Origin of the sequence: Enterobacter vonholyi (genome assembly GCF_040834095.1) — a bacterium.
GTDB lineage: Bacteria > Pseudomonadota > Gammaproteobacteria > Enterobacterales > Enterobacteriaceae > Enterobacter > Enterobacter vonholyi.
Genome location: NZ_CP162152.1, coordinates 4,168,943 through 4,226,613 on the forward strand (window position 1 = coordinate 4,168,943; position 57,671 = coordinate 4,226,613).

The 57,671-nt window shown below is 55.9% G+C and carries 43 protein-coding genes, 1 tRNA gene and 3 rRNA genes (2 of these 47 running past the window's edge); 18 read left to right on the plus strand and 29 right to left on the minus strand.

Features of this window, described 5'->3' with window-relative positions; all coding sequences use genetic code 11:
• Window positions 1-411, minus strand: the 5' portion of a protein-coding gene (locus tag AB3N39_RS19645; protein ID WP_367896965.1) for a TerC/Alx family metal homeostasis membrane protein. It extends 615 nt beyond the left edge of the window; the window shows 411 of its 1,026 coding nt (coding positions 1-411); the start codon lies at window positions 409-411; its stop codon lies beyond the left edge, outside the window.
• 169 nt (window positions 412-580) lie between these two features.
• Entirely contained in the window at window positions 581-979 is a 399-nt protein-coding gene (locus AB3N39_RS19650; protein ID WP_133295284.1) for a potassium channel family protein, read from the minus strand.
• Between the two features lie 317 nt (window positions 980-1,296).
• Here AB3N39_RS19650 and AB3N39_RS19655 point away from each other — a divergent pair, with 317 nt between their 5' ends.
• Complete coding sequence (locus AB3N39_RS19655) at window positions 1,297-2,631, plus strand: MFS transporter (RefSeq protein WP_133295285.1); 1,335 nt, start codon at window positions 1,297-1,299, stop codon at window positions 2,629-2,631.
• Window positions 2,632-2,668: 37 nt separating this feature from the next.
• Here AB3N39_RS19655 and AB3N39_RS19660 read toward each other — a convergent pair whose 3' ends face one another.
• A complete protein-coding gene (locus AB3N39_RS19660; RefSeq protein WP_111963718.1) occupies window positions 2,669-3,406 on the minus strand; it encodes an IclR family transcriptional regulator in 738 nt (245 codons plus the stop codon).
• Window positions 3,407-3,575: 169 nt separating this feature from the next.
• Here AB3N39_RS19660 and AB3N39_RS19665 point away from each other — a divergent pair, with 169 nt between their 5' ends.
• Together AB3N39_RS19665 and AB3N39_RS19670 are read left to right on the plus strand one after the other, a co-directional pair.
• Complete coding sequence (locus tag AB3N39_RS19665; RefSeq protein WP_252093631.1) at window positions 3,576-4,268, plus strand: RraA family protein; 693 nt, start codon at window positions 3,576-3,578, stop codon at window positions 4,266-4,268.
• Window positions 4,268-5,206, plus strand: a complete 939-nt coding sequence (locus tag AB3N39_RS19670; protein WP_136195966.1) for an NAD(P)-dependent oxidoreductase — start codon at window positions 4,268-4,270, stop codon at window positions 5,204-5,206. The genes AB3N39_RS19665 and AB3N39_RS19670 overlap by 1 nt, the downstream gene beginning before the upstream one ends.
• Before the next feature lie 32 nt (window positions 5,207-5,238).
• Here AB3N39_RS19670 and AB3N39_RS19675 read toward each other — a convergent pair whose 3' ends face one another.
• Window positions 5,239-6,435 carry an NAD(P)/FAD-dependent oxidoreductase gene (locus tag AB3N39_RS19675; RefSeq protein ID WP_252093632.1) on the minus strand — a complete coding sequence of 399 codons (1,197 nt, stop codon included), beginning with the start codon at window positions 6,433-6,435 and terminating at the stop codon, window positions 5,239-5,241.
• Window positions 6,436-6,663: 228 nt separating this feature from the next.
• Here AB3N39_RS19675 and pitA point away from each other — a divergent pair, with 228 nt between their 5' ends.
• The 3 genes from pitA (at window position 6,664) to AB3N39_RS19690 (ending at window position 9,111) form a co-directional block, all read left to right on the plus strand.
• Window positions 6,664-8,163 carry an inorganic phosphate transporter PitA gene (gene pitA, locus AB3N39_RS19680; protein ID WP_127732547.1) on the plus strand — a complete coding sequence of 500 codons (1,500 nt, stop codon included), beginning with the start codon at window positions 6,664-6,666 and terminating at the stop codon, window positions 8,161-8,163.
• A gap of 173 nt (window positions 8,164-8,336) precedes the next feature.
• Window positions 8,337-8,726, plus strand: coding sequence for a polymorphic toxin type 44 domain-containing protein (locus AB3N39_RS19685; RefSeq protein ID WP_201268158.1), 390 nt, complete (start codon window positions 8,337-8,339; stop codon window positions 8,724-8,726).
• Window positions 8,704-9,111 (plus strand): hypothetical protein, encoded by a 408-nt coding sequence (locus AB3N39_RS19690; protein ID WP_127732549.1) that lies wholly within the window; start codon window positions 8,704-8,706, stop codon window positions 9,109-9,111. The genes AB3N39_RS19685 and AB3N39_RS19690 overlap by 23 nt, the downstream gene beginning before the upstream one ends.
• 43 nt (window positions 9,112-9,154) lie before the next feature.
• On the opposite strand, the gene uspB is transcribed toward AB3N39_RS19690, so the two are convergent.
• Window positions 9,155-9,490 carry a universal stress protein UspB gene (uspB, locus tag AB3N39_RS19695; protein ID WP_003861224.1) on the minus strand — a complete coding sequence of 112 codons (336 nt, stop codon included), beginning with the start codon at window positions 9,488-9,490 and terminating at the stop codon, window positions 9,155-9,157.
• A gap of 283 nt (window positions 9,491-9,773) precedes the next feature.
• On the opposite strand from uspB, the gene uspA reads away from it, so the two are divergent.
• Complete coding sequence (uspA, locus tag AB3N39_RS19700) at window positions 9,774-10,211, plus strand: universal stress protein UspA (RefSeq protein WP_003861223.1); 438 nt, start codon at window positions 9,774-9,776, stop codon at window positions 10,209-10,211.
• Window positions 10,212-10,303: 92 nt separating this feature from the next.
• Here the strand turns inward: uspA and rsmJ are convergent, their stop codons facing one another.
• Both rsmJ and prlC read right to left on the minus strand, forming a co-directional pair.
• Complete coding sequence (gene rsmJ, locus AB3N39_RS19705; RefSeq protein WP_017384177.1) at window positions 10,304-11,056, minus strand: 16S rRNA (guanine(1516)-N(2))-methyltransferase RsmJ; 753 nt, start codon at window positions 11,054-11,056, stop codon at window positions 10,304-10,306.
• A 7-nt stretch (window positions 11,057-11,063) separates the two neighbouring features.
• Window positions 11,064-13,106, minus strand: a complete 2,043-nt coding sequence (prlC, locus tag AB3N39_RS19710) for an oligopeptidase A (protein WP_325814333.1) — start codon at window positions 13,104-13,106, stop codon at window positions 11,064-11,066.
• Window positions 13,107-13,313: 207 nt separating this feature from the next.
• Between prlC and AB3N39_RS19715 the strand changes: the two genes are divergently transcribed.
• The 3 genes from AB3N39_RS19715 (at window position 13,314) to AB3N39_RS19725 (ending at window position 17,412) form a co-directional block, all read left to right on the plus strand.
• Window positions 13,314-14,156: a 23S rRNA (adenine(2030)-N(6))-methyltransferase RlmJ gene (locus AB3N39_RS19715; RefSeq protein WP_047652937.1), complete on the plus strand. Its 843-nt coding sequence runs from the start codon at window positions 13,314-13,316 to the stop codon at window positions 14,154-14,156.
• A gap of 71 nt (window positions 14,157-14,227) precedes the next feature.
• Window positions 14,228-15,580 (plus strand): glutathione-disulfide reductase, encoded by a 1,353-nt coding sequence (gorA, locus tag AB3N39_RS19720; RefSeq protein WP_133295294.1) that lies wholly within the window; start codon window positions 14,228-14,230, stop codon window positions 15,578-15,580.
• A gap of 182 nt (window positions 15,581-15,762) precedes the next feature.
• Entirely contained in the window at window positions 15,763-17,412 is a 1,650-nt protein-coding gene (locus AB3N39_RS19725) for an alpha,alpha-trehalase (RefSeq protein ID WP_111963711.1), read from the plus strand.
• Between the two features lie 61 nt (window positions 17,413-17,473).
• On the opposite strand, the gene AB3N39_RS19730 is transcribed toward AB3N39_RS19725, so the two are convergent.
• Window positions 17,474-19,060: an STY4199 family HEPN domain-containing protein gene (locus tag AB3N39_RS19730; RefSeq protein ID WP_367896966.1), complete on the minus strand. Its 1,587-nt coding sequence runs from the start codon at window positions 19,058-19,060 to the stop codon at window positions 17,474-17,476.
• Window positions 19,061-19,208: 148 nt separating this feature from the next.
• Between AB3N39_RS19730 and AB3N39_RS19735 the strand changes: the two genes are divergently transcribed.
• Window positions 19,209-19,748, plus strand: coding sequence for a GNAT family N-acetyltransferase (locus AB3N39_RS19735; protein WP_136195970.1), 540 nt, complete (start codon window positions 19,209-19,211; stop codon window positions 19,746-19,748).
• A gap of 264 nt (window positions 19,749-20,012) precedes the next feature.
• Here AB3N39_RS19735 and AB3N39_RS19740 read toward each other — a convergent pair whose 3' ends face one another.
• Window positions 20,013-20,771, minus strand: a complete 759-nt coding sequence (locus AB3N39_RS19740) for an SDR family NAD(P)-dependent oxidoreductase (RefSeq protein WP_274243340.1) — start codon at window positions 20,769-20,771, stop codon at window positions 20,013-20,015.
• A gap of 119 nt (window positions 20,772-20,890) precedes the next feature.
• On the opposite strand from AB3N39_RS19740, the gene AB3N39_RS19745 reads away from it, so the two are divergent.
• From AB3N39_RS19745 to AB3N39_RS19755, 3 genes are all read left to right on the plus strand, one after another.
• Window positions 20,891-21,790, plus strand: a complete 900-nt coding sequence (locus AB3N39_RS19745; RefSeq protein ID WP_367896967.1) for a LysR family transcriptional regulator — start codon at window positions 20,891-20,893, stop codon at window positions 21,788-21,790.
• 50 nt (window positions 21,791-21,840) lie between these two features.
• Complete coding sequence (gene yhjD, locus AB3N39_RS19750) at window positions 21,841-22,866, plus strand: inner membrane protein YhjD (protein WP_115876806.1); 1,026 nt, start codon at window positions 21,841-21,843, stop codon at window positions 22,864-22,866.
• A gap of 260 nt (window positions 22,867-23,126) precedes the next feature.
• Entirely contained in the window at window positions 23,127-24,449 is a 1,323-nt protein-coding gene (locus tag AB3N39_RS19755; RefSeq protein ID WP_111963705.1) for an MFS transporter, read from the plus strand.
• A 60-nt stretch (window positions 24,450-24,509) separates the two neighbouring features.
• Here AB3N39_RS19755 and AB3N39_RS19760 read toward each other — a convergent pair whose 3' ends face one another.
• Both AB3N39_RS19760 and pdeH read right to left on the minus strand, forming a co-directional pair.
• Window positions 24,510-26,552, minus strand: coding sequence for an AsmA family protein (locus tag AB3N39_RS19760; protein WP_325814337.1), 2,043 nt, complete (start codon window positions 26,550-26,552; stop codon window positions 24,510-24,512).
• A gap of 65 nt (window positions 26,553-26,617) precedes the next feature.
• Entirely contained in the window at window positions 26,618-27,391 is a 774-nt protein-coding gene (pdeH, locus tag AB3N39_RS19765; protein ID WP_115876804.1) for a cyclic-guanylate-specific phosphodiesterase, read from the minus strand.
• 229 nt (window positions 27,392-27,620) lie between these two features.
• On the opposite strand from pdeH, the gene AB3N39_RS19770 reads away from it, so the two are divergent.
• Entirely contained in the window at window positions 27,621-28,550 is a 930-nt protein-coding gene (locus tag AB3N39_RS19770; RefSeq protein WP_136195971.1) for a sugar kinase, read from the plus strand.
• A gap of 63 nt (window positions 28,551-28,613) precedes the next feature.
• On the opposite strand, the gene AB3N39_RS19775 is transcribed toward AB3N39_RS19770, so the two are convergent.
• From AB3N39_RS19775 to bcsR, 9 genes are all read right to left on the minus strand, one after another.
• On the minus strand, window positions 28,614-30,107 hold the full coding sequence (locus tag AB3N39_RS19775; protein WP_136195972.1) for a pitrilysin family protein: 1,494 nt from the start codon (window positions 30,105-30,107) through the stop codon (window positions 28,614-28,616).
• A gap of 226 nt (window positions 30,108-30,333) precedes the next feature.
• Window positions 30,334-31,620 carry a dicarboxylate/amino acid:cation symporter gene (locus AB3N39_RS19780; protein WP_023309587.1) on the minus strand — a complete coding sequence of 429 codons (1,287 nt, stop codon included), beginning with the start codon at window positions 31,618-31,620 and terminating at the stop codon, window positions 30,334-30,336.
• 159 nt (window positions 31,621-31,779) lie between these two features.
• A complete protein-coding gene (gene hmsP, locus AB3N39_RS19785; protein ID WP_115876802.1) occupies window positions 31,780-33,786 on the minus strand; it encodes a biofilm formation regulator HmsP in 2,007 nt (668 codons plus the stop codon).
• 119 nt (window positions 33,787-33,905) lie between these two features.
• Window positions 33,906-37,388 carry a cellulose synthase complex outer membrane protein BcsC gene (gene bcsC, locus AB3N39_RS19790; protein WP_367896968.1) on the minus strand — a complete coding sequence of 1,161 codons (3,483 nt, stop codon included), beginning with the start codon at window positions 37,386-37,388 and terminating at the stop codon, window positions 33,906-33,908.
• The gene (bcsZ, locus tag AB3N39_RS19795) at window positions 37,370-38,476 is read right to left on the minus strand and encodes a cellulose synthase complex periplasmic endoglucanase BcsZ (protein WP_115876800.1); all 1,107 of its coding nucleotides are present in this window, start codon (window positions 38,474-38,476) and stop codon (window positions 37,370-37,372) included. The genes bcsC and bcsZ overlap by 19 nt, the downstream gene beginning before the upstream one ends.
• Window positions 38,477-38,482: 6 nt before the next feature.
• Window positions 38,483-40,903, minus strand: coding sequence for a cellulose biosynthesis cyclic di-GMP-binding regulatory protein BcsB (gene bcsB / locus AB3N39_RS19800; RefSeq protein WP_115876799.1), 2,421 nt, complete (start codon window positions 40,901-40,903; stop codon window positions 38,483-38,485).
• 10 nt (window positions 40,904-40,913) lie between these two features.
• The gene (gene bcsA, locus AB3N39_RS19805) at window positions 40,914-43,529 is read right to left on the minus strand and encodes a UDP-forming cellulose synthase catalytic subunit (protein WP_133295303.1); all 2,616 of its coding nucleotides are present in this window, start codon (window positions 43,527-43,529) and stop codon (window positions 40,914-40,916) included.
• The gene (bcsQ, locus tag AB3N39_RS19810) at window positions 43,526-44,278 is read right to left on the minus strand and encodes a cellulose biosynthesis protein BcsQ (RefSeq protein WP_133295304.1); all 753 of its coding nucleotides are present in this window, start codon (window positions 44,276-44,278) and stop codon (window positions 43,526-43,528) included. Before bcsQ ends, bcsA begins: the two co-directional genes overlap by 4 nt.
• Before the next feature lie 11 nt (window positions 44,279-44,289).
• Window positions 44,290-44,478, minus strand: coding sequence for a cellulose biosynthesis protein BcsR (gene bcsR, locus AB3N39_RS19815; protein WP_008503237.1), 189 nt, complete (start codon window positions 44,476-44,478; stop codon window positions 44,290-44,292).
• 175 nt (window positions 44,479-44,653) lie between these two features.
• Here bcsR and bcsE point away from each other — a divergent pair, with 175 nt between their 5' ends.
• From bcsE to bcsG, 3 genes are read left to right on the plus strand one after another with little or no spacing between them, the layout of a single operon-like run.
• Window positions 44,654-46,216: a cellulose biosynthesis c-di-GMP-binding protein BcsE gene (gene bcsE, locus AB3N39_RS19820; RefSeq protein ID WP_133295305.1), complete on the plus strand. Its 1,563-nt coding sequence runs from the start codon at window positions 44,654-44,656 to the stop codon at window positions 46,214-46,216.
• The gene (gene bcsF, locus AB3N39_RS19825; RefSeq protein ID WP_024908822.1) at window positions 46,210-46,407 is read left to right on the plus strand and encodes a cellulose biosynthesis protein BcsF; all 198 of its coding nucleotides are present in this window, start codon (window positions 46,210-46,212) and stop codon (window positions 46,405-46,407) included. Before bcsE ends, bcsF begins: the two co-directional genes overlap by 7 nt.
• Window positions 46,400-48,079 (plus strand): cellulose biosynthesis protein BcsG, encoded by a 1,680-nt coding sequence (gene bcsG / locus AB3N39_RS19830; protein ID WP_367896969.1) that lies wholly within the window; start codon window positions 46,400-46,402, stop codon window positions 48,077-48,079. Before bcsF ends, bcsG begins: the two co-directional genes overlap by 8 nt.
• 54 nt (window positions 48,080-48,133) lie before the next feature.
• Here bcsG and AB3N39_RS19835 read toward each other — a convergent pair whose 3' ends face one another.
• The 9 genes from AB3N39_RS19835 to trkH all read right to left on the minus strand — a co-directional run.
• On the minus strand, window positions 48,134-49,126 hold the full coding sequence (locus tag AB3N39_RS19835; protein ID WP_136195978.1) for a glycosyl hydrolase family 8: 993 nt from the start codon (window positions 49,124-49,126) through the stop codon (window positions 48,134-48,136).
• Between the two features lie 16 nt (window positions 49,127-49,142).
• Window positions 49,143-50,105, minus strand: a complete 963-nt coding sequence (gene birA / locus AB3N39_RS19840; protein WP_325814348.1) for a bifunctional biotin--[acetyl-CoA-carboxylase] ligase/biotin operon repressor BirA — start codon at window positions 50,103-50,105, stop codon at window positions 49,143-49,145.
• A complete protein-coding gene (murB, locus tag AB3N39_RS19845; RefSeq protein WP_136195980.1) occupies window positions 50,102-51,130 on the minus strand; it encodes a UDP-N-acetylmuramate dehydrogenase in 1,029 nt (342 codons plus the stop codon). The genes birA and murB overlap by 4 nt, the downstream gene beginning before the upstream one ends.
• A gap of 125 nt (window positions 51,131-51,255) precedes the next feature.
• Window positions 51,256-51,371: ribosomal RNA gene (rrf, locus tag AB3N39_RS19850) — 5S ribosomal RNA — on the minus strand.
• 72 nt (window positions 51,372-51,443) lie between these two features.
• A 23S ribosomal RNA gene (locus AB3N39_RS19855) occupies window positions 51,444-54,348 on the minus strand.
• Window positions 54,349-54,531: 183 nt separating this feature from the next.
• Window positions 54,532-54,607 (minus strand) — tRNA-Glu (locus AB3N39_RS19860).
• 85 nt (window positions 54,608-54,692) lie between these two features.
• Window positions 54,693-56,234, minus strand: a 16S ribosomal RNA gene (locus AB3N39_RS19865).
• Together the 16S, 23S and 5S rRNA genes with 1 tRNA gene alongside form the textbook arrangement of a ribosomal RNA operon.
• A 354-nt stretch (window positions 56,235-56,588) precedes the next feature.
• On the minus strand, window positions 56,589-57,134 hold the full coding sequence (gene hemG, locus AB3N39_RS19870) for a menaquinone-dependent protoporphyrinogen IX dehydrogenase (protein WP_115877030.1): 546 nt from the start codon (window positions 57,132-57,134) through the stop codon (window positions 56,589-56,591).
• Window positions 57,135-57,144: 10 nt separating this feature from the next.
• Window positions 57,145-57,671: the 3' portion of a Trk system potassium transporter TrkH gene (gene trkH / locus AB3N39_RS19875; RefSeq protein WP_023309600.1), read on the minus strand. It continues 925 nt past the right edge of the window; only the last 527 of its 1,452 coding nucleotides appear in the window; its start codon lies beyond the right edge, outside the window — the gene reads right to left on this strand; its stop codon occupies window positions 57,145-57,147.

Consider the following 57,671-nt stretch of genomic DNA (forward strand, 5'->3'; position numbering starts at 1 on the left):
TTCGACGTAGGGCCCCAGGCTTAACAGGCTGGTGCCGATAGCCACGAAAATACCGCGGAAGACTATCGCCCCCAGCACGCCCCAGTAGAGCACGCGGTGACGGTACTTATCCGGCACGCCGAACCAGGCGAAGATCGCCATCATCACGAACAGGTTATCGACGGAAAGCACCTCTTCCAGCGCGTAGCCGGTGAGGAACAGGCTCGCCATCTCGGCGCCGTGGTGAACGTACAGGAACCCGGCGAAGGCCATCGCCATCATGACCCAGAAAACGGACCACATCGCCGCGCTTTTCAGCGAGATCGGTTTATCGTGACGGTGCATAAAGAGGTCGATAAACATCGTTCCAACGGCCATCACCACAAAGACAACAACGGTTTCAGTCGGGAAACCGAGATGAGCAGCAGACATACAAAACCCTTTTGGCAGACAAAACACAACACCATGCAAACTGGCGTAAACCAGGAACAGAAAAGGGTGGGCTGTTAATCAGCCTTTTCACCCTCAAAGCCGCAGCCCTGTCGGCTACGTAAAGAGGGGTGTACTTTACCTTACCAGGCGGGGATCGCGCATCTGCCGTTTAGGCGCTCATTCCGCGCAAGCGCTGCAGCACCGCCACCAGAACCGCTACAGACCAGCCCACCATCAACGCGCCCACCAGCCCCTCCACCCCGCCGATGAGCCGCCAGTGCTGGGGTAACGTGACGTCGCCGTACCCTACCGTCGCATAGCTCACCAGTGAAAAGTAGAAGCTGGTGTTCCAGTCATTAAACGCGTCGATGACAAAATAAAACGCGGCAAACAGTCCGGCCTCAAGGAGATGGGCGAAGATCATGGAGATCACGATACCGACATTGCGTAAAACAATGCGTACCGCAGAATCGACGTCTAATTTAATGAATTTTAAAACGCCAAACATCCACAGCGAATGAATCACCACGGTTAGGGTAAGCAAAACAATAATACTGAGTAGCTGCATGATGCGTGCTCTGACCAAAGAGAGTATGGCCCCGCGAGCGCGGCGGGGCATCTTGTCGAAGCTTAGTTGAACGGAGAGGAAAAGTTGGTGCAATAATTGCGTTGCGTGATTATTTCTCTGCCGGCACGACCAGCTTGCGGCTGGTTAGCAGCTGAAAACAATATATCCGCAGCGCACTATCTGTGAGTCACCTCTTATTTACATCATTTAAACCTTCCATTAACTGGATAAAAATAACGCGCCGTCGCTATAGTGGTTTTGTTTAATAAAACTAAGTTGTACCTAATAAAACCAAGAACACACCCTGCGAGGATACAATGACAGAACATTTACGTAACGGCGCGACCGCCACCGAGGACATAGAAAGAGAGACGATGCGGAAGGTGATCTGGCGTATTCTCCCGTTTCTGATTGTCAGTTACCTGGTCTCCATTATCGATCGCGGGAATATCGGCATGGCTTCGCTGCAGATGAATGAGGACCTTGGCCTCAGCAAAGCGGCGTTTGGCTTCGCCAGCAGCCTTTACTTCGTGGCCTATTTTTTGTTTGAGGTACCCAGTAATCTGGCCATGCAGAAAGTCGGCGCCCGGCTGTGGATCCCGCGCATTATGATCAGCTGGGGCATCGTCTCCATGGGCATGGCGCTGGTTCAAAACACCACGTCGCTCTATATCGTCCGTTTTCTTCTCGGAGCAGCGGAAGCAGGCTTCTTCCCGGGCGTCGTGCTGTATCTGACCTGGTGGATCCCTGCCCGCTACCGCGCGCGCATTATTGCGTCCTTTATGGTCGCCATCCCGCTCGCTAACTTCATCGGTTCCCCGCTTTCAGGGTTGATACTGTCGCTGGATGGCTGGCTGGGTCTTCGCGGCTGGCATCTGCTGTTCATCATTGAAGGCTTACCTGCGGTGCTGCTGGGTATTGCGGCCTGGTTTATTCTCCGGGATCGCCCTCATCAGGCGAAATGGCTGAGCAATGAACAGAAAAAGTGGCTGGAAACCACGCTGGAAACCGAGCGGAGCCAGCAAAAGAACATTGGGCATCAGACGACGTGGCAGTTGCTGAAGCATCGCCAAATCTGGCTGATGGCGCTGATTTACGCGGGCGCATCGTCCGCGGGCACCACCATCAGCGTCTGGTCTCCTCAGCTGCTGAAATCCTTCCATCTCGATAATCTTGAGACAGGTCTGTTTAACGCTATCCCTTACGGCCTGGCATCGGTTCTGATGATTGTCTGGGGACGACACTCCGATCGCACCAACGAACGCCGCTGGCATACCGCGCTGACGCTGTTCATGATTGCTGCGGGCGTGTTCGCTGCCTTTGTAAACGTCTCGCTCTTTGCCACTATCGTGATCCTGAGCATTATCCTGACGGGTGCGTATTCTATGAAAGGACCTTTCTGGGCGCTGGCATCCGGATGGATGAGCAGCTCCTCGGCAGCGGCGGGGCTGGCCGCGATTGGCGCCATCGCGAACCTGATTGGCGGGGCGGTAATGGTAAATGCCTACGGCATGATCAGCGAGAGAACGGGCAGCTACACGCTGGCTATGCTTCCGCTAGCCGCGCTTTGCCTGGCCGGGGGTATCGCGGTGCTCATTATGGGACGGCAGGCCCGCAACGCTCAGCTACACGAAAAACAGGTCACACATTAGTGATGACAGAAGCGGGACAAATGTCCCGCTTCTGCGTTTAAAGATTTTCTTCCGCCGCGTCGCTCGTTTCACCAAAGAACTGCTGACAGAAGGGCTTACTGGCTCCCATTTTCTGCGACAGACGGCTGGCCGCCGCCTTCATCAATGGCCCTATCTCCTTCTCACGACGATCTTCCGTCAGCCGTGAGATGGGGCCGGTCAGGGCTAACGCCGCAACCAGCTTGTCGTGAACGCCGAAGACGGGCATCGCAAACGCCGCAGTGTGGGGATCGCGTGCGCCTGACGTATAGAAAGGGAGTTCTGCTTCTCCCTCCGGCAGGCTTTCATTGAGCCCCCAATGGCGCAAGACCTTACTAATGGCCGAATTATCGAGCGGGAACTGGCTGCCGGGAAGATTGCTGTGTCGCAGGCCGTGCGACGCTTCCGCGCGAAACAGGCAAAGGCGCTGCCCACCCTCCAGCACATACCAGCTGGCACTCTCCTGAGACGCCAGAGATAAGGCCTGAAGCTCTGGCTGAACCACCCGGGAAAGATGGAAAGATTGTTCATACAGCTTGCCGAGGTAAAGCAGACGTGGGCCAAGCGCATAATTGCCGTCTTCATGCCTGACGACGTAATTCATCCGTTCAAGAGAATTCATCAGGCGGTAAACCGTGGTTTTGTGATAACCCGACAGCTGTGCCAGCGCGGTCAGCGTCAGGCTCTCATCCCCAGGACGGAAGCAATCCAGTAAAGCCAGCGCTTTTTCAACCGCTACAACGCCTTCATTCCCCATCATTATCTCCTTGTTAGCCCGGCAGTGAGTGTACCTCAAATTTTGTGAGTCACTTCGTGTTTACATCACAAACGCCACCTCGGGTCTGGCTAAAAGGAAAGCAACACCGCTATAGTTGTTTTGTTCTGTACACCTGCATTTTACTCAGTAAAACAACATGGAGGCATTTATGTCCGTTACTGAAAAAAAACCGATTAATCGCCAGTTCGAGCGCGTTTCTGCCGAGGACGTTCGTCGGGCTGCCGAGTATCAGGCAGCTATTCTGGCCGACGTGGCCGGTCGCCGCGGTACGCTTCATGGCCGCATCAAACCGCTGGCCCCACACATGTCCGTTGCGGGTCCAGCCATCACCGTGGAAGTCCGTCCGGGGGATAATCTGGCGATTCATGCCGCGATGGCGGTTGCGCAGCCCGGCGACGTCCTGGTCGTCGATGGCAAAGGCGACCTGAGCTGCGCGCTGCTTGGCGAAATCATGGCCACTCAGGCTCAGGCGAGCGGCATTGCGGGCATCATTATTGACGGCGCTGTGCGTGACGCCGATTCCCTGAGCAAAGGCCACTACCCTGTCTTTTCTGCCGGTCTGAACCCCTGCGGCCCGACAAAGTTAATTTCTGGCCGGGTTAATCATCCCATTTCAGTCGCCGGGGCGACGGTTCAGGCCGGGGATCTGGTTGTGGCGGATATCGACGGCGTGGTCGTCATCCCGCGCGATGAGGTTCAGCAGGTTATCGCGCTGGCAAAAGAAAAGCTGGAGATGGAGACCCGGCGTCTTGCCGCCATCCGTGAAGGCGATTTGCGTCCACACTGGCTTGATGACGCGCTTCGTAAGGCCGGTATGTTGACCGACGGGGAGACGCTGTGATGGGGGGCAAAGACGTAGTTCTGGTTACCGGAAGCGACCTGGCGGAGCAGGCCATGGTGATGCTGCAGGGCTTTGAAGTGGTGTTTGCGGGCCGCCAGCCGACAGAAGATGACCTGATCGCGCTGTGTGAACGACACAATCCCGTGGCGATCCTGGTACGTTACGGCAGGATCACCGCGAAGGTTATGGATGCCGCCCCGGCTCTGCAGGTTATTTCCAAGCACGGAAGCGGGATCGATGTGATAGACCAGACGGCAGCGGCCGAACGCAATATCGCCGTCCGCGCTGCGCCAGGCGCAAACGCAGCGGCAGTGGCTGAACATACCTGGGCGCTGATCCTCGCCTGCGCAAAGTCAGTGGTGCCTCTGGACAAGCGGCTGCGGGACGGGCACTGGGATAAGGCGACGCATAAATCCATTGAGCTGGAGGGCTTAACGCTGGGGCTAATCGGGTTGGGCGCTATCGGCTCGCGCGTGGCGACTATTGGTCACGCCTTCGGCATGAAGGTGCTGGCTTACGATCCCTATGCTAAGTCCATGCCTGCCCTGTGCGAACGCGCAGAGACGCTGACCGGACTTCTTTCCCGTTCCGATGTCGTCTCTTTGCACTGTCCGCTGACCGATGAGAATCGGGGGATGATCAATAGCGAGACGCTCGCACACTGCAAGCGGAACGCCATTCTGGTCAATACGGCACGCGGCGGACTGATCCACAGTGAATCGTTACTGGCGGCGCTCCAGGATGGCACGCTGCACAGCGCCGCGCTGGACAGCTTTCCCCACGAGCCGCTGACCGCGCCGCACCTCTGGCAGTCCGTAGAAAACGTGGTTATTTCACCGCATATTGGCGGCGTTACCGCAGCGTCATATATCAGGATGGGGACCGTGGCCGCGAGCAATATTCTGGCCGTGATGGACGTCACCACCGTCAGCTTGTAAAGCCAACCGCGACGAGTGGCAGCGCGCTTATGTCACTTGTCTTCTGCCAGCGCCTGAGCACACGCCCAGGCACTTGCCCATGCCCACTGGAAGTTGTAGCCGCCGAGCCAGCCGGTCACGTCCATCACTTCGCCAATAAAATAGAGCCCCGGCACGTTGCGCGCTTCCATGGTGCGGGAAGAGAGCTCATTCGTGTCGACCCCGCCCAGCGTAACTTCCGCGGTGCGGTAGCCCTCAGTCCCGTTTGGCTGCACGCGCCAGTTTGTCAGGGTCTCCACCAGAACATCCTGCTCGCGGCTGTTAAGCTGCTTGAGCGACGCGTCGGGGATCTGCCCCAGCGCCTGCAAACATTCCACCAGACGTTTTGGTAGCTGCATTGCCAGGGTATTTTTCAGGCTTTGATTCGGGTGCGCGGTACGCTGCTCGTTAAGGAACGCGTCGAGATCGCAATCGGGAAGCAGATTCACCGTGACAAACTCCCCCGGCTGCCAGTAGCTGGAGATTTGCAGTACCGCCGGGCCGGAGAGGCCGCGATGGGTAAAGAGCAGGTTTTCACGGAACACGGTCCCGTCTTCGGCGGTAATGACGGAGGGAACGGACACGCCGGACAGCGTCTGAAGCTGCTCGAGAAGCGGTTTATGCAGCGTGAACGGCACCAGCCCGGCGCGCGTAGGCAGGACTTTCAGGCCAAACTGCTCGGCGATTTTATAGCCGAACGGGGAAGCGCCCAGCCCCGGCATGGACAGGCCGCCGCTGGCAATCACCAGGCTATCCGCACTGACGGTTTCACCGTTCAGCTGCAGCCTGTAGCCCTGGTCGTCGCGGGAAACCTCCAGCACCTCGGTGCGCAGGCGCATGACCACGCCGCCCTTCTCGCACTCGGCCACCAGCATATCGACAATCTGCTGCGCGGAGTCGTCGCAGAACAGCTGTCCCAGCGTTTTTTCATGCCATGCGATACCGTGCTTACCGACCAGGTCGATAAAGTCCCACTGGGTATAACGCGCCAGCGCAGATTTACAAAAATGACGGTTTTGGCTCAAATAGGCCGCGGGTTCAACATATAGATTAGTAAAGTTGCAGCGCCCGCCGCCGGACATCAGGATCTTACGGCCTGGCTTTTTACCGTTATCCAGCAGCAGCACGCGACGACCCGCCTGTCCGGCCATTGCCGCACAAAACATTCCCGCCGCACCGGCGCCAATTACCACGGCATCAAACCTTTCCACGTCAAAACCCTCTTTGTTAACTGCCGCGGATTGTAAAGTTTCCTCTGTGGTCACACCAGCGTAAAAAGATATTACAAAGGCATTCCATTGAAATTTAAAGAATATCCTTTATGAGGCATTTCTCAAATCAGGTGGTATGTCAAAAAAAGTCTATATTTCACTTTGCCCGCCGCGCATTTGTCCTGGATAATGCGCCGCGTTCATGTCCTCAAAATGGCGTAACGTCCTATGCTACATTTGTTTGCCGGCCTGGATTTACATACCGGGCTTTTATTATTGCTTGCTCTGGTTTTTGTACTGTTTTACGAAGCGATCAACGGCTTCCACGACACTGCAAACGCAGTAGCGACGGTTATCTACACTCGCGCAATGCGATCGCAGCTTGCGGTTGTTATGGCGGCGGTATTTAACTTTTTTGGTGTCCTCCTGGGCGGGCTGAGCGTTGCGTATGCGATTGTGCATATGCTGCCAACGGATCTGCTGCTTAACGTTAGTTCTGGCCATGGCCTCGCTATGGTGTTCTCAATGCTGCTTGCTGCAATTATCTGGAACCTCGGTACCTGGTACTTCGGCCTGCCTGCATCCAGTTCTCACACCCTCATCGGCGCGATTATCGGTATCGGGTTAACCAACGCCCTCATGACCGGTACCTCGGTTGTTGATGCGTTAAATATCCCGAAAGTACTGGGGATCTTTGCCTCACTCATCGTCTCCCCTATCGTGGGTCTGGTGGTGGCGGGCGGGCTGATCTTTATCCTGCGTCGTTACTGGAGCAATACCAAAAAACGCTCCCGTATTCACCTGACGCCAGCAGAGCGTGAAAAGAAAGACGGCAAGAAAAAGCCGCCATTCTGGACGCGTATTGCCCTGATCATTTCCGCTATCGGCGTGGCCTTCTCACACGGCGCGAACGATGGTCAGAAAGGCATTGGTCTGGTGATGCTGGTACTGATTGGCGTTGCACCGGCAGGATTCGTGGTCAACATGAATGCCTCCGGCTACGAAATCACCCGAACCCGTGATGCGGTAAACAACGTTGAAACCTATTTCCAGCAGCACCCTGAGCTGCTGAAAAAAGCGACCGGCGTTGACCAGCTGATCCCTTCTCCGGAAGCCGGTGCCACGACTGCACCCGGCGAGTTCCACTGCCATCCGGCAAACGCGATTAACGCGCTGGAACGTGCCAAAGGGATGCTGGGCAATATCGAAAGTTATGACAAACTGACCGTTGAGCAGCGTGGTCAGCTGCGTCGCATTATGCTGTGCATCTCTGATGTGACGGATAAAGTGGCGAAGCTGCCTGACGTGAATGTTGACGACCAGCGTCTGCTGAAGAAACTGAAAGGCGATATGCTCAACACCATTGAGTACGCGCCAATCTGGATCATCATGGCCGTCGCGCTGGCGCTCGGTATCGGTACGATGATTGGCTGGCGTCGTGTGGCGACCACCATCGGCGAGAAGATCGGTAAGAAAGGCATGACCTATGCGCAGGGCATGTCCGCGCAGATGACGGCGGCAGTGTCTATCGGTCTGGCGAGTTACACCGGTATGCCGGTATCCACAACCCACGTACTCTCCTCGTCCGTAGCAGGTACCATGATTGTTGACGGTGGCGGCCTGCAGCGCAAAACCGTGACCAACATTCTGATGGCCTGGGTGTTCACCCTTCCGGCCTCAATCCTGCTGTCTGGCGGGCTGTACTGGATTTCGCTGAAGCTGATTTAATCGGTTGAAGGCGACAAAAAAGCGGGTCAGGAAACTGACCCGCTTTTTTATGGCTGTTATTTGCAATCGAACATTTTATAACATTAGGATTTCCTGAACATTTTTTGCTCAAAAGAATTGCGAAGATAACACTATGATGACGGTCAGAAGAAAAACCAGACAAAGGAGAATGTATGGCTTCTGTCCCTATCTCAGGACCGGGTTCAATCGTTATAGCGAACAATATGCGTGAGGCACGCCTTAACGGAATGTCACGCAATATGGCCACTCCCTCAACGTATTACTGGTTCTACCAAAAAGTCCGAAATGGTGGTCCCTGGGATTACAAAAAGTTCGACCCTTATTTTGCTGCATTTGGTAATTTCAACTTCGGAGCCGCCGGAACTGCAGCAGGCATTCCTGCAAACATCCTTCTTATGGGAGCAGGTTGGGCTCAAAGCCGTGCTGGCACATCAAAACCTGAATGGGGAAAATGGTACGAAAAGCCGCCTTACGGGGACGATCCAACGGACCAACGCAATATCAGAGAAGGAATAGAGTATGCCATTCAAAACGGCTACTAAATGGATTCATCGCCTTGTTACGGTTTCGCTTCTGGCTCTGGTCATTGGATTTGTGTGGCTAAACCACCAGCCCAATCAGCGAAATAACGATGCACTTCAACACGCTTATAAATTATCTGACAGCGTCTGGCTCTATATGACCGTGAACAATCAGGGTGGCGCCACCGTACCCACAATCTACCGTTACTATCTCTCGGAAAAGATAACAGGGAAAGACACCGACATTATCCATCAGTTGGCTAAGAAGCATCCTGTCATTGAAGGTACGGGTACAATTACTGCGGCCAGCATTGATACAAACGGAGACGTTAACATCGCCTATAGCGGGAAGGTTACTTCGATTGAGACCAATATCTCCGATCTTCGGTTCTCAGTTAAGCCCTGAACCAGAGGAAAGAAGGCGGGGCTGACCCCGCCTGCTGTGGTGATCAGTGCCAAATCATCAATGCAATCATGCTGACGACGACCAGCCCGCACAGGGCACTGGTCAAAATGAACTGACGACGCAGGCGCTCGCAGCGACGGATAAATTCTTCATCGTGATGATCGCGGTAGCGCTGGTAGTAGATGTATCCCACCAGACGCATCTGTTTGCTGGGCTGTCCATGCGAGGTGAAGAACCCTCCACCGTCCACATACTGATAAAGCAACGGATCGCAACCACGAAGTACCACTAACAGCGCACGTAACGATGAGAAGTAGCGCGCCATATTCACTATGCAAACTACGCATAACGCCCAAAACAATGCGACGGTGCTAATCATACATCCTCCCCGGCGTCCGCCCACGAAGCAAGGCTTCTGAGCTACCGCACCCCAATGCCCTGACAGACAGTTCAGTGAAAGAATGACCAAAAGTCGATCCGGTTCGCGTTTTAATATCCGAACGGCTCATTTAATAGTGTAGGAGATCCGTTAATTTTTTTGCCACAAGGTTAATCGTTATCAACACCAAAGCTTGAAAAATATGTTTAACTGGGCCGTAATGAAAGCATCAGACGACGGCTTTCCTATTTAGTCATCGATAACTTAAGGAAGGAGTAACACTATGGCTTACAAACACATTCTCATCGCGGTAGACCTCTCCCCGGAGAGCAAAGTGCTGGTTGATAAAGCGGTATCCATGGCACGTCCCTACAACGCGAAAGTTTCGCTGATTCACGTTGACGTGAATTACTCCGACCTCTACACCGGTCTGATCGACGTCAATCTGGGCGATATGCAGAAGCGTATCTCCGAAGAGACGCACCACGCCCTGAGCGAACTCTCCACCAACGCGGGTTATCCGATTACCGAAACCCTGAGCGGCAGCGGTGACCTGGGCCAGGTATTGGTTGATGCGATCAAGAAATATGACATGGACCTGGTGGTGTGCGGTCACCATCAGGACTTCTGGAGCAAGCTGATGTCTTCCGCGCGCCAGCTGATCAATACCGTCCACGTGGATATGCTGATTGTTCCACTGCGTGACGAAGAAGACGAGTAAGTGCAAAAAAACCCGGTGGCGCTAACGCTTACCGGGCCTACAGGCGGCACTAAATGTAGGCCGGGTAAGGCGAAGCCGCCACCCGGCTTTTTTTATTCCGGTGTCCCCGAATAAATATCAAACCGGTGCCCTTTGGTGGTCACCGCGTTAGTGGTCGCCACGTCCGCCAGCGGCGGTGCATAGTCAGGACGCTTCACCACTACCCGCTTCGTCGCCAGCTGACGAGCCGGCTCCAGCAGGCCATCCGCATCCAGATCAGGCCCCACCAGAGACTGAAACACCCGCATCTCTTTCTTCACCAGCGCGCTTTTCTGCTTGTGCGGGAACATCGGGTCGAGATAGACGACCTGCGGGCGCGGGGTGATATCCGTCAGCGCCGTCAGGCTGGAGGCGTGAATCAGCTGCAATCGTTCCTGCAACCACGGGCCGATTTCCGGGTCCGCATAGCCTCGCGTCAGCCCGTCGTCGAGCAGCGCAGCGACCACCGGATTACGCTCCAGCATCCGCACGCGACAGCCGACAGACGCCAGCACAAACGCATCGCGCCCCAGCCCCGCCGTGGCATCGACCACGTCCGGGAGGTAGCTCCCTTTGATGCCAACCGCTTTGGCAACCGCTTCACCACGACCGCCACCGAACTTGCGCCGGTGCGCCATCGCGCCGCCGACAAAATCGACGAAAATCCCGCCGAGCTTCGGTTCATCGCGTTTACGTAATTCGAGGTGTTCTGGTGTCATCACCAGCGCCATCAGGTTATCTTCATCATGTTCCAGCCCCCAGCGGGCGGCCAGAACAGATAAGGCGCCGTCTCCGGCGCCCGTTTCATCTACTAAGCAGATCTTCACGTAACAATCAGCCTTTGATCCCGTAATGCTCAAGCATCGCATCCAGCTGCGGCTCGCGGCCGCGGAAGCGTTTGAACAGCACCATTGGCTCTTCGGAACCGCCGCGGGTCAGGATATTGTCGAGGAACGACTGGCCGGTTTCGCGGTTGAAAATCCCCTCTTCTTCGAAACGAGAGAAGGCATCCGCCGCCAGCACGTCGGCCCACAGGTAGCTGTAGTAACCCGCCGCGTAGCCGCCAGCGAAGATGTGGCTGAACGCGTGCGGGAAGCGGCCCCAGGTTGGCCCAGGGATCACGGCGACCTGCTTTTTAATCTCGGCCAGGGTCTCAAGAATCTTCGCACCCTGCTCCGGGCTGAACTCGGCGTGCAGGCGGAAGTCGAACAGTCCGAACTCCAGCTGGCGCAGGATAAACATCGCCGCCTGGTAGTTTTTCGCCGCCAGCATTTTGTCCAGCAGCTCTTTAGGCAGCGGTTCGCCGGTCTCGTAGTGGCCGGAGATAAACGCCAGCGCGTCCGGCTCCCAGCACCAGTTTTCCATAAACTGGCTTGGCAGCTCGACCGCATCCCACGGCACACCGCTGATGCCTGCCACGCCTGCGGTTTCGATGCGGGTCAACATATGGTGCAGGCCGTGACCGAACTCGTGGAACAGGGTGATCACTTCATCGTGGGTAAAGAGCGCAGGTTTGCCGTTCACCGGACGGTTGAAGTTACAGGTCAGGTAGGCGACCGGCTTCTGCAGAGAACCGTCTGCTTTACGCATCTGGCCCACGCAGTCGTCCATCCACGCCCCGCCGCGCTTGTTCTCACGCGCGTAAAGATCGAGGTAGAAGCTGCCGCGCAGTTCGTTTTTCTCGTCATACAGTTCAAAGAAGCGCACGTCCGGATGCCAGACGTCGATATCGGTACGCTCTTTGGCGGTGATGCCATAGATGCGCTTCACCACTTCAAACAGGCCGTTAACGGCTTTGTTTTCCGGGAAATACGGGCGCAGCTGCTCGTCGCTGATGCTGTAGAGGTGCTGCTTCTGTTTTTCGCTGTAGTAAGCGATGTCCCACGGCTGCAGTTCGTCCACGCCGAACTCCGCTTTCGCGAAGGCGCGCAGCTGGGCCAGCTCTTTTTCACCCTGTGGACGGGCGCGTTTCGCCAGATCGGTCAGGAAGTCGAGCACCTGCTGCGGATTTTCCGCCATTTTGGTGGCGAGGGATTTATCGGCGTAGTTTTCGAAGCCCAGCAGTTGGGCCAGCTCGTGGCGCAGGGCGAGGATTTCCGCCATGACCGGGCTGTTGTCCCACTTACCGGCATTCGGCCCCTGATCGGAGGCGCGGGTGCTGTAGGCGCGGTACATCTCTTCGCGAAGCGCCTGGTTGTCGCAGTAGGTCATCACCGGCAGATAGCTCGGGATATCCAGAGTTAGCAGGAAGCCGTCCCGCTCTTTCGCCTCGGCCTGCGCTTTTGCCGCCGCCAGGGCGCTTTCCGGCATGCCGGAAAGCTCCGCTTCGTCGGTGATCAGCTTCGTCCAGCCCATGGTGGCGTCGAGCACGTTGTTGCTGTACTGGTTGCCCAGCTCGGACAGGCGCGCGGCGATTTCACCGTAGCGGGTCTGCTTCTCTTTTGGCAGGCCAATCCCGGACAGCTCAAAATCACGCAGGGCGTTATCGACCGATTTTTTCTGCGCCGTGTTCAGTTCGGCATAATGGTCGCCGTCGCGCAGGTCGCGGTAGGCTTTGTAGAGCCCTTCGTGCTGGCCGACCCAGGTGCTGTACTCAGAGAGCAGCGGCAGGGTTTGCTCGTAGGCTTCACGTAGCTCCGGGCTGTTTTTTACCGAGTTCAGGTGGCTTACCGGGGAGAAGATACGCCCCAGCACGTCGTCCACTTCGGCCAGCGGCTGACACAGATTTTCCCAGGTGTACGGCCCGCCCTGCGCGACCACGCTTTCTACCGCCGCGCGGCAGTTGTCCAGCGATTGCGTAACCGCTGGAACCACATGCTCGGGGAGGATTTTAGAAAACGGTGGCAACGAAAAAGGCGTCAGTAATGGATTGGTCATAAACGCTGTCCTGTTGAAATAGGTGAATGAAGCGCGCATCCGGCGCTGTGCATATGGGATCTAGAATGGGGTTAAGTGTAGAGGATTTCAATGCCGGACGTTGTCGAAAAGAGCCCGGTGGTGCTGCGCTTACCGGGCCTACGGGTAATCTTTGCCGTTCTGCTGTAAACTGTGGCAAATCGTCAATTCAGCGGAATATCATTACCCATGCTCAGTTATCGCCACAGCTTCCACGCAGGCAACCACGCCGACGTCCTTAAACACACCGTTCAGAGCCTGATCATCGAATCGCTCAAAGAGAAAGAGAAGCCGTTTCTCTATCTGGACACCCACGCGGGCGCGGGCCGTTATCAGCTGAGCGGCGAGCATGCCGAGCGTACCGGTGAATATCTGGAAGGGATCGCCCGCATCTGGCAGCAGGACGACCTGCCTGCCGAGCTGGAGCCGTACATCGGCGTGGTGAATCACTTCAACCGCAACGGCCAGCTGCGTTATTACCCGGGCTCGCCGCTGATTGCCCGCCAGCTGCTGCGCGAGCAGGACAGCATCCAGTTGACCGAGCTGCACCCGAGCGACTTCCCGCTGCTGCGTTCAGAATTCCAGAAAGACAGCCGCGCCCGCGTCGAAAAAGCCGACGGCTACCAGCAGCTGAAGGCCAAACTGCCGCCGGTTTCCCGTCGCGGCCTGGTGCTCATCGACCCGCCGTACGAAATCAAAACCGACTATCAGGCGGTGGTGACGGGTATCCACGAAGGCTACAAACGCTTTGCTACCGGCACCTATGCCCTGTGGTACCCGGTGGTGCTGCGCGCGCAGATCAAACGCATGATCAAAGACCTGGAAGCGACCGGCATCCGCAAGATCCTGCAGATCGAGCTGGCGGTACGTCCGGACAGCGATCAGCGCGGTATGACCGCCTCCGGCATGATTGTAATCAACCCGCCGTGGAAGCTCGAAGCGCAGATGAACAACGTGCTGCCGTGGCTGCATAAAACGCTGGTGCCGGCGGGTACAGGCCACGCTACCGTCAGTTGGATAGTGCCGGAGTAATCGCAGCCATCGGTGGAAACTATTGATTTCAGGTATACAATCGCGGCAATTCACGATTAAGGACAAAAGCTATGACTAAGCATTATGACTACATCGCAATCGGCGGCGGCAGCGGCGGCATCGCCTCCATCAACCGCGCGGCCATGTACGGCCAGAAGTGCGCGCTGATTGAAGCCAAAGCGCTGGGCGGCACCTGCGTGAACGTGGGTTGTGTACCGAAGAAGGTGATGTGGCATGCGGCGCAGATCCGTGAAGCTATCCATATGTATGGCCCGGACTACGGCTTTGACACCACCATCAACCGCTTCGACTGGGACAAGCTGATCGCCAGCCGTACCGCGTACATCGATCGCATTCACACCTCGTACGACAACGTGCTGGGGAAAAATAACGTCGACGTTATCCACGGTTTCGCTCGCTTCGTTGACGCGAAAACGATCGAAGTGAACGGCGAGACGATCACCGCCGATCACATCCTGATCGCCACCGGCGGTCGTCCGAGCCACCCGAACATCCCGGGCGTGGAATACGGCATCGACTCCGACGGTTTCTTCGAGCTGCCAGCCCTGCCTGAGCGCGTTGCCGTGGTAGGCGCGGGATACATCGCGGTTGAACTGGCTGGCGTGATTAACGGCCTGGGCGCAGAAGCGCACCTGTTCGTACGTAAACACGCGCCGCTGCGCAGTTTTGACCCGCTGATTGTCGATACGCTGGTTGAAGTGATGAACACCGAAGGCCCAACCCTGCACACCAACGCCGTACCAAAAGCGGTGGTGAAAAACGCGGACGGAAGCCTGACCCTGGAGCTGGAAGATGGTCGCAGCCAGACCGTTGATTGCCTGATCTGGGCGATTGGCCGTGAACCGGCGAACGATAACTTCAACCTGGGCGTGACTGGCGTGAAAACCGACGAAAAAGGCTATATCGTCGTCGATAAATTCCAGAACACCAGCGTACCGGGCATTTACGCGGTCGGCGACAATACCGGTGCGGTTGAGCTGACGCCGGTCGCCGTTGCGGCGGGTCGTCGTCTCTCCGAGCGCCTGTTTAACAACAAGCCGGACGAGCATCTGGACTACAGCAACATCCCGACCGTGGTCTTCAGCCATCCGCCAATCGGCACCGTCGGCTTAACCGAGCCGCAGGCGCGCGAGCAGTACGGCGACGACCAGGTGAAAGTGTATAAATCGGCGTTCACCGCAATGTATACCGCCGTCACCTCGCACCGTCAGCCATGCCGAATGAAGCTGGTCTGCGTCGGCCCGGAAGAGAAGATTGTCGGTATCCACGGCATTGGCTTCGGCATGGATGAGATCCTGCAGGGCTTCGCCGTGGCGCTGAAGATGGGCGCAACCAAGAAAGACTTCGATAATACTGTGGCAATCCACCCGACGGCCGCGGAAGAGTTTGTGACCATGCGTTAATCCTGATGCCCCTCCCCGGAGGGGCATTTTTTTTAACATTCATAAATCGTTGCAAAACGAATGCTCCGAAAATAGTGATCTACCGCACATTTCCCTCCCCATCTACCGAAGCGAATGTCTACGCTTATAAGACGCCCGGATAAACCTGTCTTTTGAACACACAACCGGAGGTCCCTATCACCATGTTCAACCAGAAACTACAGGCTACCGAGAACATCGAGTTCGAGATTGCAGAAGAGCTGCGCTACGAGACCGATCCCTGCGAGTTGAAACTGGATGAAATGATTGAGGCGGAGCCGGAACCCGAAATGATCGAGGGGCTACCCGCCTCCGATGCGTTGACGCCCGCAGACCGCTACCTTGAACTGTTCGAACACGTGCAGTCGACGCGGCTGTTTGCGGACAGTAAAACCTTCCCCGACTGCGCGCCGAAGATGGATCCGCTGGATATCCTGATCCGCTACCGCAAGGTCAGACGCCACCGGGATTTCGACCTGCGCCAGTTTGTGGAGAACCACTTCTGGATGCCGGAAACGTACGGCACAGAATATGTCTCCGACCCGGGACTCTCCCTGAAAGAGCACATTGATAACCTGTGGCCGGTGCTGACGCGCGAGCCGCAGGATCATATTCCCTGGTCTTCCCTGCTGGCGCTGCCGCAGGCCTATATCGTCCCCGGCGGGCGCTTCAGCGAGACCTACTACTGGGATTCTTATTTCTCCATGCTGGGGCTGGCGGAGAGCGGCCGTAACGATCTGCTCAAATGTATGGCGGACAACTTCGCCTGGCTGATTGAACGCTACGGGCATATCCCCAACGGCAACCGCACCTATTATCTCAGCCGCTCACAGCCGCCGGTCTTTGCGCTGATGGTGGAGCTGTTTGAGGAGGACGGCGTGCGCGGTGCGAAACGCTATCTTGATCACCTCAAAATGGAGTACGCCTTCTGGATGGACGGTGCGGAGTCGCTGCTGCTTAATCAGGCATACCGCAGCGCCGTGCGCATGCCGGACGGTTCACTGCTCAACCGCTACTGGGATGACCGCGATACTCCGCGCGACGAATCGTGGATTGAGGACGTGGAAACCGCGCGCCACTCGGGCCGTCCTCCAAACGAGGTGTATCGCGACCTGCGCGCGGGTGCGGCTTCCGGCTGGGATTACTCGTCCCGCTGGCTGCGCGATCCGTCGCGGCTCGCCAGCATCCGCACGACGCAGTTCATCCCCATCGATCTGAACGCCTTCCTGTTCAAACTGGAAAGCGCTATCGCCAACATCTCGGCGTCGAAAGGAGATAAAGAGACGGCAGAGGAATTCCGCCAGAAAGCCAACGATCGCCGCGCGGCGGTGAACCGCTATCTGTGGGACGAGGAGAGCGGCTGTTACCGCGATTACGACTGGCGGCGCGAAGAGCTGGCGCTGTTTTCTGCCGCCAGCATCGTGCCGCTGTACGTTGGCATGGCAACTCACGAGCAGGCGGAGCGCTTGTCGGATGCAGTCAAGGCGCGTCTGCTGACCCCGGGCGGAATTCTGGCGACCGAGTACGAAACCAGCGAGCAGTGGGATAAACCCAACGGCTGGGCGCCGCTGCAGTGGATGGCGATTCAGGGATTCAAGCAGTACGGAAACGACTCGCTGGGGGATGAGATCGCCTGGAGCTGGCTGCATACGGTGAACCATTTCTACAAGACGCACCACAAGCTGATTGAGAAATACCACATCGCCAGCAGCACGCCGCGCGAAGGTGGCGGGGGTGAGTATCCGCTGCAGGACGGTTTCGGCTGGACGAACGGCGTGGTGCGGCGGCTGATTGGTTTGTATGGGGAGCCTTAAGCAGGGTGTGATCTTTTCCCCCTCGCCCCTCAGGGGAGAGGGCTGGGGTGAGGGGAAAATGTTAGCGAATCACCTCATAAATGGCGCTCTGAATAGACTGCCATTTTTTGGTGGTGGCATCCGGCTGTGACTGCGCGCGGCGTGTGGCCATGTCGAGATCGTGCTGCTGGCGTTTCACTACGGCAGGCACGGTGCAGAACGCTTTAAGATACTCTTTACGTACCGAGGTCAGAGACTCGCCGTTCGACATCGCGTGGCTGAGCGTGTTGATGAAGCGGCGACACGGCTTCTCTTCCACCATGTTTTGCCGGTAGCGTAACATCAGCTCCAGCACGTCGTCATGGCCTGCCGACATCGCCTCTTCGGTCCAGGACAGCTTCCAGTCCATACCGCCCTGCAAAAAGAGCTGGGTCACGCGGGTATCGTTGCGGTTAATGGCCGAGCGGAAATTATTCTCGTCCCAGGTGACTCCCATGCGCGTGAGCGTTTCGCGCGAGGAAGGCGTCTCACGCATTTCCTGCGGTGGAGCCGCTTCAGCCGCACTGACGGCCGCTGGCTGCGGCTTGCTGCTGGTCACCAGCCAGAAGCCCCCTGCCACAATGGCAATCACCATAACGCCAACTGCCCCCCATAGCGCACCGGAAATGAGCTGCTCGCGTTGTTCGGGGGTGCGCGGCGCGCGCTGGGTCGGCTTTTCAATAGTGTCACGGACTTCAAACAGATCCCCACCGGTAACCCGATCCATTTTCTGCGCCTTTTCCCAGAAGGTATGCAATTCACTGGCATCTACCGCCATGAATCCTGCCGGATTAACGCGCGTTCTCCCCTCTTCAAACGCGCGTTGAACGGGCCGCGCGATCTGCGCGTAGTAGTTGTCCAGCAGCTGAATTTGCGCCGAGCTTAACGTCTTCTGAACGGTGATGCTGTTGCGGATTTGCCGAATATCGTCGAGAAAGGTTTGCAGCGTTTTGCGCGGTTCAACCAGCAGCGTCAGCATGGACGGGTCGCTGAAAAGCGAAGCGTAATAGCGGCTGAACTCTTTTTTATCCACCAGCATCTGCGCCAGCTCGCTGAACATCATGCCGCTCAGGACATCGTTGATCTCGCCAAGCTTCAGCCAGCGCCTTACGCGGTCAGCGTTAAACAGGGTCTTAAGATGGTTGTTCAGCTTTACCTGATCGGGCCAGGCCTGCTGGATAAGCCCTTTAAGCATCAGCTCAATCGCGCGTACCTGCTTGTGCGCCTGCTGCTGGAGTTCGCTGCCCGGTGCCAGCTCCGTGCTATAGGTCAACAGCGGCTGCTGAAGACGAAGATGTTCCAGCGCGGTCACAAACCGCATCGCCGCAATAAGCTGGTTTTCACTCACATCCTGTCCGCTTTCATACTGCGGTACGCGCTGCTGCAGCAGGCGCAGCTGGAGCGTAAATTCCGACATCTCGGCATCATTCAGGTTTAGTTTTTTCGCAACGGCTCCCCAGCCGCCCAAAGCTAATCGCGCGCTGTCGAGTTGTTCCAGAAACCAGCGTGGATCTTTGCCCTCAGAAGCATGTACATTCAGAAGGAGTAAAATTTCCACCGACGCATGGCGAATGACCGCCAGACAGTGTTCAAACTGTTCGCGAATATGGTGTGATGTGCTGAGAGTCATTGTTTTCCTTAAGCGACAACGAAGACATCAGGAATGGGCGCGAGACGCCCTTTATTCTTTTTATTTATACGCGGTTAACCATACCTGACTTTCTGTTGAAATAAAGTGACAACCCTAAAATCATTTAAAAAGTGTCAGGAGAATCTGAATGCCCGTTTTAATTACCCCTCGCCTGAACTGCTCACCTTTGCAGGAAGAAGACTGGCCCTTTTTTCTGGCGCTCCAGCAGCACCCGGACGTTATGCGCTTTGTGGCGGAAGACCGCCCCGTCGCGGCGATACGAGAGGCGTTTGATTCGCGCCTGACGCCATGGGCTCCGGGCAGCGCGCACTGGCTTTGTCTCGTCGTACGTGACACCGCCTCCCAGGCCCCGCTGGGCGTTACCGGGTATATTCATCGGGAGGAGGACTGCGCCGAAGTGGGCTTCCTTTTCGCCCCCGAGGCGCAGGGGAAAGGTTACGGCTTTGAATCCCTGAAAGCGCTTTGCGATTACGCTTTTCTTCAGGGCGGTATACGGCGACTCACCGCCACCGTAACAGCGGGAAACGCTGCTTCAAGACGCCTGCTGGAAAAAGCCCGCTTTCGCCTGGAAGGTGAATTACGTGAGAGCTATTATCTTGCGGGTCGCTGGCAAAATGACTGGCTATTTGGTTTATTACAGCAGGAATACCTGAATAATAATTCCTGACCAACAGCAATTTAGCCGATATTTCCGGACGTCGTTTCCTCTTCAGGGTCGCTATTAAGAGGAAACGAATATCAAACGTCATGCGCTGAAAATATTTTCTGCGGCCATTGCGTTAATAAAAAACATCAGGGTTTTTCTCTGGAGAAATATCGTGATGAAAATGGGTTATCGGCTATGGCTAACTGCGTTCTTTATCGCTGTCAGTGTGCAGACACATCCATATTAAGGGTTCCTTAAGAGGTTCCTTCCCCTTAAGTCCGGGCATCACAGGAACATACCGCCTGACACTTCAATACGTTGCGCATTCATCCAGCCCAGCTTATCGCTGAGCAGTGCCGCAATGGCATCACCGATATCGTCCGGTAGACCCACCCGTCCCAGCGCCGTCTGCGAGGCCAGCAACTGATTCAGCTCCGCGTTGTCGCGCACGCGTCCGCCGCCAAAGTCTGTTTCTATCGCGCCAGGCGCAATGATATTGACGGAAATGCCGCGCGCGCCCAGCTCTTTCGCCTGATAGCGCGTCAGCACTTCCATCGCCCCCTTCATGGCCGCGTAGGTCCCTGAGCCCGGCTGGGTAAAACGGGCCAGCCCGCTGGAGACGTTGAGGATACGTCCCCCGTCGTTAAGCAGCGGCAGCAGGCGCTGGGTCAGGAAGAAAGGCCCTTTGAAATGAATGTTCAACGCTTCATCAAACTGGGCTTCCGTCGTGTCGGCATAGGGTGCATATAAACCCGTCCCGGCATTGTTCAATAAATAGTCAAAGGTTTCACGCTGCCAGACGGTCCTAAGGGTTTCCTGAAGCTGTTGGGCAAAATGTTCAAATCCCGTGATATCCCCGACATTAAGCTGTAATGCCGCTGCGTTGACGCCTTTTTGCTGAATTTCATGCACAACATCCAGCGCTTCCTGCTGGCTACGGTTGTATGTCAGGATGATTCCCGTGCCGTCTGCCGCCAGCTTTAACGCAGCGTTTTTGCCCAGACCACGGCTACCACCCGTCACTAATGCGATACGTTCACTCATCATAAACCTCGTTTTGGCTGTTAAGGAGATTGAGAAAGAGCTTATTAGGTGATAGAAAATCAATAAAGATGGGTTAAAACGCTTCACTGTTTCAGCAGAAACAACAATGAGCTTCGTCTATGGATAAAATTCACGCAATGCAGTTGTTCGTCCGCGTCGCGGAACTGGAGAGTTTTTCCCGCGCGGCCGAAACATTAACCCTGCCAAAAGGCAGCGTCTCACGGCAGATTCAGGCCCTGGAAAACCGGCTTGGCACTCAGCTATTGCACCGCACCACGCGCCGCGTCAGCCTGACGCAGGACGGCATGGTCTATTACGAGCGGGCAAAAGATCTGCTGGCAAACCTTGATGAACTCGACGGCATGTTTCAGCACGATCCCTCCAGCATCAGCGGCCGGCTCCGCGTGGATATGCCCGTCGGCGTTGCTCGAAATTTAGTCATCCCCAAACTGCCTGCTTTTCTGCAGCACTATCCGGGCATCGAACTGGAGCTCAGCAGCAGCGATCGTCTGGTGGATGTGATCCGCGAAGGGTTTGATTGCGTGGTACGCGTCGGCACGCTGAAGGATTCAGGGCTGATTGCCCGCCCACTGGGCAAGCTGTCGGTGATTAACTGCGCCAGCCCGTACTATCTGGCGCGTTTTGGCTACCCGGAAACCCTGGACGATTTAGGCTCGCACGCCGTTATTCACTACACCGCTACGCTGGGAACACGCCCACAGGGCTTTGAGTTTTATAACGGCAGTACAACACAGTGGATAAAAACGGGCGGGGTCTTAACCGTCAACAGCACGGAAACTTACCAGGCTGCCTGTCTCGCCGGACTGGGCATTATTCAGGTGCCGCGGGTTGGGGTGCGCGATTTACTGCGCGCGAAGAAGCTGATTGAGATCCTCCCGCAATACCGGGCCGAACCGATGCCTGTTTCCCTGATTTATCCCCACCGGCGCAACCTCTCCCGCCGGGTCCATCTGTTCATGGAGTGGCTAACCGAACTCACAAAAGCTTACGTGGACTAGTCGCAAGCTATAATTCAATAACATCCAGCCAAACGAAAAGGAAAAGACGCGTGACGCCGGAAAACAACCCGCAACGACCCACCCAACATTTAGAGTATGAGCCCGTCAAAAAGATGGAAACCGGACCCGAAGAGGCCAAAACGCCAGGTACCGCCAGCAAAGCGCTGGGAACCGTAACCGGCATCGCCGCGAGAATTCAGCAGTTTCCCATGATTGCGCATCTGATACGCGCGACCGAACGCTTTAATGACCGCATGGGAAACCAGTTTGGTGCCGCCATCACCTATTTTTCCTTCCTGTCTATGATACCGATCCTGATGGTGTCGTTCGCGGCAGCCGGTTTTGTCCTCGCGTCGCACCCGACGCTGCTGCAGGATATCTTCAATAAGATCCTGAATAACGTCAGTGACCCGACCCTTGCCAGTACGCTCAAAAGCACTATCAATACCGCCGTTCAGCAGCGTACCACCGTCGGCATCGTCGGCTTGCTGATTGCCCTTTACTCCGGCGTTAACTGGATGGGCAACCTGCGCGAGGCCATTCGCGCCCAGTCGCGCGACGTCTGGGAGCGTAAGCCGCAGGACCAGGAGAAAATCTGGGTCAAGTATCTCCGCGACTTTGTTTCGCTGATTGGCCTGCTGGTCGCGCTCATCGTGACGCTTTCCATTACCTCCGTGGCGGGCTCGGCGCAGCAGATGATCATCTCCGCGCTCTATCTGGATTACATCGAATGGCTGAAGCCCGCCTGGCGCGGCATTGGGCTGGCTATTTCCATCTTCGCCAACTACCTGCTGTTCTTCTGGATCTTCTGGCGCTTGCCCCGGCATCGGCCGCGCAAGAAGGCGCTGCTCCGCGGCACATTGATTGCGGCGATCGGCTTTGAGGTGATCAAAATCGTGATGACTTACACCCTGCCGTCACTGGTTAAATCCCCTTCCGGCGCGGCGTTTGGCTCGGTGCTGGGACTGATGGCCTTCTTCTACTTCTTCGCCCGCCTGACACTGTTCTGCGCGGCATGGATTGCCACCGCCGAGTACAAAGGCGACACGCGAATGCCCGGCAAAACGCACCGCTAGCCCCGCCATCGGGCTGAAATTTCAGCCCGATTCATCATTTCAGCATATAAATCCAGCCCGTAACTTTTATTTAACCGAAAACCAGTTTAATTGACTGATATTTAAAATCTGTGAAGCATTTCATAGACGTGTTTTTGCTGGTCTGAAAATTATCCGCTTTTTGCTGTTTTTATCACCGGGTCGCGGCTTTGTTACAGATTGAAATGTCGCTTTTGCTGTGCGTAATATGGCCTTTCGTTCGACAAAAATAAGAAAATATTATGCAAGCAACCGCCACCACACTCGACTCAGAAACGGAAAACGTTCCAGTAAATTCGCGCAATAAAGTCGTTGTCGCATCGCTGATTGGCACCGCCATCGAGTTCTTCGACTTCTATATTTATGCCACCGCCGCGGTCATCGTATTCCCGCACATTTTCTTCCCGCAGGGCGATCCGACGGCGGCCACGCTGCAGTCTCTGGCGACCTTTGCGATTGCGTTTGTTGCGCGTCCGATTGGCTCTGCGCTGTTTGGACACTTTGGCGATCGCATCGGCCGCAAAGTCACGCTGGTGGCCTCGCTGCTGACGATGGGGATCTCCACCGTAGCCATCGGCCTGCTGCCGACCTACGAAACCATCGGTATTCTGGCGCCGGTCCTGCTGGCGCTGGCGCGTTTTGGTCAAGGTCTGGGGCTGGGTGGTGAATGGGGCGGCGCGGCGCTGCTGGCCACCGAGAACGCCCCGGCGCGCAAGCGCGCGCTGTACGGTTCATTCCCACAGCTTGGCGCTCCGATTGGCTTCTTCTTTGCCAACGGGACGTTCCTGCTGCTCTCCTGGCTGCTGACGGATGAACAGTTCATGAGCTGGGGCTGGCGTATTCCGTTTATCTTCTCAGCCGTGCTGGTGCTGATTGGCCTGTATGTGCGTGTTTCTCTGCATGAAACGCCTGTCTTCGCGAAAGTGGCCGCGGCGAACAAGCAGGTGAAAGTGCCGCTGGGTACGCTTCTGACCAAACACGTTCGCGTGACCGTGCTGGGCACGTTTATCATGCTCGCCACCTATACGCTGTTCTACATCATGACCGTCTATTCCATGACGTTCAGTACCGCCGCCGCGCCGGTTGGGCTGGGGCTGCCGCGTAACGAAGTGCTGTGGATGCTGATGATGGCGGTGATCGGGTTTGGCGTGATGGTTCCGATTGCCGGCCTGCTGGCGGATAAATTCGGTCGTCGTGCGAGCATGATTACGATCACCACGCTGATCGTTTTGTTTGCCCTGTTCGTCTTCCCGCCGCTGCTGGGTTCAGGTAGCCCGGCGCTGGTGATGGCCTATCTGCTGATTGGCCTGAGCCTGATGGGGCTGACCTTCGGCCCGATGGGCGCGCTGCTGCCCGAGCTGTTCCCGACTGAAGTACGTTATACCGGCGCGTCGTTCTCCTATAACGTCTCGTCTATTCTGGGTGCGTCCGTTGCGCCATATATCGCCACCTGGCTGCAGGCAAACTATGGTCTGTTCTATGTGGGCGTCTATCTTGCGGCCATGGCGGCGCTGACGCTGATTGCGCTGCTGCTGACGCACGAGACGAAGCACCAGGCTCTGTAATTCACTGCGGCCTGATGCCCTCACCCCGGCCCTCTCCCACAGGGAGAGGGAGAAAGGGAGCTATTTCTTCATCTGCGACAAAATGGTCCGGCACTGATTCGCCTCGCCCTCTGACGGCGAAATCAGTGCCAGCAGCGCTGCGGCTGGGGTAACCAGCGTCGCAAGGGCCGCAGCCACGGCACCGCGCGCAATCAGCGGCCCTGGCTTCACGCCCGCCTGCGGATTTTTGAAGGTCCCGCGCACGTACAGCGGCGAGCGCAGCGTGATAATACGGATCCCCTTACTCTCCGGGTCAATCGTCAGATCAAGCTGCTCCGAAGCCATGCTGGCGGTACCGGTCACGTTAATCACCGCGTTTTCCGTGTCGAAGGCAAAAATCTGCGGGCGCGCCACGCCGTTCACCAGATCCAGATTGGCCGCCGCGCAGTTCACCCGCACCTCGTCATCGCCGAAGATTTGCCCGACGACGTAGTTACCGACGTTCAGCCCCAGGATCTCCATCAGGTTTCGGCTCACCAGTCCGTCGTTCATCAGCAGCTTCAGGTTTCCGTTGCCGCTGCCCAACAGCGCCGCCACCGAGTTCCCCACGCCGCGAATGTCGGCATCACCGTTCATTTCACCGAGGGTTTTCTGCATCAGCTCTACGTTCGGCATCAGCTCTTTCAGCTTCAATCGACGCGCCTGGATCTCCGCCCGTCCCTGCATCGGCTTCTTATCGCCTTCCAGGTGAATGTTCGAGGAAATCGTCCCACCCGCCATGCCGAACTTCAGTGGCTGAAGGCGCAGGTCGGCGTTTTTGAGGAGGATATGGGTCGAAAGATTGCTGATCGGCAGCGTACTGCCATGTTCAATTTTCCCGCCTTTGAAACGTACATCCGCATCCATTACGTTCCATTTGTCGGTTTCGAAACGATCGTAAGGCAATACTTTTCCCGCAGGCTGAACGTCCTTTTTGACCTCTTTGGACTTTGTGCCTTTGCCCGAATCCACGCCAATCAACGGACCAAGATCGGCCAGACGCAGCTGACGGGATTCAACATCCCCTTCCAGTTTCGGGCGCGGTTTTCCGGTGGTGTAGGTCAGCGTGCCGTGGATGTCGCTGTCGCCAATGCGGCCATTAAAATCCCGGTAGTCAAAAACGGACGATTTTTCGGTATCGATTTTGGCGACCAGATGCCCGTCCGTTTCGAATGGCGGGGTATCCGGCAGCAGTACGTCGGTCAGTTCATACAGCTCGCCCAGCGAATCACCGGCAAATTTAAGCTGAAGGTCAACGCCGCCCATGTTCATCGGGTCGTTAACCATTCCTACGAACGCCACGCGGGTGTTACCGGAACGGAAGTCCGCCTGCACCGGGAACGGCGTGCCTTCGCTCCGGAGCGCCAGCATGCCGCCTATTTTCCCTTTACCGCTAAGCGGCTGGTCGTTGTAGCGTCCTTTTGCCGTCAGGCCGAAGACATAGTCACCTACGCTTGCCGCGTCGCCTTTTGCTTTCGTGCCCGTGACCTCGCTAAACGGCAGCGGTTTGCCCAACGGATCGACCAGGATCTCCACATCCGCCTTGCTGACCTTATCGTCGATGGCGATCCGTCCGCGATCGAAAAGAATATTGTCGAGACGGAATGACCAGGAAGAAGGCTGGGTATTCGGATCTTTTTCGCCATCGCTGGCAAGGTTAAACGTCCAGTTGTTGGTTTTTTCTGAGAGTCGGATCAGACGCGCATCAGGCTGCTGAAGTTTGATCCACGGCAGATAAACGGTTTTGGTCAGAAGCGCTAACGGCGCTAGCGTGGCCTCCACGCGCGGCAGGTGGACCATGGTGACGTCCGGGATGTCCGGCGGGTTGCCGAGAATGATGTCGTCGGCATGGACGTGTGGCCAGGGGATCCAGCTTCGCCAGCCGGGCTCCTCTTTCTGACGCTCCCATACCACACCTAAATCACCGCGTATGGCGAAGGGGCGGTTCAGTTCGGTTGAGACTTTCTGGTTGATGGTCGGCTTGAGACGGTTCCAGTCAAACGTCGCAATAATGATGGCGACGACCACGATCAACAACAAGAAAATCCCTGCTGTCCAGGAGATTACCCTGGTTGTTCTTGTCATTTTTATCCCCTTTCCTGATGACCTGTCCTGTAAAACTATAGTCCAGACAAAGGGAAGCGGGCTTATCAGAGGGTAGTTATCACGCTATCGAGGCGATCCATGGGTACCGGTCGGGAGAGGAAATAGCCTTGCGCCGCCGCGGCAGGCGAGCTTTGCACATCACGCCACTCTTCCAGCGTTTCCACACCTTCAACAATCACGCCCTGGCAATAGCGGTTCATCAGCTGTAATAACAGCGTAAACAGATTCCGACCTTCCGGGGTCTGACGCAGCATAATGAACAGATCGCGGGCCACTTTAATGTAGTCGTAGCGCACCTCACTCAGGGCGGAGAAATTCGCCATGCCGGTGCCAAAGTCATCCAGCCACAGCGGGCCGTATTCGCATATCGAAGCAAACGAGGAATCCTGCGGCAGACGGACATGCTCCACCAGCTCAAAGCGCATCCACGGCAGGGTGGCGATCAGCTCCTGCAATTTTGCGTTCTGCCGCAGCGCCAGCAGGGTTGGGCCGTCGACGTTCACCGAGGCGAGGATATCGTGCTGTTCGAAAAAGGACTGCTTCGTCGCCAGCATGCGAAGCTGTTCTTCCAGCACATCCAGACGCTGGCGAACGGCAACTTCGGCAAAATAGCGATCCGGCGCGATGCGCTGAGTGGGGTTTGAGGGGTGCGTAACGACGGTCAAAATTTCAATTGCCATCAGTCGACCATCTGTTCGGTAGATCGGCTGATAGGTGTATGCACGCTCACATTGCAGCCAGTAGCGATGCTCCTGCAAGTTCTCAATACTTGCCTCAGGCGTAGTGCTCAGCCGCTGGATAACCTGCTCTGACTTCATTTCAGATGTCCTGTTGTTGGGATAGCCTTTCTGGACTCGTCACAGGATTATCGGCGCGGCAATTGAGAACTTTATGTTCAATTCACCGGGAAAATGAAATTAAGATGACAGAAATGCGCGGGAACACGCGCTGGCTCAAATAAAATAATGGAACGTTGTTTTAATATAGTTGACCGGTTAATTCACTCAGCGCACACTGCTGATTATTCTTCTGTTCAGGTTCACGACTATGTCCAAAAAAATTGCCGTGATTGGCGAATGCATGATTGAACTGTCACAAAAAGGCGCTGAAGTCAGCCGCGGATTTGGTGGCGATACGTTAAACACGTCCGTTTATATTGCCCGCCAGGTCGCGCCTGAGGCGCTCACCGTGAACTACGTTACCGCCCTGGGAACGGACAGCTTCAGCCAGCAGATGCTGGAGGCGTGGCAGAGTGAACATGTTGAAACGTCGCTGATTCAGCGTATGGAAAACCGCCTCCCGGGACTTTATTACATCGAGACCGACAGCACCGGCGAACGCACGTTTTATTACTGGCGTAACGAAGCCGCGGCCAAATTCTGGCTGGAGAGCGACGCGGCTGCGGCCATCTGCGAAGAGCTGGCGACCTTTGACTATCTATATCTGAGCGGGATTAGCCTTGCGATTTTAAGCCCCACCAGCCGTGCAAAGCTGCTCTCGCTGCTGCGCGAATGCCGTGCAAACGGCGGCAAGGTTATTTTCGATAACAACTACCGCCCGCGCCTGTGGGGCAGCCGCGAAGAGACGCAGCAGGTCTATCAACAGATGCTGCAGTGCACCGACATCGCCTTCCTCACGCTCGACGATGAAGACGCCCTGTGGGGTGAGAAACCGGTAGAGGACGTGATTGCACGCACGCAGGCGGCTGGCGTGAGCGAAGTGGTGATTAAGCGCGGTGCGGAGTCTTGTCTGGTCGCGATTGCGGGTGAAACGCTGGTTGACGTTCCGGCGGTGAAGCTTGCCAAAGAGAAAGTGATTGATACCACGGCGGCGGGGGATTCATTCAGCGCGGGCTATCTGGCGGTACGTCTGACGGGTGGAACGCCGGAAGCGGCGGCACGGCGTGGGCACCTGACGGCCAGCACGGTGATTCAGTATCGCGGGGCGATTATTCCGCGCGAGGCGATGCCAGTTTAAGTAAGGTGCGGGCTGATGCCCTCACCCTAACCCTCTCCCACAGGGAGAGGGAATGTCTACGCATTACTGCCCCTGCGGAATATCCGTCGCGTCCGGATGTAAATCATCAGCCGTGGCGGCCTGCGCTGGCTGCGGCGCGTTAGCCATAATGGAATCCCAGGTTTTCTGAAGTTCCTTCATGTCATATTCCGGCTCGCCCTTCGGCTGCAGGAGGATCAACGCCATCTCCTGCGACAGCTGCTGACGGAGGTCCTGATTGAGCATATCGACGGTCAGACCGTTCAGGAAGTCCTGACGCAGTTTCTGGTACTGTTCCGGCGCAATGTCCACCACCTGGTTCTGCAGAGAGCGAATACGCTGGCTGATCAGAATGTCGGTATCGGCGCGAGCGTAGGTCGCAAACAGCTTCTGCAGCTCGAGTTTTTTCTGCGCCACGAGAGCGTTGAATTCCTCTTCGGAAAGCCCCTCTTTACGCACTTTTGCCAGTTCTTTTGCGACCACGCCCAGATTGGCATTCAGCTTATCGCCCGGCGACTCAACGTTGATGGCGCACTGCGCACGCTGGAACAGCACGCGGCAGTCAAAGCCAAGACCGATATTCTTCACGTTGTTCTTGCTCAGCGTCTGCTGAACGTGCCAGAACAGCGCTTCACGCGCCAGATCGGCACGCCAGTAGCGCAGCATCGCCGCGGACTCGCGGATGGGCTGCCAGGCGTTATCCCACATGACGGAGAGGCGATCCTGACGCACGGCGTCCGTCATAATGCTGACAGGCTCTGCACGTAGCGGAGAGAGTGTCGGAACAGGGGCTGGCGTTTCACGCTTACCTTTCAAATCACCAAATGCTTTGTTGATCTGCTCCACCACCGCGCGGCTGTCCACGTTACCCACCACGATCAGCGTCATGGCGTCCGGGGTGTACCACTTCTGGTAGAACGATTTTACCTGTTCGGCATCGACAGGCTGTTTCAGCGGTTCGGCCGGGTCATGTCCCAGTAACGTTGAGCCTTTCAGGCGGTAACGCCACCAGCCCTCTTTGGTATCTCCAGGCCAGGTCGCCACCATGTCGCTGTTACTCAACGCATAGTTGACGGTATCCGGCGTAATCGCCAGATTGCCAGAGGCATCGGAGAGATACGTAAGCGCTTCTTTAAGCAGGTCGTTACGGTTATTAGGCAGGCTCAGGTTAAACATGGTGTAGTCATACGAGACAACAGCCGGAGGAAGCGGGCGCTTCGGATCGATGGCCTGCTGCCAAAGTGAGCGCACCTGAACCGCTTGCAGGCTGCCGCTCTGCGTGAGCGCCAGCCGGGGAATAAAATGGCTAAAACCGGTTTGCTGAGTGCTTTCCGCGAGGGAACCGGTATTAATGGACAGACGGATTTCTACACGGTCACTGGGACGTTGCGGAGTGGCTAAAACCTGCCACTGAAAACCGTTCGCTAATGTCCCTTGTTGCCAGGCCGGGTCTGGCTGGAGCGCATCTGCCTGCACATAACTGGCTGCTGCCATCATCAGCAAACCGCCGGTTAAGAGTCGAATTTTTGTGCCCTGCATGTGAACCCCTGATCAACATTCCTGGTTAAAAAAGAGTGCCTCGCGACGCGCTTCACTCTTAAAGATGACGATGAAAACACGTCGATTAGACCGCGCGTTCGGCAAAACGTCACGGTCCGAAGTGAAATATACCCAAAAAAATCTTGTCGAATTATGACAGGTACGAACAGTTATTATGCGCAGGAGCCCGCATCCCGACAAGGGAATACGGGCATTTGTGACAAGATTAAGAGGTTAAGCCAGGATTTTTGCTGTCAGTTGAACGATTATTCAGAGTATCGTCGAGCTTTTTGTGATCCAGCTCTTTCACCCATTTCGCCACCACCACCGTTGCCACGCCGTTACCCACCAGGTTGGTTAACGCACGCGCCTCTGACATGAAGCGGTCAATACCGAGAATCAACGCCAGACCCGCCACCGGCAGGTGACCCACAGCGGAAATAGTAGCAGCCAGCACGATAAATCCGCTGCCCGTCACCCCTGCAGCGCCTTTAGAAGAGAGCAGGAGCACCACCAGCAGGGTAATCTGGTGGAAAATATCCATATGGCTGTTGGTCGCCTGAGCGATAAACACGGCCGCCATCGTCAGGTATATCGAGGTACCGTCCAGGTTGAAGGAGTAGCCCGTCGGGATCACCAGCCCGACCACCGATTTACGGCACCCCAGCTTTTCCATCTTGTCGAGCATACGCGGCAGCGCCGATTCTGAAGAGGAGGTCCCCAGAACAATCAGCAGCTCTTCGCGGATGTAACGGATAAATTTGAAGATGTTGAAACCCGTCGCGCGGGCGATGGAGCCCAGCACCACGACCACGAAAAGGATACAGGTGATATAGAAGCAGATAATCAGCTGACCCAGCTGCACCAGCGTACCGACGCCATACTTACCGATGGTAAAGGCCATCGCGCCGAAAGCACCGATCGGCGCCAGGCGCATGATCATATTGATGATGCCGAAAATTACCTGGGAGAAGCTTTCGATCACATTAAAGATAAGCTGGCCTTTGCTGCCCAGACGGTGCAGGGCAAAACCAAACATCACGGCAAACAGCAGAACCTGCAGGATGTTTCCGCTGGCGAACGCGCCAATGACGCTGCCCGGGATTACGTCCAGCAGGAATGCCACCACGCCCTGATCCTTCGCCTGCTCGGCATACACCGCGACCGCTTTGGCATCCAGCGTTGACGGGTCTACGTTCATCCCCGCGCCCGGCTGCACCACGTTGACGATGATCAGACCGATAATCAGCGCAAGGGTACTGACCACTTCAAAATAGAGAAGCGCCACTGCACCGGTACGACCGACCGCCTTCATGCTTTCCATGCCAGCGATGCCCGTCACGACGGTACAGAAGATCACCGGAGCGATGACCATTTTAATGAGCTTAACGAACGCGTCGCCAAGCGGTTTCATTTGCGCGCCCAGCTCAGGATAATAGTGACCCAGCAGAATACCGATGGCGATGGCTGTCAGGACCTGGAAATAAAGACTTTTGAAGAGTGAGGTTTTCATAAGGTGTCCTTGGGAAGAAAAACCACAGGTTTTGTAAGGTTATGGTTAACCTGCGGCTTTAAAATAACACCCACATAACAGGACAGAAATAAACTCAGTTCAAATTTGAAACACAAATGTTAAGAACTTTGAGCTGGCTCGCACAAGCCAGCAACAAAATTACACTTTTGCGTTATTGTCAGCACCAGAAAGGTATCGTTCTTCAAAGATATCCGAAGGGACTGCGGGGGCAAAAAGGAAGCCTTGTCCGCTCTCCACGCCCGCCTCTGCAAGCCAGGCGCGTTGCGCTTCGGTTTCAATCCCCTCGGCAATAAGATGCAGGTTGAGGCTACGCGCCATCTGGATAATCGCCTGCACCATGCTGCTGTCGCCCGGCAGACCGTCGACAAACGCTTTGTCAATTTTGAGCACATCTACCGGAAGGGTTTTCATGTGCTGAAGCTGACGCAGCCCGGCGTATCCCATGCCAAAATCGTCCAGGGCAATGCGAATACCGGCATTACGCAGCGGTTTGAGAATCGCGACCGCCTGATTAGGATCGTCGATGCGTCGGCTCTCCGTCACTTCCAGAGTTAACGTATCAGGCTTGATTCGGTAACGATGGATCAGCTCCAGCATCTCTGAAACCATGGTCGGGTGCATAAGCTGCATAGCAGACAAATTGACCGACAGCGGCAGCGTCACGCCGCGCTCCTGCCAGGCGGCCAGCTGACGGCAGGACTCTTCCAGCACCCAGTAGCCGACGGTAACCATCAGGCCGCAGGACTCAATGCGCTCAATCAGCCCTTCCGGCAGTTCCCATGAACCATCCGGCTGCTGCACGCGCAGCAGTGCCTCGGCGCTTTTCACTTCTCCCGTCAGCAAATTCATCTGCGGCTGTAGCCAGAGGGCAAACTGCCGGTTATCCAGCGCGGTCAGGATGTCGCTCTCTTCCGTCAGGCGCTGCTGCGCCTTTTCCATCTGCTCCGGTTCAAAGAACTGGATCTGATTTTTCCCTTTGCGCCGGGCGGTAAACGCCGCCGAGAACGCGCGACGATAAAGCTGCTCCGCCGTTAAATCACCATAGTACATGGCGATACCGATACTGGCGCTCGGACGAAGCTGGATACCCTGAATGGGCAACCGCTCATTAATGACAGTGAGTACTTGCTGACCTAAGGTGATCGCATGCCACGGTTCTTTTACGCCGTTGGCAATCACCACCAGATCGTAACCGCTGACCTGGGTCAGCACCATGCGCGGGGCAAGGACAGATTTGATCTTTTCCACCAGGGTGAGCAGCAGCATTTCGCGCTGGCTCTCCTGAAGCACGCCAGCCGTGTCCTGCAAGGTTTCACAGGCGATAACCATCAGCGCCGTAGTTTGCTGACGGGCAACGGTCTGCTCCAGCATCGCCATCAGGAAGGCTTTATTGGGGAGCTCCGATACCGGAAAACGGGTGGCGCTGCTGTTTAATTCATCCTGCTGACGCTGGATGCGCTGCTGATTGAGGTTGTAGCTGCGCACCAGCATACCTATCTCATCGTCATGATGCAGACGCGGCAGCTCAAGCTGATGTCCCATCTGATCCTGCGGCGCAAGCGTATTCAGCTCACGGGCGATACGGCGCAGCGGATGAACAATCAGCCGGTTAATGCACCAGGTGAGCGCCACGCTGAGAATAAGCGTCATAAGTAAGCAAGTGGTCACTAACGTAACCACCCAGCTCATGACGAATTTATACATGCGGTAGGAGTCCGCCTGCAAAACCAGGTAGGCCAGCGGCTGCGGATTCGCAGGGCGTTCAAGCGAATAAACGGGAAGCGAAATTTGCACCGGCAGTTCAAACAGGCGCATCACCATCATCGGGACGGGACGCTCCGGGATAAAGCTCATCCGCAGCGCCTGAAACTGGTTGGGCAAGACGACATCGGCGCGGCTAACGACGCCGGCAGGCTGAATACGTTTTAAAATGGTTTCCGCTTCGGGAATATCCCCTTTCAGGATAGAGGCAGAAAGCGGGCCACGCACCGAGCGGGCGATACTTTCTAACTGCGAAGCCGTGTTATAGCGATTCTGCTGTACGGAATGAAACAGCAAAATTACGCAGAAGAGCAGGACAAACAGCATGGTGACGGCAGAGACCATCGCCATCTGTTTGATTGTTAAGGAACGGCTGACACGCAAAATGACTCTCCACAAAACTCGAAGCGCAGGGCGCGCCAGGGTGTAAACCCGGCGCGCCTGAGTATACCCGATTGCCGCGCTATTAAGAGAGACTTACAAATGGATTAAGGAAAATCCGATTACCAGTCCGCGTAAGGGATGAGCGGCTGCGGCGGTAAGTCCATATCGCCCTGCCAGCCTGCGGCAGAGTAGCGCACATAGATCAGCGCATGGCTTGGGGTATAGTCTTTCGCCTCCTGAATATCCACGCCCATGCCTACAAACCAGTTGGACGTTACGCGGCGCTCGATAATGGCCCGCGCGGTATAACCCGTTCCTGATGAACTGCTGCCGGTTTCCATTGCGCCCCGGTCGGTATAGCGGTCTGGCTCATCGGTCGGGATCAGATTCTGGATCGGGTAGCGCAGTTCGTCTTTGGTTTTCGAGTGAGACCAGGAGACCGAGCCACCCAGCTCCCAGGACCAGTTCTCCGTGCGTTTACGCCAGGTCACCGGCAGTGCGAAGGAGACGTACTCCTGCGGACTGTAGTAACCGCCCTGACCCAGGGTATACCCGCTCAGGTCTTTGTCGTAGTGCCAGAGCATATTGGAGACGCCGACCGTCAGGCGCTCATTGTTTTTATTAATGAGCTTGTAGTAGTAACCCGTCATCCAGCGGACGCGCCAGTTATCCTCAACATTTTTACCCGTCAGCGTTTCCGCATTCAGGCTCGACCAGATGCCGTTCGCTTCACCTTTGTCATAGCTCATGCTTACGCCGCCACCGGTGGCACGTACGCCGCCCCAGGTGGTGCCGGTGTTGGTATCTTTTTGCCCGGCGAACGCCAGCAGAGAGCTGGAGATTGGGCGACGATGGGCGTTAACGGTATAGCCGATGGGGCCCAGATCGCTGCTGTAGCTGATGCCGCCCACCACGTCGACAACGTCAAAGCCCATCGGCGTGGTGCCAATATCCATCGCCCAGGTTTTATTCTGCCAGCCGACGGCAACGCTTGCGCCATTGTCGGACTGATGGGTATTGCCGCTACACGGCGTTTCGTAGCAGGTCCCCCATTTAGGATCGTAGGTTCCGTTATTGTTATCAAATGAACCAGCGTCCATGTTGACCAGATCGCTTCTGAAGAACATGCGCCCGTCAGAGAGCGGGGCATCCACCTGCAGCATGGTAGTATGCGCTTTCAGGTCGGAATAGCCGCCCGTGCCGCTGGAGCCCCAGTAGTCGTGCTGCAGCGTGACGTTAACATCCTGCTGACGGTACAAGTCACCGGCATCACTGCGCACGCCGCGTTTCAGCCAGTCGTCTTTTTCATCGTTACGCGTCAGACGAGTGAAACTGTCGTTATCCACCGGACGCGTCGTGGTGATGCCAGACGACACCATCGCGTCTTTGTAGGTTTCCAGTGCCTGCTGAGGCTGCCCGTTTTGCGCCTGGAAACGCGCGGCATCACGCAGCACCAGCGCGTTTTCCATGGAGCCGGGCTGCGATTTAGCCTGCGGAATAATTTTATTGAAGGTCTGTTCTGCGGCGGCGGAATCGCCCAGACCCGCCTGCGCCATCGCGATGCGGCGCTGCATATTGAGCGACAGCGGCTGACCGTTTTGCGCGGCGGGCAGCTTCGCCAGCTCCGAGCGCGCGGCATCTTTGTTACCCTGAGCGCTATAAATCTCGGTCAGGCCGAGGATGGCGTCTTCGTTCTGCGGTTCACGCTGCAGAACGGCGTTGTACGTCGTTTTTGCCGAGTCCAGATCGCCACGCTGCTGCGCCCAGTCCGCCAGCGTCAGGTCGATGCGGGTGGAGGTTGGCTGCTGGCGCAAAAGGTTTTCAGCCTCCTGCTCTTTGCCGCTGTCGCGCAGACGGTTGGCGGTTTCCAGCACCTGGTTACTTTGCAGACGGTCAGCAAGCTCCTGAATATTGCCGTTCCACTGGCTTCGCGGCAGCGTATCCAGATGCGCCAGCGCGGCGCGGTCCTGATCGTTTCCGGAAAGATAGAGCCCGTTGGCATAAACCTGATCCGGGTCGGACGGTTTCTGGCTGGCAAGCTGACGCATCAGGGTATCCGCCTGGCTGCGCTGACCCGCGCTGTAGAGATCGCGCGAGAGACGATAGGTTATCCATACATCGCCGGGAGAGAGCGCCAGACGACGACGCTGAATCTCTGCCGCCTGAGCGTATTTCCCCTGATTTTCAAGCTGCTCGGCCTGGGCGGAGAGCTGTTCGTTGGTCAGGCTACGTTCAATATCATCTATGCTTCTGCGCTGGCTGGCGGAGAGAGACTGGATAAACTGCGAGGCTTTCTCCGGGGACTGCGCACGGTAAATATTGGCCAGACCGCGGACCGCATTGCTGTTGCCGCTGTCCATTCGCAGCGCCTGACGGTAATAACGCTCCGCCGCGTCGTTATCTTTACGCGCCGCGGCGGCGTCGCCCAGCCCCAGCACGGCATAGCTGTCGGTATTGTCGATACTGCGTGCCTGCTGATAGTAACGCTCCGCCTGCGCCGGGTTATTCGCCTTCAGCGCCGCATCGCCCTGCTGGATCAGCAGCCAGTAGCGGTTAACCTTCAGCAAACTGTCCCATTTACCCCGGTTATCGCTCTGGGGATCGAGGGCAATTGCCTTTTCAAACTGTGCCACCGCGCGGGCGCGGTCGCCTTTCTGGGAATAAGCCTGTCCCAGGGCACCCACCGCTTCACTGTCGGCATGGTTGGCGCTGACGGCTTTTTGCAGCTCCGCCACCGCCTTACTGCCCTGCCCGGCATCCACCGCCGCCAGCCCTTCCGCTTTCGCGCGGAATGCAGGGTCAGCGAGCTGTTTTTGCTGGGCTTCAAGCTGGGCACGCGCCGCCGCGACGCTATCACCGTCGCTGAATACGCTCAGGTATTTTTGCAGCGCGCTAACGCTCGCGCTGCTGGCAGGCTGGTCTTTGATTTGGTCATACCACATATCAGACGCCTGGCTGCGCCCGTTGGTGGATTTAGCCATCTCCTGCAATAGCGCAAAGCCTTCGTCACGGCGTCCGCTCTGGAACAGAAGCTGGGACAGCGTCGCCTGCAGCTGTGTATTTCCGGGGCTGCTGCTGTTTATTTTCTTGAGCTGGTTAATGGCTGCATTCCGGCGAGCAGGATCTTTCGCCACCACGTTCCAGTATTCCGTCGCCACGTCGCCGCCCGGTGGGTTGCCGTCAAACAGCTTGTCATAGGCTGCAATCGCCTCCTGCGTGTGTCCCGTGGTGGCGAGCAATCGCGCCTGCTGGAGCTGCTGGCGGCCATCCGGAGTGGAAAGCAGCATCGTATTGCGTGATGACTGGTACGCGCTCGAGCCCGGCGCGATCCCTTTCAGACGGTCCAGCTCTTTTTGCGCGCCGGCGTTATCGCCCTGGCGCAGCAGGTAGCGAAAGCGTGCGGCAATGACGTCAGGGTTGTTCGGGTCAATCAGCTCCAGACGATAAAGCGACTGACGAACCAAATCCTCACGCTGTGTCGATTCGCCCAGCCGAACCTGTTCCAGCAGCTGTTTCTGCTGCGGAGAGTTGGCGGCCTGGGCCCACGGCATAAGCGCCAGGCCAAGCGATAAAGTGAGTAGATTTACTGTGAACTTGCGCATTCCTGGCCCCAATCCGGTATTAATTCACCTTTTGCGGTGAAGCGAAAACGATGCTGATCCCATCCTTGCCCAAAGAGAGTCAGCACGTAGCTGTAATAGGCATTATTATCGGGAAAATGGTCTGCAACGCGCTGGCGCTGAACCGCCTGGGCATCACGTTGTTGTAAAAACGGCAGCATGGCGGCAGAGAACCCGACCGGACCATTCCCGGTGCGTTTACCCGTCGCCACATCCACTTTCTCCGGCGGCACACCCCGTTTCATTGTCTTGGCCGCCATCGGCTGGAAGCGCGTCAGCAGCCGGGCTTTCTGAGGATCTTTATCACTCATCATTCCCACCCAGAGATAAACGCGGATGGCATCGTAGCCGCCCACCAGCGATTTATCCTGCTGTAACCGCCAGCCTTTGTTTTTCTGATACTGCACCCAGTCCGGCGAAAATCCTTTCGGCGCACTCTCCAGCAGCAGGCGCTGATTGGTTTCACGAAGCGTGGTCCACGGGGTACCAAAACGCGTGAAATAACTCGCTAGCTGCGGAGGAAGATAGCTGGGATTAAAGCGCCATACGTTCTCATCGGCAAAGCCGACTTTACCGGGAAGCAGCATTGCGCCGAGCCCCGGGACTTTCACCACTTCCTCGCTGACAATGCGTTTCAGCAGCGCTTTACCCGTGCGGGTATAATCCGGATGTTTCCACAGTCGACCCGCTTCGAGCAGTGACCAGGCGATCCAGACATCGGCGTCAGAGGCGGAGTTAGTATCAATCACCGCCCACGTCTCTTTATCTTTCTGACCCCATAGCCAGGCAGGCAGATGGTCGTTGAGATCGCCGCTGGCAAGATTATCGCGCGTCCAGGTCAGCAGCTGGTCAAAAGATTTGCGATCGTTCGCCGCCAGGGCAAAGAACAGGGCGTAGCTTTGCCCTTCCGAGGTCGTAATTTTGCGCGTGTCGCTGGGATCAACGACACGCCCGCCCTCGCTGATGTAGTCCTTTTTAAACTGCTCCCAGGCAGGCCAGGTACAGGCGGCGCGAAGAGGTAGCGCCGCCAGCATCACCGCTGCTAATACACACCAGCGAAAGGCTTTCATCACATCTTACTCATCCGGGTTCAGACGACGACGGCTGATGATTCGCAGCAGACGCCACAGCACCCATGCCAGCAAGACCACGCTGACCGCAGCCAGGATGGCGAGCAGAACCGGATGGTTAGCCAGCGCATACCACAGGCGTTCAAACCACGGCAGATGGCCTACGTAGTACACATCGCCCACGCGCAGGCTATTGACGCCGGACTCACGGATCACCGACACGGAACCAAACATCGCGGCACGTTTACCGCTGTCGTTCATGGCCGTATTGAGCAGTTCATACCCGCGCGGGCTGTCCGCGAGGAGAGCCACCACGCTACGCTGTTCGTTGTAAGGTGACTGGAAGCCGACCACCGCGGCCATTGCCCCCTGAGACGTTACCGTCGTCTGCGCGCTGGCCTGACGATCGTTCACATCCGGCATAATGCTCGGGAACTCGGTCTGGCGCAGCGGCGTGTTAACCCAGGACTGAGCCGCTTTCACCAGCAGATCGATACGTTTGTCATCCTTCAGCTTGTCCGGAATGGTACCGATCACCATGATGTCAGCGTCTTTGTTCTGAATCTGGCTGCCATCGTCCGTCAACGTAACGTTAATCGCCGGTAATCCCGTCTGTCCTCCAACGGTCGCCATGGTATCCAGCAGGGTCGTTACCTGCCCTTCAGTTGGCGCTTTTGGCATTACTACGATGGACTCAGAAAGATCGGCCATGCGGCTGAACGGGAAGCCCGCGTTAGCAAAGGCGCGCAGATCCGGCATCGCCAGGAAGTGATAGTACTTCGAGAAGTCGATGGTCGACTCATCGCCAATCACAACGTGGTTCTGTACGGGCTGGAAGGTGATGCAGTTTTCCGCAGAACCGCCAGGCATTGGGTTCATGTACTGGAAGTCAAAGCGCAGCTGGTTTATCGCGCCAAGCTTCAGTGCCGGAATAGAGACATCCGTTTTGCCATCCAGAAGACCCTGCAGCACCGGCAGGCGAAGCATCAGGCGGTTAGTATCCTGCGTGCTTTGCAGGCTGAAGGATTGCAGGAACTGGTTGTTCAGGCTGATATCCATGCGCGAGCTGTCTTTGGTCGCTGGCGCGGTATAGCGGTAGTTCAGATTGATATCAATGCCGTTGGTACGCAGCAGGTACAGATCCGGCGGCAGATTCAGCGACAGGCTAATCGGCGCTGGCTCAAGCCCCGTCGCCTGCAGCTGTTCTTCATAGGTTTTCAGCTCACCGAATGTCACCGCACGGTCGGTACGCACCCAGTTTGGCGCATCATAAGGTTTACGCGCCAGCAGCGGTTTGACCTCATCCACCACCACGCTGTTGCCGCGGAAAAGGACGTTACCCTGAGCAATGGCTTTTGCTGCCTGCACCAGGTCTTTATCATCACGACCAAAGACCACCAGCAGCTTCACGTACGGGTTTTCCGGGTGGCTTATCATCTCAACGGTCGGCGCTTTGACGTCCGGACGATCGCGCAGGAAGGCCGGGCGTTTCGCGTTGGTCGCAAACACAATGGCATTTCTGTCCGGCAGTTTGTCATACATCGCCGGGAAGCTCTGTCCACGCCAGCCCGCGCGTGAACCAAACCAGGACGCCACAATGGTGGCCGCCAGCTGTTCGGTCACGTCCGGGGACGAGGCAAACACCATCGGCAGCGTGAGCGGACGGTTATCACGCGGATCAAAGAACGGAACCGGGAATGCGGAGAGATCGTTTTTCAGCGCCAGCGACTGGTAGGTCATCTGCAGCGAGGAGTTACGTCCGACGTCCATCCACAGCGTGTTGCTGGCCGGGTTTTCGCAGACATCGCGGTAGTGACCGACAAACTCCAGGCGAATACGGTTAAAATCGGTGATGAACAGCGGGTTGATCGGCACCTGAGCCTGAGTTTTCTTGCCCAGCTGCTCTTTCGTGACCGGCAGTACGTCCATCAGCTCGTCATTCAGGTAGACCTTCAGCTGAGACTGCGTCGGCAGCAGAGACGGCGACGGGGTGTATTCAAGGTTCAGCACCGCATTAGAGACGACCTCATCGCTGCGCATGCCAAACTCAATGCCGCCGTTAGGGTTGATGCCGCGCAGCACCATGCTGCCCGGAGGCGGCGCAATTTGCGCGAAGGTCAGCTTCACGTCGCGCGACGGCGCATTGTCCGCAACGACGGGCGCATTCGCCCCCCGGACGCCCGGCATCACCTGCCCGATGACCTGGCCGTCTGCCGGCAATGTGTTCCCCTCCGTCGGCTGGTTCGGCGTGATATTTTCTGTTTGGCCAGGTGCCGCGGTGACAACCGGATCGGTTGCTTGCGCGACGACAGGTACCGTTGGCGCAGGCGTTGCCGCTGCGTTACCCGGGGCTGCGTTAGCCATTGTTGCGGGGATCGCATTCATCCCCATTGCCACTGCACATAACCAGGAAAGTTTTGTTTTCATCGCGTTATCATCATTGTTGAGCCATAACCGGGTCCGCCTGCTTCGCCTCATCCCGCTCAGGACGACGAGGAATGAACGACACGACCCAGGAAACCAGCGAAGTAAGTGACCGGAAAATTAATTTCACCGACGACGGGGCAAATTCTGCAAGGTGACGATAGCCACGGAACCCCAGCTTCAGAATATCCAGCAGGCTTTCCAGAGGTTTATCTTCCGGGAAGCTGTCCTGCCAGAGAGCCCACGTATCCGCGCGGGCAAACGTACACTGCACAAAATCGATATGTTGCTTTTTGGTCAACGGCATCAGCTGCAGACCGACTTCATTGCCCGCCACGCGAACAACCTGCGTCGGGAAGACATACTCCTGCTGACCGCGCTTAAGCAGCAGGTTAACTTTTTGCCCTTCCAGCACCTTCGCCTGGCCGTTGATTTTGATCCCCAGACCGCCGTCAGAGAAGTCATGCACGGTACAGGAGAAGAGGTGGCCATCTTCACGGGCAATCGCCGCAGGCATGCAGATTTCAACACGATGCGCACGACGAACCTGTTTGCTTTCCACCGACACCGCCACCGCGCCGCCGAGGATAATCAGGTTGTAGAAGACCCATGCCATACTGACGAAGACGGTCAGGATTTCGTTTTCCGGGCCGTAGAAGTAACGCCAGATACCCGCAATGACGCCCACGATATTCAGCAGCACCAGGAAGATATACGGCCGGGAGATCACCCAGTCGACGTACTCCTCCTCCACCAGCCCGCCCTTCGCGGTGACGTTGAATTTACCTTTGTGCGGATTAATCAGCGCCACCATCGTCGGCGGCGCGATGTACCAGGCCAGCACCGTTTCGTAGATTTCACTCCAGAAGGAGTGGCGGTATTTACCCTGTATCTTCGAGTTCGTCAGGCTCGCGTGGATCATGTGCGGCAGAACAAACAGCGCAATCATCAGCGCGGGAGCGTAGATGATATAAGCGTGCAGAAGCAGGAACGCCAGCGGCGCGGTCAGGAAGATTAGCCGCGGAATGCCGGACAAGAAGTGGAACATGGCGTTGACGTAGCAGAGACGCTGCGCCAGCTTGAGTCCTTTCCCGATCAGAGGGTTATCGAGACGGAAAATCTGCACCATCCCGCGCGCCCAGCGAATACGCTGGCCAATGTGCGCCGACAGTGACTCCGTTGCCAGACCGGCTGCCTGAGGAATACGCATATAGGCAGAGGTATAGCCACGACGGTGCAGGCGCAGAGAGGTGTGCGCATCTTCAGTTACCGTTTCGACGGCGATACCGCCAATTTCATCCAGCGGTTTACGGCGGATAACCGCACAGGAGCCGCAGAAGAAGGTGGCATCCCACATATCGTTCCCGTCCTGCACCAGGCCATAGAACAGGGTGCCTTCGTTCGGGGTCTTACGGAAGCGGCCAAGGTTACGTTCAAACGGGTCCGGCGAGAAGAAGTGGTGCGGCGTCTGCATCATCGCCAGCTCTTTCTCCTTCAGGAACCAGCCCATGGTCATCTGCAGGAAAGAGCGCGTCGGCACGTGGTCACAGTCAAAGATCGAGACAAACTCCCCGGAGGCATACTTCAACGCGTTGTTGATGTTACCCGCCTTAGCGTGTTCGTGAGTCGGACGGGCGATGTATTCGACGCCGACCTCCTCCGCGAACTGGCGGAACGCCGGGCGGTTGCCGTCATCCAGGATCCAGACCTTGAGCTTGTCTTTCGGCCAGTCGATACCCAGCGCAGCATAAATCGTGTTCTTCACCACGCTCAGGTCTTCGTTGTAGGTCGGCACGAAGAGATCGACGGTTGGCCACTGGGTCGTGTCCTTTGGCAGCGGAACCGGCTGGCGGTTGAGCGGCCAAATCACCTGGAAATAGCCCAGCACCAGCACGATCCAGGCGTAGGTTTCTGCAAACAGCAGCACCAGACCGCATACCAGGCTGACCGGGTCGTCCCAGTTCAGGGTTGAGGTATAACGCCACCAGATGTAGCGACAGGAGACGGTCAGCGACAATACGATCAGCATCAGCGCCGAGAAGCGGCCCGGAATACGGCGGACCAGCAGCGCCACGCCCCACAGCAGGATCAGGAAGGTGAACTGCGCCAGAGGGTTGAAAGGCTGCGTAATACAGACCAGCGCCAGAATGAGCGAGAACACGACGATCACGCCGAGGATAAAACGCCGCAGGCCCGGATGGAGATGTCCGAGCTCTTTATGGTTATCCAGATGGCTGGTCTTATCGCTTACGCTGTTGGGCAGCCTGTCCAGCCACTGATGGTAGCGTTCACGTAACTGCTGCACGCGGGAGAAGCTCCGCCAGTGCGGCGTTTTTGTCTCCGCGCGGGATGAGGTCGCCACCAGCCAGATGGCCTGAATGAGATAACGCGCCGGATCCAGTGGACGCGGCCGGTCAGGATTAATGTGCGGATACAATTCACTGTGCCGGGCACGTATGCGCTGCCAGCGCGGGTGTTCGAGTGGAATAAACATCCAGGCCAGAATCATCCAGAAACAGCCGAGCGCGGCGCTGAATGCCGACGCGCCGTGACGGCGAAAATGCCGGTAATGTTCGCTCAAACGCGAACTGACCGGTGGGATGAGTAACCAGCTGGCGAGACGACTCATACATCACTCCCTGCATGCTCCGCCCGGTTGGCGAAGTTCAGCAGACACCAGTTAGCCAGCGTCAGGATCTCTTCTGCCGCCAGTGAATCGCTGCGGTATTCGCCGAGCGGTTGCTTAGACGCAAGACATTCCGCCATTCCCTCATCACGATGAATGACAATAGGAAGCAAACGGCGCTGGCTTTGCAGCCACACCTGATAGAGATCGTCCTGTATCTGGCTGCCAATTCGCAAATCGTTAATCAGAATATGAGCGTTCTGAGGTAGCCCCTGCTGATGCAGGCGGATATGGCAGTTCGCATCAACGTTAACGATCGAGAGGATATGATCGCACTGCGCGATAAGCTGTCTGGTCAGCGTACCGGCGCCGTGGGGCAGATCCAGCAGGATCCATTTGTAGTGCCCCTTTTCTTTCAGGGCCTGCAGCGCCAGCGTGAACTGCGAAAAGAGGCGCTGATACGCGGCTTCATTTTCGCGTTCCGTGGTGGTCAGTTGACCAAACGGCAGCAGATCGAGCTGGGAGGTATAGCGCATCCCCGCATCCTGCCAGTCTTTATCATCAAGCAGCGCGCGGGCCCAGCCCTCTTCACGAGTAAAGTCGACGTTAAACGACATACGCAACAAATTATCGGCGCAGGCGTCAATAACCAGCACCGATTCACCTAAAAGCTGTAATGACCACGCCAGCGCCGCGGTAACTGATGTGGTACCCACACCGCCACGGACACCCTGTAATCCGAGTATGGCCATCAATGGCTCCCTTATTGTTGATGGGCGAATTCAGCTAATAACGGCCAGCGTTTAATAGCCGCGGCCAACTGTTCCCGCTGGGAAATATCGGTGTAATCTATTTCAGGTAAAGAAAAGGCCTGCGTCAGCGCCAGAAAATCGTTTTGGAATGTGTAACCCAGAGTCGAGTCGACTGGGGTTCCAGGTTCGTTATTATCCATTCTTTTTCCATCCCTTTAAGGAAAATCGCACGCTAAAGAAGTTGCGGAGCTTCCTGCCCTGACAAATTTCATTTACATGCTAAATCTGATGTTCTTTAATTTCAATGTTAGGTTTATTTCTACGCTTTCGCTAGTAAACTGAGATACAGATAAATTAGACGAAAAGAGGGACACCGTGGACTCCATATTTTCTATTGGCATCCAGTCATTATGGGACGAATTGAGCCACATGCCAGTCGGAGGAGTCTGGTGGATTAATACGGACCGAAATGAAGATGCTATCAGCCTGGTTAACCAGACAATTGCTGCCCAGGATAAGGATTCCCGCGTGGCCGTCATTAGCATGGGCGAAGACCCGAAGAAAATTATCACGCTGGAAAACAATCGCGGGCCTCAGACGGTGCGATTATTTTCCATGACATCGGAAGCCGATAGTCTATACTTTTTGTCCCGCGACGTTCAGTGCTCTATTGATCCGAATCACCATTTGGTGATTCTTAAATGTGCAAATAACGTCCTGCAAAATATCCCTGCTGAAAAACTGTTGCCATGGCTTGAAAAAATCAATAAATGGGCAAAATTTCAAAATTGCACGCTATTGATAGTCAATCCTGGCAGTAATAATGACAAGCTGTTCTCACTTTTAATGGGCGAATATCGCTCCCTGTTCGGTCTGGCAAGCGTTCGCGATCAGGTGGGTAGCTATCTCTACGATATTGCATTCTGGTGTAATGAAAAGGGCGTGAGTGCCAGGCAACAGCTTACCCTGAAACATATTGAGGGCGAGTGGCACCTGGCGCAGCAGGAAGAAACCGTGGTGCAGCCGCGCAGTGATGAAAAACGCATTCTGAGCCATATCGCGGTTTTAGAGGGGGCGCCCGCCCTGTCGGAAAACTGGACACTTTTTGAGTCTAACGAAGCCCTTTTCCATGAAGCCCGAACAACCCAGGCGGCGACCCTTATTTTCTCGCTGATGCAGAATAACCAGATTGAGACGCTGGCACGGCAAATCCACACCCTACGCCGCCAGCGCGGAAGCGCGTTAAAAATCATCGTGCGCGAAAATAATACCAGCCTGCGCGCCACCGATGAGCGCCTGCTTCTGGGCTGCGGCGCCAATATGGTTATTCCATGGAATGCGCCGCTGTCACGCTGCCTGACGCTTATCGAAAGCGTTCAGGGCCAGCAGTTTAGCCGCCACGTACCGGAAGATATTTCCACGCTGCTCTCCATGACGCAGCCGATGAAGCTGCGTGGGTACCAAAAATGGGATACCTTCTGCGACGCCGTGGGCAACATGATGAACAACACGCTTCTTCCTGCAGACGGAAAAGGGGTCATGGTTGCCCTGCGTCCTGTACCGGGTATTCGCGTTGAACAGGCTCTCACCCTCTGTCGCCCGAACCGTACAGGGGACATCATGACCATTGGCGATAATCGCCTGGTGCTGTTTTTGTCCTTCTGCCGGGTAAACGATCTCGATACGGCGCTCAACCACATCTTCCCCCTGCCTACAGGGGATATTTTCTCGAACCGTATGATTTGGTTCGAAGATAATACGATTAGCGCGGAGCTGGTGCAGATGCGTGCGCTCCAGCCTGAACAATGGGCCAAACCGCTCGCAATCAAGAGCGATGCCAAACCGATCCTCAATGCCAGACATGATGGACACGTCTGGCGTCGGGTTCCGGAACCCCTTCGCTTATTAACAGACAACGCGGAGAACGCATCATCATGAACATCAGCGATATCATACAACTGGTTATATTCTGTGCGCTGATCTTTTTCCCGCTTGGCTACTATGCGCGCCATTCCATACGCCGTATCCGTGATACGGCCAGAGTGCTGTTTATTAAACCTCGCTATGTAAAACCAGCCGGAACACTGACACGGGCATCACACGTCAAGGCAGACCGAAAACATGACTAATTCTACCTATACCGCTTCGTCACCCTCGCCGCTCTGGCAATACTGGCGCGGCCTTTCCGGCTGGAACTTCTACTTTCTGGTGAAGTTTGGCCTGCTGTGGGCAGGCTATCTGAATTTCCATCCCCTTCTCAACCTGGTGTTTATGGCCTTCCTGCTGATGCCGCTGCCGAATATCAGGCTACATCGCTTGCGCCACTGGGTCGCTATACCTGTCGGCTTTGCGCTGTTCTGGCATGATACCTGGCTACCGGGGCCGGATAGCATTATGAGCCAGGGTTCGCAGGTGGCAGGCTTTAGCGCCAGCTATATCCTCGATCTGACCGAGCGCTTTATTAACTGGCAGATGATTGGCGCGGTGTTTGTGCTGCTGGTTGCCTGGCTGTTCCTGTCACAGTGGATCCGCGTCACGGTGTTTGTCGTCGCGATTATGATCTGGCTTAACGTGCTGACGCTGGCTGGGCCGAACTTTTCGCTGTGGCCTGCCGGTCAACCGACCACCACGGTGACTACCACAGGGGGAAGCGCGGCGGCAACCGTCACAACGGCAGGCGATACGCCTGTAGTGGGCGATATCCCAACCCAGACCGCACCGCCGACCTCAACCAACCTGAACGCCTGGCTCTCCAGTTTCTATACCGCGGAAGACAAGCGACAGACTAAATTCCCGGATGCGCTGCCGGCGGATGCTCAGCCGTTTGAACTGCTGGTGATCAACATCTGCTCTCTCTCCTGGGCCGACGTGGACGCCGCCGGTTTGATGTCTCATCCGCTGTGGTCACACTTCGATATTCAATTTAAAGATTTCAACTCTGCCACCTCGTACAGCGGCCCGGCAGCAATCCGCCTGCTGCGTGCTAGCTGCGGTCAGACATCTCATAAAAACCTGTATCAACCCGCCGGCAACCAGTGTTATCTGTTCGATAACCTCGCAAAACTGGGCTTTACGCAGCATCTGATGCTGGGGCATAACGGCCAGTTCGGTAACTTCCTGAAAGAAGTACGCGAACAGGGTGGCATGCAGGCACCGCTGATGGATCAAACCGGCCTTCCTGTCTCTCTTCTGGGCTTCGACGGCTCGCCCGTCTATGACGATACCGCCGTCCTGCAGCGCTGGCTGCAGACCATCGGAAAAGACAGTAATCCACGCAGCGCGACGTTCTTTAACACCCTGCCGCTCCACGACGGTAACCATTTCCCGGGCGTGAGCAAAACGGCTGATTATAAAGTGCGTGCGCAGAAGTTCTTTGACGAGCTGGACGCGTTCTTCACGGAGCTGGAAAAATCAGGCCGTAAAGTGATGGTGGTTGTGGTGCCTGAGCACGGTGGTGCGCTGAAAGGTGACAGAATGCAGGTGTCGGGTCTGCGTGATATCCCAAGCCCGTCCATCACTAACGTGCCTGCAGGCATTAAATTCTTTGGGATGAAGGCACCGCATCAGGGCGCACCGATTGAGATTACACAGCCAACCAGCTATCTGGCGATCTCAGAACTGGTTGCCCGCGCCGTTGACGGGAAGCTGTTTGTGGAAGATAGCGTGAACTGGGATCAGCTCACCAGCAACCTGCCGCAAACGGCAGAAGTCTCAGAGAACGCTAACGCGGTTGTCATTCAGTATCAGAACAAACCGTACGTTCGCCTGAACGGCGGAGATTGGGTACCGTATCCGCAGTAACTGATCTACGCCTCACCCTCTCCCCGTTGGGGAGAGGGGATAGTCAGTGCGTTATTATTGCGCTGAAATCCACACCAGCATTTTCAGACTAGCCGAATAGTAGTCGTCTTTAGCGGTGATTTCGGGTTCGCCGGAAGACTGCCCCATCGTTAAATCGCGTACAGCCAACAGGCCGCCTTCCATCATATAGGGCGCATATTCGTTGGTCGTGACGTTAACCCAGGCGGGCGTTTGTTCCCGGGGGAACTGACCGAACCAGGCCTTCCACGGCGTCAGCAGCGGGCTTTGCTTATCAGACCAGGCAAGATACAGCGGAATACGAATCGCGTCATAGCTCATTCGCGGTGGCCAGCCTTTAGCAGGGGTCAGCTTGCCACCTGATGCCAGTGAAACCCAGTCAGTGGGCAGATTCGCTTTACCCGAGCCCATTTTCCCCAGCAGGCGTTTACCATCCTTAATCAAATCACGCCAGACCGGCAAATGACTGCGTCCGGCGAAGGCCTGCCAGGCCGGAAATACAAAATAGGAAGGATTGAGGACCACTTCACCGTCAAGCTTAAATCCCTGGACGCCGGGCAGCATCACGCGGTAACCCGCATAGCGGATCACGCTATGGGCAACCAGCGCTTTTGTAATGGCATCCGATGCGGCGCTGTAGCGTTTGTCATGCCAGCGGGCGTCGGCTTTAAGCAGCGCCCAGGCAATCAGCACGTCACCATCGGCGGCGTTGTTTTTGTCCGCGACCGGGTTGGACTCTGCGGGGTTATACCGCCAGTAAAAGAGACCATTCTCTTTGTTCTTCAGCTGGCTTTCCGTCCATTGCCAGAGCTTATCGAACGTGGCTTTATCGTCGTTGGCAACTGCCATCAGCATGGCAAAGCCCTGACCTTCCGTATGCGACACGCCACCATTGCCGGTATCGACAATGCGGCCTTCCGGTTTGAAAAAGCGGGCCTTGTAACTCTCCCAGGCCTGATCCGCCAGGGAGAGAGGCGAGAACAGCACACTCATCATGACGGCCAGCGTCGCGCAGACGGGTTTTCGCATAATTAACTCGATCCGGTTATTCGGCACTTCGCAGGGAAATCTCACCGCCCACCCAGGGTTTAATCGCGCCATCCTGTTCCAGGAGCAGCGCGCCCTGTGCGTCAATACCGCGGGAAGTTCCGTAGATCTCTTTATCACCAATCAGCAATTTCACCGGGCGATTGATGAAGTTATCCAGCTTTTCCCAACGAGACAGGAACGGCGCCAGCCCTTCCTGCTCAAAAAGCGTGAGTGAGCTACGCAACTCTTTAATCATACGCACGGCAAGGGTATTACGATCGATGACGATCCCCGCCTCCTCGAGGTTAGTCCAGGCCTGATTCACCACATCACTTTGTACATTGCGCATCACCATATTGAGGCCTGCGCCAATGACGATTTGCGCCGCGTCGCCCGTTTTCCCCGTCAGTTCGACCAGAATGCCGGCAAGTTTACGATCGTTGAGGTACAGGTCATTAGGCCATTTAACACGTACTTTATCCGCACCCAGATCGTGCAGCACTTCCGCCATGACGATGCCGATAACCAGACTCAAGCCAATGGCAGCGGCCGGGCCCTGATCGAGTCGCCAGTACATGGACAGATAGAGGTTGGCACCAAAGGGGGAAAACCACTTGCGGCCACGACGACCGCGACCGGCCTGCTGATACTCAGCAACACAGGCATCGCCGGATTTCAGCTCAGGCAGACGATCCAGAAGATACTGGTTCGTCGAATCAATCACGGGTAGCACCGCCACATTGCCGTGTCCAATCTGGCTGCGAATCAGTTCTTCATTCAACAGTTGAATCGGTTCCGGCAGGCTGTAGCCTTTTCCTGGTACCGTGAAGACATCGACACCCCAGTCGCGCAACGTCTGAATATGCTTATTGATGCCGGCACGGCTCATGCCCAGCTGTTCGCCCAATTGCTCGCCAGAATGAAACTCACCGTCGGCAAGAATGCCAATCAGGGTTAAGGGGATGGTATTGTCCTTCACGCGATGGCCTCCACGGCATTGACTTCGCCTGTGCACCCGATAAAGCGCACTTCCGGCTCCAGCCAGACGTTAAATTTCTCGCCCACACGCTCACGGACATGATGTGCCAGCTGAACCACATCATCGCTGGTCGCATCACATTGATTAATCAGTACCAGAGCCTGCTGTCGGTGAACGGCAGCGCCGCCGACTGTCGTGCCTTTTAACTGGCATTGATCGATAAGCCATCCCGCAGCAAGCTTCACGCTGCCGTCCGCCTGAGGGTAATGTGGCGCTGTTGGCCATCCTTCAAGGAAGACTTTTGCCTTTTCGCTGCTAATCACCGGGTTTTTGAAGAAGCTTCCGGCATTGCCGTTTACTTTGGGATCGGGAAGTTTGGTCATCCGCATATGGCAAACCGAGTCAAAAACGTCGCGAGGGGTAACGGTTTCCGGATCGAGACGCGTTAAATCACCGTAGGTCAACACGGGCTGCCAGCGCTTAGACAGACGCAGGCCCACGGCGACAATGACGTAGCGATCCTGATATTCATGTTTGAAGATACTGTCACGATAGCCAAAACGGCACTCTTCTGCGGTTAAACGCTGGGCCGTTCCGGTCGCCAGTTCGATACAGTCGACATACTCACAGACATGTTTCAGTTCGATGCCATAGGCACCGATGTTTTGAATGGGTGACGATCCGGCGCAGCCGGGGATCAGCGCAAGGTTTTCCAGACCCGGCATCCCTTTGTCGAGGGTAAACTGCACCAGATGATGCCAGTTTTCACCGGCCCCCACGTGAATGTGCCAGCTATCGGCGCGCTCTTCCACATCAATGCCCATGATGCGGTTAATGATTACTGTTCCCGCAAAATCGTCGAGAAACAGGACATTACTTCCTTCGCCCAGAATCAGTACGGGTTCGTTATTTTCTGTTGCGCTTTGCCATGCATTCAGCAACTGCTGTGCGGTATCGGCACGTACAATGTTTTTAGCATTCCGTTGAATGCCAAAGGTATTCCAGGGCTTAAGGGAGTGGTTCATAGACGCTATCCTGATGCAAAAACGCAGGTAGTTTACCGTATAAGCAAGGTATTGGGGGATTAGTTTTGTGTAGCGCAGAAACGCAAAAAGGCCATCCTTCCGGATGGCCTCTTCACTTGTTTGATGCCTGGCAGTTCCCTACTCTCACATGGGGAGACCCCACACTACCATCGGCGCTACGGCGTTTCACTTCTGAGTTCGGCATGGGGTCAGGTGGGACCACCGCGCTAAAGCCGCCAGGCAAATTCTGTTAAATCTGTATCAGGCTGAAATTGATTGTTCTGTCTCTTCGCCAAAACACCTTCGGCGTTGTAAGGTTAAGCCTCACGGTTCATTAGTATCGGTTAGCTCAACGCATCGCTGCGCTTACACACCCGACCTATCAACGTCGTCGTCTTCAACGTTCCTTCAGGAGACTTAAAGTCTCAGGGAGAACTCATCTCGGGGCAAGTTTCGTGCTTAGATGCTTTCAGCACTTATCTTTTCCGCATTTAGCTACCGGGCAGTGCCATTGGCATGACAACCCGAACACCAGTGATGCGTCCACTCCGGTCCTCTCGTACTAGGAGCAGCCCCCCTCAATTCTCCAGCGCCCACGGCAGATAGGGACCGAACTGTCTCACGACGTTCTAAACCCAGCTCGCGTACCACTTTAAATGGCGAACAGCCATACCCTTGGGACCTACTTCAGCCCCAGGATGTGATGAGCCGACATCGAGGTGCCAAACACCGCCGTCGATATGAACTCTTGGGCGGTATCAGCCTGTTATCCCCGGAGTACCTTTTATCCGTTGAGCGATGGCCCTTCCATTCAGAACCACCGGATCACTATGACCTGCTTTCGCACCTGCTCGAGCCGTCACTCTCGCAGTCAAGCTAGCTTATGCCATTGCACTAACCTCCTGATGTCCGACCAGGATTAGCTAACCTTCGTGCTCCTCCGTTACTCTTTGGGAGGAGACCGCCCCAGTCAAACTACCCACCAGACACTGTCCGCAACCCGGATCACGGGTCTACGTTAGAACACCAGCCATTAAAGGGTGGTATTTCAAGGACGGCTCCACGCAGACTGGCGTCCACGCTTCAAAGCCTCCCACCTATCCTACACATCAAGGACCAGTGTTCAGTGTCAAGCTATAGTAAAGGTTCACGGGGTCTTTCCGTCTTGCCGCGGGTACACTGCATCTTCACAGCGAGTTCAATTTCACTGAGTCTCGGGTGGAGACAGCCTGGCCATCATTACGCCATTCGTGCAGGTCGGAACTTACCCGACAAGGAATTTCGCTACCTTAGGACCGTTATAGTTACGGCCGCCGTTTACCGGGGCTTCGATCAAGAGCTTCGCGTTGCCGCTAACCCCATCAATTAACCTTCCGGCACCGGGCAGGCGTCACACCGTATACGTCCACTTTCGTGTTTGCACAGTGCTGTGTTTTTAATAAACAGTTGCAGCCAGCTGGTATCTTCGACTGATTTCAGCTCCACCCGCAGGGGCTTCACCTACATATCAGCGTGCCTTCTCCCGAAGTTACGGCACCATTTTGCCTAGTTCCTTCACCCGAGTTCTCTCAAGCGCCTTGGTATTCTCTACCTGACCACCTGTGTCGGTTTGGGGTACGATTTCGTGTTACCTGATGCTTAGAGGCTTTTCCTGGAAGCAGGGCATTTGTTACTTCAGCACCGTAGTGCCTCGTCATCACACCTCAGCGTTAATAAGGTACCGGATTTACCTGGAACCTCCGCCTACATGCTTAAACCGGGACAACCGTCGCCCGGCTAACATAGCCTTCTCCGTCCCCCCTTCGCAGTAACACCAAGTACAGGAATATTAACCTGTTTCCCATCGACTACGCCTTTCGGCCTCGCCTTAGGGGTCGACTCACCCTGCCCCGATTAACGTTGGACAGGAACCCTTGGTCTTCCGGCGAGCGGGCTTTTCACCCGCTTTATCGTTACTTATGTCAGCATTCGCACTTCTGATACCTCCAGCATGCCTCACAGCACACCTTCAACGGCTTACAGAACGCTCCCCTACCCAACAACACATAGTGTCGCTGCCGCAGCTTCGGTGCATGGTTTAGCCCCGTTACATCTTCCGCGCAGGCCGACTCGACCAGTGAGCTATTACGCTTTCTTTAAATGATGGCTGCTTCTAAGCCAACATCCTGGCTGTCTGTGCCTTCCCACATCGTTTCCCACTTAACCATGACTTTGGGACCTTAGCTGGCGGTCTGGGTTGTTTCCCTCTTCACGACGGACGTTAGCACCCGCCGTGTGTCTCCCGTGATAACATTCTTCGGTATTCGTAGTTTGCATCGGGTTGGTAAGCCGGGATGGCCCCCTAGCCGAAACAGTGCTCTACCCCCGAAGATGAGTTCACGAGGCGCTACCTAAATAGCTTTCGGGGAGAACCAGCTATCTCCCGGTTTGATTGGCCTTTCACCCCCAGCCACAAGTCATCCGCTAATTTTTCAACATTAGTCGGTTCGGTCCTCCAGTTAGTGTTACCCAACCTTCAACCTGCCCATGGCTAGATCACCGGGTTTCGGGTCTATACCCTGCAACTTAACGCCCAGTTAAGACTCGGTTTCCCTTCGGCTCCCCTATACGGTTAACCTTGCTACAGAATATAAGTCGCTGACCCATTATACAAAAGGTACGCAGTCACACCACGAAGGTGCTCCCACTGCTTGTACGTACACGGTTTCAGGTTCTTTTTCACTCCCCTCGCCGGGGTTCTTTTCGCCTTTCCCTCACGGTACTGGTTCACTATCGGTCAGTCAGGAGTATTTAGCCTTGGAGGATGGTCCCCCCATATTCAGACAGGATACCACGTGTCCCGCCCTACTCTTCGAGTTCACAGCCTGTGTGCTTTCGTGTACGGGACTGTCACCCTGTACCGTGCGACTTTCCAGACGCTTCCACTAACACACAAGCTGATTCAGACTCTGGGCTGCTCCCCGTTCGCTCGCCGCTACTGGGGGAATCTCGGTTGATTTCTTTTCCTCGGGGTACTTAGATGTTTCAGTTCCCCCGGTTCGCCTCGTTAACCTATGTATTCAGTTAACGATAGTGCAACGAATTGCACTGGGTTTCCCCATTCGGACATCGCCGGGTCAAAGGTTCATATCACCTCGCCGGCGCTTTTCGCAGATTAGCACGTCCTTCATCGCCTCTGACTGCCAGGGCATCCACCGTGTACGCTTAGTCGCTTAACCTCACAACCCGAAGATGTTTCACTTCTGATTGCGAAAATTTGAGAGACTCAAACACACCATTAAAGATGTGTCGTTTCAATTTTCAGCTTGATCCAGATTTTTAAAGAGCAAATATCTCAAACGTGACTCGTAAGTCAGTTTTGAGATATGACGGCAGGTGACTTTCACTCACGAACCAGCAAGTGGCGTCCCCTAGGGGATTCGAACCCCTGTTACCGCCGTGAAAGGGCGGTGTCCTGGGCCTCTAGACGAAGGGGACACTGAAGTCTCAATCGCAAGACGCCTTGCTATTTACTTTTCATCAGACAATCTGTGTGAGCACTACAAAGGCAGGTTCTTTAAGGTAAGGAGGTGATCCAACCGCAGGTTCCCCTACGGTTACCTTGTTACGACTTCACCCCAGTCATGAATCACAAAGTGGTAAGCGCCCTCCCGAAGGTTAAGCTACCTACTTCTTTTGCAACCCACTCCCATGGTGTGACGGGCGGTGTGTACAAGGCCCGGGAACGTATTCACCGTAGCATTCTGATCTACGATTACTAGCGATTCCGACTTCATGGAGTCGAGTTGCAGACTCCAATCCGGACTACGACGCACTTTATGAGGTCCGCTTGCTCTCGCGAGGTCGCTTCTCTTTGTATGCGCCATTGTAGCACGTGTGTAGCCCTACTCGTAAGGGCCATGATGACTTGACGTCATCCCCACCTTCCTCCAGTTTATCACTGGCAGTCTCCTTTGAGTTCCCGGCCGGACCGCTGGCAACAAAGGATAAGGGTTGCGCTCGTTGCGGGACTTAACCCAACATTTCACAACACGAGCTGACGACAGCCATGCAGCACCTGTCTCAGAGTTCCCGAAGGCACCAATCCATCTCTGGAAAGTTCTCTGGATGTCAAGAGTAGGTAAGGTTCTTCGCGTTGCATCGAATTAAACCACATGCTCCACCGCTTGTGCGGGCCCCCGTCAATTCATTTGAGTTTTAACCTTGCGGCCGTACTCCCCAGGCGGTCGACTTAACGCGTTAGCTCCGGAAGCCACGCCTCAAGGGCACAACCTCCAAGTCGACATCGTTTACGGCGTGGACTACCAGGGTATCTAATCCTGTTTGCTCCCCACGCTTTCGCACCTGAGCGTCAGTCTTTGTCCAGGGGGCCGCCTTCGCCACCGGTATTCCTCCAGATCTCTACGCATTTCACCGCTACACCTGGAATTCTACCCCCCTCTACAAGACTCTAGCCTGCCAGTTTCGAATGCAGTTCCCAGGTTGAGCCCGGGGATTTCACATCCGACTTGACAGACCGCCTGCGTGCGCTTTACGCCCAGTAATTCCGATTAACGCTTGCACCCTCCGTATTACCGCGGCTGCTGGCACGGAGTTAGCCGGTGCTTCTTCTGCGGGTAACGTCAATCGCTGAGGTTATTAACCTCAACGCCTTCCTCCCCGCTGAAAGTACTTTACAACCCGAAGGCCTTCTTCATACACGCGGCATGGCTGCATCAGGCTTGCGCCCATTGTGCAATATTCCCCACTGCTGCCTCCCGTAGGAGTCTGGACCGTGTCTCAGTTCCAGTGTGGCTGGTCATCCTCTCAGACCAGCTAGGGATCGTCGCCTAGGTGAGCCGTTACCCCACCTACTAGCTAATCCCATCTGGGCACATCTGATGGCAAGAGGCCCGAAGGTCCCCCTCTTTGGTCTTGCGACGTTATGCGGTATTAGCTACCGTTTCCAGTAGTTATCCCCCTCCATCAGGCAGTTTCCCAGACATTACTCACCCGTCCGCCGCTCGCCGGCAAAGTAGCAAGCTACTTTCCGCTGCCGCTCGACTTGCATGTGTTAGGCCTGCCGCCAGCGTTCAATCTGAGCCATGATCAAACTCTTCAATTTAAGTTTGATGCTCGTGAATTAAACTTCGTAATGAATTACGCATGTTCACTCAGAGACTTGGTATTCATTTTTCGTCTTGCGACGTTAAGAATCCATGTCACTTTGAGTGCCCACACAGATTGTCTGATAAATTGTTAAAGAGCAGTGCCGCTTCGCTTTTCGCAGCGGCGCGGGGTGTGCATATTACGCCTTCCCGCTTCAGAGTCAAGCGTTTATTTACGCTATTCTCTGCTGACCCGGCGGCGTGTGTGCCGTTGTTCCGTGTCAGTGGAGGCGCATTATAGGGAGTTATCCCGACGTGACAAGCACAAAATACAAAAAACTTATCGTTCGCTCATTTTTCAAGCTTAACGCTTATTTAAGTCGCGAATCGCCCGTTAAATGTGCGATTTCCCGGGCAAAACTAGCCACCTGCGACCAGTCGGTATAAACCACTTCTTTACGCGTATCGGTTTCACCTCCGGTCATCTTCATAATAAGACGGATCATAAAGCGGTCATACCAACGATAACGAGGGTAGCGCAGCGCGCCGGCAAAGACAGCGCAAAGGTCTGGCTGCCACGGCGAGCTGAGTAAAAACTTGCGCGTGTAGCTGTTAGTCTGCGGCGTACGCTTCTCTGCTTTACGTGCGACCAGATTTACCGAGTAAAACGCTCCGGGCAATTTATTGAGCACCGCGGTGTGCTTTTTCACAAAGCGATCCAGCGCCGGATGGAAATGCCCGTAACGAATTGACGCGCCAATTACCACGCGATCGTAATCCTGCCAGGCTATCTGATCCGCACGGTTCAGGTTTACCACATCCGAATATATCCCCAGTTCTTTGAGTTCAGATGCCAGATACGCGGCAATCTCACGCGTTTGCCCGTCTCGCGTAGAGAAAAGAATGAGTGTTTTCATCAACGGCTCCTTACTCGCGCCAGAATGTAGGGGTGAAGAGCACCAGCAGCGTAAAGACCTCAAGGCGACCAAACAGCATATTGGCGATGAGGATCCATTTCGCGACGGGGTTCATACTCGCAAAGTTATCCGCCACAACCCCCAGGCCAGGCCCGAGGTTATTCAATGTTGCCACCACGGACGCAAAGGCGGAGAAATCATCCACACCCGTCGCGATAATCGCCAGCATACTGACGATAAAGACCAGCGCATACGCCGAGAAGAATCCCCACACCGCTTCGAGGATACGTTCCGGCAGCGCGCGGTTCCCCAGCTTAATGCTGTAGACCGCGTTCGGGTGGACCAGGCGCTTCAGCTCACGGTTGCCCTGCTTAAACAGCAGCAGAATACGAATTACCTTCAGGCCACCGCCCGTGGACCCCGCACAACCCCCAATAAATGCAGAGCATAAAAGCAGCACCGGCAGGAACAGCGGCCAGCGCGCGATGCTGTCGGTGGTAAACCCGGCTGTCGTCGCCATCGATACCACCTGGAAGA

Excerpts from the sequence above, each read along its gene's own strand:
- AB3N39_RS19735 (WP_136195970.1), top strand. The coding sequence starts at position 19,209 with ATGCCCGTTTTAATTACCCCTCGCCTGAACTGCTCACCTTTGCAGGAA.
- AB3N39_RS19770 (WP_136195971.1), top strand. The coding sequence starts at position 27,621 with ATGTCCAAAAAAATTGCCGTGATTGGCGAATGCATGATTGAACTGTCA.
- AB3N39_RS19715 (WP_047652937.1), top strand. The coding sequence starts at position 13,314 with ATGCTCAGTTATCGCCACAGCTTCCACGCAGGCAACCACGCCGACGTC.
- AB3N39_RS19725 (WP_111963711.1), top strand. The coding sequence starts at position 15,763 with ATGTTCAACCAGAAACTACAGGCTACCGAGAACATCGAGTTCGAGATT.
- AB3N39_RS19755 (WP_111963705.1), top strand. The coding sequence starts at position 23,127 with ATGCAAGCAACCGCCACCACACTCGACTCAGAAACGGAAAACGTTCCA.
- AB3N39_RS19670 (WP_136195966.1), top strand. The coding sequence starts at position 4,268 with ATGGGGGGCAAAGACGTAGTTCTGGTTACCGGAAGCGACCTGGCGGAG.
- bcsC (WP_367896968.1), bottom strand. The coding sequence starts at position 37,388 with ATGCGCAAGTTCACAGTAAATCTACTCACTTTATCGCTTGGCCTGGCG.
- bcsB (WP_115876799.1), bottom strand. The coding sequence starts at position 40,903 with ATGAAAACAAAACTTTCCTGGTTATGTGCAGTGGCAATGGGGATGAAT.
- AB3N39_RS19775 (WP_136195972.1), bottom strand. The coding sequence starts at position 30,107 with ATGCAGGGCACAAAAATTCGACTCTTAACCGGCGGTTTGCTGATGATG.
- bcsA (WP_133295303.1), bottom strand. The coding sequence starts at position 43,529 with ATGAGTCGTCTCGCCAGCTGGTTACTCATCCCACCGGTCAGTTCGCGT.
- pitA (WP_127732547.1), top strand. The coding sequence starts at position 6,664 with ATGCTACATTTGTTTGCCGGCCTGGATTTACATACCGGGCTTTTATTA.
- AB3N39_RS19745 (WP_367896967.1), top strand. The coding sequence starts at position 20,891 with ATGGATAAAATTCACGCAATGCAGTTGTTCGTCCGCGTCGCGGAACTG.
- bcsG (WP_367896969.1), top strand. The coding sequence starts at position 46,400 with ATGACTAATTCTACCTATACCGCTTCGTCACCCTCGCCGCTCTGGCAA.
- murB (WP_136195980.1), bottom strand. The coding sequence starts at position 51,130 with ATGAACCACTCCCTTAAGCCCTGGAATACCTTTGGCATTCAACGGAAT.
- hemG (WP_115877030.1), bottom strand. The coding sequence starts at position 57,134 with ATGAAAACACTCATTCTTTTCTCTACGCGAGACGGGCAAACGCGTGAG.
- pdeH (WP_115876804.1), bottom strand. The coding sequence starts at position 27,391 with ATGAAGTCAGAGCAGGTTATCCAGCGGCTGAGCACTACGCCTGAGGCA.
- uspB (WP_003861224.1), bottom strand. The coding sequence starts at position 9,490 with ATGATTAGCACCGTCGCATTGTTTTGGGCGTTATGCGTAGTTTGCATA.
- AB3N39_RS19685 (WP_201268158.1), top strand. The coding sequence starts at position 8,337 with ATGGCTTCTGTCCCTATCTCAGGACCGGGTTCAATCGTTATAGCGAAC.
- AB3N39_RS19730 (WP_367896966.1), bottom strand. The coding sequence starts at position 19,060 with ATGACTCTCAGCACATCACACCATATTCGCGAACAGTTTGAACACTGT.
- AB3N39_RS19660 (WP_111963718.1), bottom strand. The coding sequence starts at position 3,406 with ATGGGGAATGAAGGCGTTGTAGCGGTTGAAAAAGCGCTGGCTTTACTG.
- AB3N39_RS19835 (WP_136195978.1), bottom strand. The coding sequence starts at position 49,126 with ATGCGAAAACCCGTCTGCGCGACGCTGGCCGTCATGATGAGTGTGCTG.
- AB3N39_RS19650 (WP_133295284.1), bottom strand. The coding sequence starts at position 979 with ATGCAGCTACTCAGTATTATTGTTTTGCTTACCCTAACCGTGGTGATT.
- prlC (WP_325814333.1), bottom strand. The coding sequence starts at position 13,106 with ATGACCAATCCATTACTGACGCCTTTTTCGTTGCCACCGTTTTCTAAA.
- AB3N39_RS19655 (WP_133295285.1), top strand. The coding sequence starts at position 1,297 with ATGACAGAACATTTACGTAACGGCGCGACCGCCACCGAGGACATAGAA.
- bcsQ (WP_133295304.1), bottom strand. The coding sequence starts at position 44,278 with ATGGCCATACTCGGATTACAGGGTGTCCGTGGCGGTGTGGGTACCACA.
- gorA (WP_133295294.1), top strand. The coding sequence starts at position 14,228 with ATGACTAAGCATTATGACTACATCGCAATCGGCGGCGGCAGCGGCGGC.
- AB3N39_RS19690 (WP_127732549.1), top strand. The coding sequence starts at position 8,704 with ATGCCATTCAAAACGGCTACTAAATGGATTCATCGCCTTGTTACGGTT.
- AB3N39_RS19740 (WP_274243340.1), bottom strand. The coding sequence starts at position 20,771 with ATGAGTGAACGTATCGCATTAGTGACGGGTGGTAGCCGTGGTCTGGGC.
- AB3N39_RS19665 (WP_252093631.1), top strand. The coding sequence starts at position 3,576 with ATGTCCGTTACTGAAAAAAAACCGATTAATCGCCAGTTCGAGCGCGTT.
- bcsZ (WP_115876800.1), bottom strand. The coding sequence starts at position 38,476 with ATGAAAGCCTTTCGCTGGTGTGTATTAGCAGCGGTGATGCTGGCGGCG.
- AB3N39_RS19760 (WP_325814337.1), bottom strand. The coding sequence starts at position 26,552 with ATGACAAGAACAACCAGGGTAATCTCCTGGACAGCAGGGATTTTCTTG.
- bcsR (WP_008503237.1), bottom strand. The coding sequence starts at position 44,478 with ATGGATAATAACGAACCTGGAACCCCAGTCGACTCGACTCTGGGTTAC.
- uspA (WP_003861223.1), top strand. The coding sequence starts at position 9,774 with ATGGCTTACAAACACATTCTCATCGCGGTAGACCTCTCCCCGGAGAGC.
- AB3N39_RS19780 (WP_023309587.1), bottom strand. The coding sequence starts at position 31,620 with ATGAAAACCTCACTCTTCAAAAGTCTTTATTTCCAGGTCCTGACAGCC.